This window comes from Rubellimicrobium mesophilum DSM 19309 (assembly GCF_000600335.2).
Classification (GTDB): domain Bacteria; phylum Pseudomonadota; class Alphaproteobacteria; order Rhodobacterales; family Rhodobacteraceae; genus Rubellimicrobium; species Rubellimicrobium mesophilum.
Genome location: NZ_KK088582.1, coordinates 109,677 through 164,894 on the forward strand (window position 1 = coordinate 109,677; position 55,218 = coordinate 164,894).

The following is a 55,218-nucleotide window of genomic DNA, read 5'->3' on the forward strand; positions in this document are numbered from 1 at the left end:
AACGTCATGAAGCCGATGATCGCCTATAACGTGCTGCAATCCATGCAGCTCCTGGGCGACGCCGCCGTGGCCTTCACCGACAACTGCGTCGCCGGCATCGAGGCCGACCGCCAGCGCATCGACAAGCTCATGCGCGAATCGCTCATGCTGGTCACGGCCCTCGCCCCCACCATCGGCTATGACAAGGCCACCACCGTCGCGAAGACCGCCCACAAGAACGGGACGACTCTGCGCGAGGAAGCGATTAACCTCGGCTACGTGGACGCGGAGACCTTCGACCGCGTCGTCCGCCCCGAGGAGATGATCGCCCCCTCATGACCGGCTCCGTCACCAACCTGAACCGCGCGCGCAAGGCGCTCGACCGCTCCAAGGAGAAGGCGCAGGCCGACGCCAACGCCCTGAAGCACGGCCGCACCAAGGCCCAGCGCCTCCTCGAGGCCGCGCAGGCCGAAAAGGCCAGGCGCGCCCTCGACCAGTCGAAGTTCGAGGACGAGTGAGCAGCACCCGCCCCGTCAAGCGCTCGCTCACCCTCCACGGCCACCGCACGAGCGTCTCGCTCGAGGAGGCCTTCTGGCAGGAGTTCCGCCGCCTCGCCGCCCGGGACGCCCTGCCCCTGAACCAGCTCGCGGAGCGCATCGACGAGGCCCGGGGCGACGTGGGCCTCGCCTCGGCCATTCGCGTCTACGTGTTGGAGCGGGCGCTCGCGGAACGCTGACCGCGTCTCATCCGTTCGCCGGAGGCAAGGGAGCCTCCGATGACCGCCGCCATCCTCCACGCCTCGACCCGACCCCTGCCCAACAGGATCATCGACGCGCGGGTCTGGCTGACCCTGGCGCGGGCGGGCACCGTGGTCTTCGCGGCCGGGCTCGCGACGCTCCTGCTGCTCCACCGCTGGGACGAGGCCAAGATCGCCGCCGCGTTCTTCGCGCCGCTCGCGGCCCTGATGGTCGCGCGTCACGGCCTCCCCAGCCTCCTCGTCGCGGTGATCGTGGGCTGCTTCCTGATCAGCGGCGCGGGCTGGGCCTGGGACTGGTATGGCCTCTTCTGGTGGTTCGACGTGGTGCTCCACTTCGTGAACCCGCTCGTCATGATGGCGGGCTCCATGTTCATGCTGTGGAAGGCCGACCTCCTCGCGCACGCCCCGCGCAAGGGCCGCTTCGTCCTCTGGTCCACGGCCATCGGCTTCGCCCTCGGCGTCGGCTGGGAGGTGATCGAATGGACCTACCTCCCCTTCGAATGGCCCGACACGATCCTCGACGTCGTCATGGACACGGCCGGCGCCGCGCTCGGCGGCTCCTTCGCCATCTGGCTCATCGAGCAGCGCGGCCTCGCCCCGGCCGGCCACCGGCACGAGCATCTCCTGCGTCTCGGCGCCTGGGCCCGCCACCGCGTGCCCCGGCCCGTTCCCGCTCCGATCCGCGCGGCGCCCCCGCGCCGCTGACTCAGCCGATCGTCGCGAGCGACGGGAAGGTCTCCAGCAGCCACCAGGAGAAGGCCGTGAACTGCCCCGTGAGCATCAGGAGCCCCACGGTCCAGAGCAGCAGCCCCGAGGTCCGCTCGATCCGCTCCATGTGCCGCTTCATCCAGCGCATGAAGCCATGCAGGCTCGGGAAGAACGCGGCCACCAGCAGGAACGGGATGCCCAGCCCCAGCGCGTAGGTGGCGAGCAGGGCCGTCCCCCGCGCCACGTCGGCCTGCGTCGCGGCCAGCCCCAGGATCGCCCCCAGGATCGGCCCCAGGCAGGGCGTCCAGCCGAAGGCGAAGGCCAGCCCCAGCACGTAGGCCCCCAGAGCCGAGCCGCCCCGGTCCCCCGCGTCGAGCCGCGCCTCGCGCGCGAGGAACGGGATGCGCAGCACGCCCAGGAAGTGCGCCCCGAACACCATGATGACGATCCCCGCGACCGGCACGAACCACCCCTGCCACTGCAGGAGCGCCCGCCCCATGGCCGAGGCCGCCGCGCCCAGGAGCAGGAACACGGTGCTCAGCCCCAGCACGAAGAACGCCGCCGCCAGCAGCGCCCGCCTGCGCGCCTCCCTCGCCTCGGCCATCTCGCCGACCGACACCCCGCCCATGTACGCAAGGTAGGGCGGCACGATGGGCAGGACGCAGGGGCTCAGGAACGACAGGAGCCCCGCCACCAGCGCGACCGCCATCGCCGGAAGCAGCGTCGCGTCGAGGATCATGTCGGAGGTGAACATCGCTTCGTCCGTGGCTGGCCTTCGGCCGCAGTCCTACCCCGCCCGGCCGCCCTCGTCACGGGACAGGGCGTCACATCTGCGGGCGTGGCATTGGCCCCACACGATGGCCCGGAAGCGCCCGCAAGGCCTCTGCCCGCTCGCACCATGCACCCGCGCCGCCTGGCCTCGTCGGACAGGGGCAGGCCACCTCCGCCACTGCCTCAGGGCGGGCTTCGGCCCACCACGCGACGGCTGCCGCTCGCGCCACGCCCCTCCCATCCGCCCGAAGGTGGGGTTTCACCCGAGCATCCCAGGCCGGTTCCGGGTGCCGCCGTCGCGTGACGGGGTGACGCCCCGATTCGCAGCCCGCGCCCCTATCACACCGCAAAGGGGCGTTGCGTCGCCCCCTCCCGAGCACCGTTCGTTGGTCTCGCAATTCGTTAACATCTGCGTGGCATCCTGCTCCCCGAACACACGAATCAGACATCCGGGACCTGACCCCCGCCGAGCCCCAGACCACCCCCGCGCCAAGCGCGCAGATCGGGTGCAGGCCAGGCGGAGCGCAGCCCCGGAGGACCAGGAGCCACCATGAAGAGCCTCCCGGCCTGACAGCCGGGACCTGCAACAGCGCGACGCCACGCGGCCACATAACGGGAACGGGAGATCCTCCCCGCGTCCCCCATAGACTCAAGCCCGCCGACGAGGCGGTCCGGATAGGTCCCGAAAACCCCCTCGCGCCGGGGCGGACGAGGCAACCCGGAGGCCCCGCGGGATTGAAGTCATTTCAGGGGCCCTGCCTTCCCCCTCCCCCCGAAACCTCCTACCAAGCCGCATCCGCAGCCGGAGCCCGCCCGTGTTCGACGCCCTCATCGACCTCGCCAACGACCTCCTGCCCGTCGTGGCCGCCCTGATCGTCGCCGGCAGCGCGATCGGCTTCATGGCGGGGCTCTTCGGCATCGGCGGCGGCGCCATCTCGGTGCCGGTCTTCTACCAGGTCTTCGGCGTCCTGGGCTTCGACGAGGCCGTGCGGATGCCGCTGGCCGTCGGCACCTCCCTGGCCGTCATCATCCCGACCTCCTTCATCTCCGCCCGCGCTCACCTGCGGCGCGGCACCGTGGACATGGGCCTCCTCAGGCTCTGGGCCGTCCCGGTGATCGCGGGCGTCGTCCTGGGCTCCGTCATCGCCCGCTTCGCCGACCCCTGGGTCTTCAAGCTGGTCTTCGTCGGCGTCGCCGGGGTGAACGCGATCAAGCTCCTCTTCGGCGGCGAGGGCTGGCGCATCCGCGACGGCCTCCCCGGGCGGGCGGTGCTGCGGCTCTACGGCGTCGTGACGGGCCTGCTCTCCGCCCTCATGGGCATCGGCGGCGGCTCGATCACCAACCTCCTGCTGACCCTCCACGGCGTGCCGATCCACCGCGCCGTCTCGACCGGAGCCGGCGCAGGTGTCCTGATCGCGCTCCCCGCGACGCTGGGCTACGTCTACGCCGGCTGGGGCAAGCCCGGCCTCCCGCTGGACGCGACGGGCTACGTCTCCTGGCTCACCGTGGCCGCCACCGTGCCCACGACGCTGATGACGACGCGCGCCGGGGTCGCCCTCGCGCACCGCCTCTCGCGCCGCGCGCTCGAGACGGCCTTCGGCCTCTTCCTGCTCTTCGTCTCGGCCAGGTTCCTCTGGGACCTGCTCTGACTCAGGCCTCGGCCGGCACCAACGGACCCGACCGCCGCCCTTCGCGCAGGTAGCGCGCATAGCCCAGGTCCGCCGTCTCGATGTCCGCCCGACGCCCCGAGACGATGTCGGACAGCACCCGGCCCGAGCCCGCCGCCATGGTCCAGCCCAGCGTCCCGTGGCCCGTGTTGAGGAACAGCCCCGGCACCGGCGTCCGGCCCACCACCGGCGTCCCGTCCGGCGTCATCGGCCGCAGCCCGCACCAGAACGCCGCCAGCGCGGTGTCGCCCGCCCCCTCGAAGAGCCCTTCGACCGAATGCAGCAGCGTGGCCTTCCGGCGCTCGGGCAGCGACAGGTCGAACCCGGCGATCTCGGCCAGCCCCCCCACGCGGATGCGGTCCCCGAGACGGGTGATCGCCACCTTGTAGGTCTCGTCCATCACGGTGGAGACCGGCGCCCGCCCCTCCTCGATGATCGGCAGCGTCAACGAGTAGCCCTTGACCGGATAGACCGGGAGCCTGAGCCCCAGCGACCGCACCAGCACCGGCGAGTAGCTCCCGAGCGCCACCACGACCGCATCGCCCCGGACCTCGCCTTCCGACGTCACCGCCCCCCGCACGCGCCCGTCCTCGACGATCAACCGCTCGATGGCGACGCCGTAGCGGAACTCGACACCTTCGCCGGCCGCACGCTCCGCCAGCGCGGTCGTGAACTTGAAGCAGTCCCCGGTCTCGTCGCCGGGCAGGCGCAACCCGCCCGCGATCTCGCCCGCGGCCCCTTCAAGCCCCGGCTCCACCGCAAGGCATCCGGCCGCGTCCAGCACCTCGAAGGCCACGCCGCCCTCGCGCAGCACGGCGATGTCCTTCTCGGCCGCCTCGACCTGCGCTTCCTTCCGGAAGAGCTGGAGCGTCCCCTGCGTCCGCTCGTCGTAGCGGATGCCGGTCTCGTTCCGCAGGTCCTCCAGGCAGTCGCGCGAGTATTCCGCGAGCCGCACCATCCGCGCCTTGTTCACCTTGTAGGCCTCGGTCGTGCAGTTCCCCAGCATCCGCGCGAGCCAGCCCAGCTTCGCGAGGTCCGGCCGAGGCTGCACGACCAGCGGCGCGTGCTTCTGGAACATCCACTTGAGCGCCTTGAGCGGGATGCCCGGCGCGGCCCAGGGCGCGCTGTAGCCGGGGCTCACCTCGCCCGCGTTGGCGAAGGAGGTCTCCCGCGCCGGAGCGGGCTGGCGGTCCAGGACGACGACTTCATGACCCGCCCGGGACAGGTACCAGGCCGAGGTGACGCCGATCACGCCGGCTCCGAGGATCACGATCTTCATGGGGCTGCTCCCGACTCCAAGACAGGGAGCGGTATCGCACGACCACGCCTGAAGCTTTTCCCGTATACCTGTTTCCGATAGGAAACTTTAGGATGATCTTGCGATATACTGCGGATGCGCAATGACATCGGCGGCCACATACGGCCAGGGCGCAAGAACCTCCGACGTCGAGGAGGAGTTCCAGTGTCACGGCAGCCGTCCCCCGGCTTGCAAGAGGCCGAGCCGATGTCTACCCCTGTTCCAGGAGGGCGCCATCTGAGATGGCGGAGGAGGCGAACCATGGACGATGCACTCACCGCACCGCTGAGGCGCCTGCCCCTGCGCGACCTGCACCTCTCCCGGGGCGCCCGCCTCGTCCCCTTCGCGGGCTGGGAGATGCCGGTCCAATACGAGCCCGGCGTCATGGCCGAGCACCTCCATACCCGCGCGAGCGCCAGCCTCTTCGACGTGAGCCACATGGGCCAGGTGCTCTTGCGGCCCCGCAACGGCTTGGAGCACCTCGCCCTGGCGCTCGAGGCGCTGGTTCCCGCGGACATCCTGGGCCTGCCCGAGGGTCGGCAGCGCTACGGTCTCCTGACCGACGACTCGGGCGGAATCCGCGACGACATCATGGTCACGAACCGGGGCGACCACCTCCTCGTCGTCGTCAACGCCTCGATGCGTGACGCCGACCTCGCGCATCTCCGGGACGGGCTGGGCCAGACGGAGGTTCAGGAGGTCACCGACCGCGCCCTCCTCGCGCTCCAGGGCCCGGCCTCCGAGGCCGCGCTCGCGACCCTCGTCCCCGGCGTCGCGACGATGCGGTTCATGGAGGCACGTGTCGCCCCTTGGCAAGGCTCCGAGCTCTGGATCTCCCGCTCCGGCTACACCGGCGAGGACGGGTTCGAGATCTCCATCCCAAGCGTTGCCGCCGAAGCCTTCGCCATGGCCGTCCTCGGGCAGCCGGGGGTCCTCCCCGCCGGTCTCGGCGCCCGCGACTCCCTCCGGCTCGAGGCCGGGCTGCCTCTCTACGGCAACGACATCGACCGCACCACCAGCCCCGTCGAGGCTGGTCTCTCGTGGTCCATCGGCAAGGCCCGCCGCCCCGGCGGGGCCAGGGCCGGCGGCTTCGCGGGCGCCGACCGCGTGCTGCGGCAGTTGGAGCTCGGCGCACGGAGGGTGCGGGTCGGCCTGAGACCCGAGGGACGGCAACCCATGCGGGCCGGCACCGCGCTGATCGGCCCGGACGGCCACGTGGGCCACGTCACCTCCGGCGGCTTCGGCCCGACCCTCCAGGCCCCGGTGGCCATGGGCTATGTCGATGCCACCCTTGCCGCCCCCGGCACCGATCTCACGGGCGAGGTGCGCGGCCGCGCGCTCCCCGTGAAGGTCGCCCCGCTTCCCTTCGTTCCCCCCTCGTTCAAGCGCTGAGGACCCCGCATGAAATTCACCGAAGACCATGAATGGCTCCGCGCCGAGGGCGACGACCTCGTCGTCGTCGGCATCACCGAGCACGCCGCCAAGGAGCTGGGCGACATCGTCTTCGTCGAGCTGCCCGAGATAGAGGCCATGGTCGCCCACGGCGACGAGGTCGTCGTCATCGAGAGCGTCAAGGCCGCGTCCGACATCCTCGCGCCGATCGACGGAGAGATCGTCGAGGTCAATGCCAAGCTGACCGAGAACCCGGGACTCGTGAACGCCGACCCGCTCGGCGCCGGCTGGTTCTTCAAGATCCGCGTCGACGACATCAGCGTGCTCAACGACTTCATGGACGAGGACGAGTATCAGGAGATGATCGCCTGAGATGCCCTGGCAGCCCACCGACTACGATCCCGACGACTTCGCCAACCGCCGCCATATCGGCCCCAGCCCCTCCGAGATGGAGGAGATGCTCCGGGTCGTAGGCACCGAGAGCCTGGACGCGCTGATCGACGAAACCATCCCCGCCTCCATTCGCCAGGACGCGCCTCTCTCCTGGGCGCCGCTGACCGAGGCCGGGCTTCTCCAGAAGATGCGAGAGGTCGCCGCGAAGAACCGGGTGATGACCTCGCTCATCGGGCAGGGTTACTACGGCACCTTCACTCCACCGGCCATCCAGCGGAATATCCTGGAAAATCCGGCCTGGTATACGGCCTATACACCCTACCAGCCCGAGATCGCACAGGGCCGGCTCGAGGCGCTGCTCAACTTCCAGACGATGGTTGCGGACCTGACCGGGCTGCCTGTCGCGAATGCCTCGCTCCTCGATGAGGCGACCGCAGCCGCCGAGGCGATGACGATGGCGGAGCGGTCGGCCAAGTCCAAGGCCCGGGCCTTCTTCGTGGCCGACGACCTGCATCCGCAGACCGTCGCGGTGATCCGGACGCGGGCCATGCCCCTTGGGATCGAGGTGATCGTAGGACCTTCGGAAACCCTCGATCCGTCAAGGGTCTTCGGGGCGATCTTCCAGTACCCGGGCACCTACGGCCATATCCGTGACCTGTCGGCCGACATCGCGCGGCTGCACGAGGCCAACGCCCTTGCCATCGTCGCGACGGACCTTCTCGCGCTGACCCTGCTCAAGGAGCCGGGCGCCATGGGCGCCGACATCGCCGTCGGCTCGGCGCAGCGCTTCGGCGTTCCGATGGGCTACGGCGGCCCGCACGCCGCGTTCCTGAGTTGCCGCGACGCGTTGAAGCGCTCCATGCCGGGGCGGATCGTGGGCGTCTCGGTCGACGCACGAGGGAACCGCGCCTACCGCCTTGCGCTCCAGACCCGCGAGCAGCACATCCGCCGCGAGAAGGCGACCTCCAACGTCTGCACGGCGCAGGCGCTGCTGGCGGTGATGGCCTCGATGTACGCTGTCTTCCACGGCCCTCTTGGCCTCCGCGCCATGGCCGAGAGGGTCCATATCTCGACCCAGCGCCTCGCCCGGGCCCTCAGGGCCGCCGGCGCGCGTGTCTCGCCCGAGCATTTCTTCGACACGATCACGGTCGAGGTTGGCGTCGGTCAGGCGGGCATCCTCGCCGCCGCGCGGGCCGAGGGGCTCAACTTCCGCAAGATCGGCAATGACTGCGTGGGCATCTCGCTCGACGAGACCACCGACGAGAACGTGCTCCTGCGCGTCCTGCGGGCCTTCGGCATCGACGCCGCGGCGCCCCATCGCGGCGAGGTGGCGATCCCCGAGGGCCTGCAGCGGCAGTCGGACTACCTCACGCACCCCGTCTTCCACATGAACCGCGCCGAATCCGAGATGATGCGCTACATGCGCCGTCTGTCGGATCGGGACCTCGCGCTCGACCGGGCCATGATCCCGCTCGGCTCCTGCACGATGAAGCTCAACGCGGCGGCCGAGATGATGCCCATCACCTGGCCGGAGTTCGGGCAGATTCATCCCTTCGTGCCGCGCGACCAGGCCCGGGGCTACCAGGAGGCCATCGAGGACCTGTCGCGGAAGCTCTGCGAGATCACGGGCTACGAGGCTTTCTCCATGCAGCCCAACAGCGGCGCGCAGGGAGAGTATGCGGGGCTCCTGACGATCCAGGCCTATCACCGGGCCAAGGGGGACCATGACCGCAAGGTCTGCCTGATCCCGACCTCGGCGCACGGGACGAACCCGCCTCGGCGCAGATGGCGGGAATGGAGGTGGTCGTCGTCAAGACGGCGCCGAACGGCGACATCGACATCGAGGACTTCCGCCAGAAGGCCGAGGCCGCGGGGCGCCGCCTCGCCGCCTGCATGATCACCTATCCCTCGACCCACGGTGTGTTCGAGGACACGCTGCGCGAGGTCTGCCAAGTCACGCATGACCACGGCGGGCAGGTCTATCTCGATGGCGCCAACATGAACGCCCTCGTGGGCCTCGTGAAGCCGGGCGAGGTGGGATCGGACGTGTCTCACCTGAATCTCCACAAGACCTTTGCCATCCCGCATGGCGGCGGCGGTCCCGGCATGGGGCCGATCGGGGTCAAGGCGCATCTGGCGCCCTACCTCCCCGGCCACCCCGAGTCCGGCGGCGAGGGTACGGTCTCGGCGGCGCCCTATGGGTCGGCCTCGATCCTGCTGATCTCCTGGGCCTATTGCCTGATGATGGGCGGCTCGGGCCTGACGCAGGCCACCAAGGTGGCGATCCTCAACGCCAACTACATCGCGGCGCGGCTGCGAGGTGCCTACGACGTCCTCTTCGCCGGGAACCGCGGACGGGTGGCGCATGAGTGCATCCTCGACACCCGGCCCTTCGCGGAGCATGGGGTGACCGTGGACGACCTCGCCAAACGGCTGGTCGACAACGGCTTCCACGCGCCGACGATGAGCTGGCCGGTGGCGGGAACGCTGATGGTCGAGCCCACGGAGTCCGAGCCCAAGGCCGAGATCGACCGCTTCGTCACGGCGCTCCTCGCGATACGGGAGGAGATCCGGGCGGTCGAGCGCGGCGAGATCAAGGCCGAGGAGAGCCCGCTCCGCCATGCGCCCCACACGGTCGAGGACCTCGTGGCCGACTGGACTCGGGCCTACTCGCGCGAGCAGGGCTGCTTCCCGCCGGGCGCGTTCCGGGTGGACAAGTACTGGCCACCGGTGGGTCGCGTGGACAACGCCTATGGAGACCGGAACCTCGTCTGCGTCTGCCCGCCCTTGGAGAGCTACGCCGAGGCGGCGGAGTGAGGCGCCCCTAGGCGGGCGCCTTCACCCCGTAGATCCGCTCGGCGTTCCGCCAGCCGATCTGGTCCTGCTCGTCGGGCGATAGCTCGGCGAGCACGGCCTGGGTGATATCCAGCCAGGCCGGGAGGCCGGCGCCGAGGTTCACGACCGGCCAGTCCGAGCCCCAGACCATGCGACCTGGCGTGAAGGTCGAGACGACATGGTCGATCCAGGGCCGCAGGGTCCCGAGCGACGCGGTCCCAGGGGTCGCGTATGCGCTGATGCCCGAGAGCTTCACGTTGACGTTCGGGCAGGCGGCCACCTCCTTCAGCCCCTCGGCCCAGATTTCCCAGCCGCCGCCGGCAATGTCGGGTGTCCCGCAATGATCGAGGACAAACGTCATGTCCGGGCAGGCCTGCGCCAGGTCGCGAGCGAGCCAAAGGGTGCGGCCCAGCACGTTCACGTCGAAGGGGTAGCCTGCGCGGCCGATCCTGCGGACGTTCGTGCGGAAGCGGTCCGAGACGGAGACATCCTCGGCCACATCCTCGTGCAGGATGCGCCGGTAGCCCACGACGCCGAGGTCCCTGCCCTCGTCGATCCAAGCCTCGAAGCCCTTGTCCGTCTCCGGACGGCAGTTGGCGATCTGGCCAAGGAGCCTCCCCTCGCGAACCAATCCCGCGATCCAGCGCGACTCGGCCTCCCAATCGAGGGCGGCGACCTCCATGAAGATCGAGCCCGCGACGCGGCCGCCGTAGAGGTCGAGCGCCTCCTCCAGCGGGAAGTCCCGCTGGAGCGGCGGCACCCGCTCGGTCCATGCGTGGCCTGTGACCGAGCGGTCCACGAGATGGAGGTGCGTGTCGATCAGCCTCATCGCACCGGTCCCGGTCAGTCGTCCGCGACGCAGGCCTGGCGCTGGTCGCCAAGGCCCTGGATGCCGAGCTCCACGACCTCGCCGGCCTTGAGGTAGCGGGGCGGCTTCATGCCCAGGCCCACGCCGGGCGGCGTGCCGGTCGAGATCACGTCGCCGGGGTGGAGCGTGAAGAACTGGCTGAGGTAGCTCACCAGGTAGGCCACGCCGTAGACCATGGTCCGCGTGGAGCCGTCCTGCATCGTCTGGCCGTTCACGCGGCAGTACATCGTCAGGTCCTGCGGGTCCGCGACCTCGTCGCGGGTGACCAGCCAGGGGCCGAGCTGGCCGAAGTTGTCGCAGCTCTTGCCTTTGGTCCACTGGCCCTGCCGCTCGGCCTGGAACGACCGCTCCGACACGTCGTTGGCGACGGCGTAGCCGGCGACGTGCCTCAGCGCATCGGCCTCGGAGATGTACTTGCCCTTGGTCCCGATGATGACGGCAAGCTCGACCTCCCAGTCGGTCTTCTCGGATCCGCGCGGGATGATGATGGGGTCGTTGGGCCCGCAGATCGCCGAGCTGGCCTTCATGAACAGCACGGGCTCGGAGGGGACCTTCATCCCGGACTCCGCCGCGTGGTCGGCATAGTTCAGGCCGATGCACATGAACTTGCCCGTGCCGCCCACGCAGGCGCCCAGCCGGGTCGAGGGATCGACGACGGGAAGGCCCGAGGGGTCGACGTCGCGGAGCCGGCTCAGGCCCTCGTCCGACAGCACGTCTCCGGCGATGTCGGGCACGACGCCCGACAGATCCCGGATCGTGCCGTCCGTGTGCATCAGGCCGGGCTTCTCGGAGCCCCTATCCCCATGGCGCAGAAGCTTCATGCGTTTGTCCTCAGATGCGGGTGGTCGTCCCGGCCGATCGCCGGGCGACCGCGTGCTCCCTGTTCACGGGAGTGTGTCGCAGGCTTCGGCGGGGGATGCAACGGCGCTGCGCCCTGTGGCCTCGGGGCCACGATGACGGCGGCTCGCACGAAATCGGCCGTGCGAGGGGGGGTCGAATCGTGGCATTCTGTCCCCAGGACCCGGCCAGAGGTCTTACCCGAGAAACGTGAGGACGGCCGAGGGAGTTGAGTCCTCGGACCATCGAGTGAAGGACCAGGACCATGGTGGACAAGCAACCCGGAGCCCCTCAGGCCTCCGAGCAGCCGGGGTCGTCCCCGGCTCAGGGCCAGCAGATGACGGCCTCGCAGAGCGGCGCGACGCCCAAGGCGCCCGGCTTCGCGGCCTTCGGGACCAGCGGCGGGGCGGCCATCGTGTTCCGCGACCTGGCGAGCATATGAGTTTCCGTCCCGGAGCACGCAGCGGCCCGCCTCTCCCTCGGGCTGTTCCGGGACACCTGGCGGCCAGGGGAACGGAGTCCCGATCTCCCACGGAACCCCGCTCCCCTGGCCCCTCTTTCTGACAGGTCCGGCGGCATGGCCGCGATCTCCTCCCTCCGCAACATGGGCCCGGCCAGCGAGGCGGCCTTCCGCAAGGTCGGAATCAGCACGGCCGAGGAGCTGCGGGACCTCGGGGCCGACGCGGCCTATGCGCGGCTGCTGGAGGCGGGGGAGCGGCCGCATTTCATCGGCTACTACGTGATCCACATGGCGCTTCAGGGACGCCCCTGGAACGACTGCAAGGGGGCCGAGAAGGTGGCGCTGCGCGAGCGGTTCGATGCGTTGAAGGCCCGGCATTGCGACCCGGGGCTGACGCGGGTCGAGGCGGAGCTCGACATGTTCGGGGTCGGGCTGCGACGGTAGGGCCTTGCGCTGCGATTCGGTTCCGTTAGGGAATTGGCGTGCAACCCCCGGTTGGAGCCCTGGATGACGCTGACGCGCCGTAGCCTCTTCGTGCTTGCCCTTCTTCCCGTCGCCGCCTGCGGCCCCCGGCCCGAGCGGGACAAGGCGCCTACGGCCGCCGCCCGCTACGCCGGCAACACGCCCGAGATGCAGGCGATGATCCGGCGCTACGCGTCCTTCCTGGAGATCCCGTCGGAGCTCCTCGACCATGTGGTCCGGGTGGAGAGCGGCTACAACCCGGCGGCGAGGAACGGGCCCTATTGGGGGCTCATGCAGATCAACCCGCAGACGGCGCATACGATGGGCTATCGCGGGCCGGATTCGGGGCTGCTCGACGCCGAGACGAACCTGAGGTTCGCGGGGGCCTATCTGCGCGGGGCCTACATCGTGGCGAACGGCAACCAGACGCGGGCCTACGACTGGTACAAGCGCGGCTACTACTACGAGGCGAAGGCCCGGGGGCTCCTGGAGGAGACGGGGCTGCGGCGGGCCTGAGCGGGAGCACCGCGCGGGGCGGGGATCGGTTGGGCGGAGTCCGCCCTGGGGTCTGTCGTGCATCTCTGTGTCTCGGCTGGCGGCGCGGGTCCCTTGGGGGCGAGCGCCGGATGATTCGTCCTGTTGAGAGACAGGATGCCGGACAAAGGTAAACGAATTGCGAGGGTAACGCGCGTTGGGTCCGAGGGGACGCAACGCCACAAGATGTTGTGCCCGATCAGAGGCGACGGACCTCCTGGGCGCGGATCACGACCTCGTCCTGGCGGAAGTCGCGTTCGAGCGATTCGCGGGTGGCGCGCCACCAGAGCTCGTCGAGGGCGTCGGCCATGACCTCGAAGATGACGATGTCGTCGCGGGATTGGCCGTCATCGGCATCCCAGAAGCCCTCGGCCGGGCCGCGCGCGTAGACGGTGACGCCGCCGAAGCGGGCGGTCAACTCGCGGCGGAGAGCGGTGAAGAGGGAGCGCGGGAAGGGCTGGCCGGCGTTGTCGGCGGTGGGGAGGAGGATCTGGATGAGGTGCATGGGGGAGTATTCGAGAGGCCTAATACACGACTTGCGTGAGGTCCTGTCACCGGACCCCACGCCGCATACCCGCCCTACTTCGGCTTCTTCGCGGAGGGCCTGGTCCTCTTGTCCTGCGCTTGCGTAAGCGCCGACGCTGCCGCACTTCGTGCGGCCGGACTCGAGTTGGGATCCCTCAAGACCTTGCCAGCGTTAGAGGCTGCCTTAGCGCCTGTCACTTCAGAGTTCTTCTTCGTCATGATTGTCTCCGCAGTCAAAGGGACAGCAGAGCGCCACAGGTTTGCGGCGCCCTGCTCTGCACGGCCTCACTAGGCCTCAGCCTCGCACATCACGCACACGAATCGGCCGAAGCCGTCATGTTCGAGATTCGCCCCGCACTCAGCGCACTTTGAACTCAGGTGAGCCCTGATCAAAGAAACTGGCCGGTAAGTCTGGGACGCCACACAGTGGCTCGGCGGTCCAGATGGAGTGAGGATGACTTCGTAGACAATCCTGAGACTTGTGGTCTCCATATGCGTTCTCCGATGCTGGCCCCCTGTCTGCCCTTGGCAGATTCAGGTTGGCCCCCTTCGGCACGCCATTGCTCGCTGTCCTCGTTCTTGGCTTTTTGTTGCCATCGACCCGTTAGGGGCGAGGATGCTTGTCCCACAGCGTGCACACCAATGCGGGCAGGCTGGGGCGCGAACCTGGACCGTTCGCGCCCCAACCCCAATTTCCTCAGCTACACCCGCTCGTCCCCCCGCAGGTATTGCACTTCATGCAGGTTCCGTTCCGCACCAGCGTGTAGTTGCCGCATTCGCCGCAGGGGTCGCCCTCGTAGCCCTGGATGCGGGCCTTGTCGCGGGCGCTGATCGTGCTCGTTGCGATGGCGGTCGTGGAGGTCGAGACCTCGTAGGTCGCCTTGGGCTCGGCGAGGCCGAGGCTCGTGCCGATCAGGTCCTGCGGCAGGCGCTTCCTCAGGTAGCCCGTGGAGCTGATCTGCTTGAGGAGGTTGAGCGACTGGGTCGCCACGCTCTCGCCCATGGGGACCACGTTCCGCTCCGCCTCGCCCTGCCCCAGCTCGTCGAAGCTCGGCCCCTTGGGGGCGACATGGGCGAGGTCGGTGCGGTCGAGGTAGCTGATCGCCAGCTCGCGGAAGATGTAGTCGAGGATCGAGGTCGCGGACTTGATCGAGTCGTTGCCCTGGACCATGCCCGCGGGCTCGAAGCGGGTGAAGGTGAAGGCGTCGACGAACTCCTCCAGGGGGACGCCGTATTGGAGGCCGACCGAGACGGCGATGGCGAAGTTGTTCATCATCGCCCGGAAGCCCGCGCCTTCCTTGTGCATGTCGAGGAAGATCTCGCCCAGGCGGCCGTCGGCGTATTCGCCAGTGCGGAGATAGACCTTGTGGCCGCCGATGATCGCCTTCTGGGTGTAGCCCTTGCGGCGGGCGGGAAGCTTGTCGCGCTCGCGCGAGCGGACCTCGCGGATGATGACCTTCTCGACGATCTTCTCGGCGAGGACGACGGCCTTCTCGGGCGCGGTGCCGGTGGCGAGCACCTCCTCCGCCTCCTCGTCGCCGTCGATAAGGGCGGCGGCGAGCGGCTGGGAGAGCTTGGAGCCGTCGCGGTAGAGGGCGTTGGCCTTCACCCCGAGGGACCAGGACAGCATGTAAGCGTCCTGGCAGTCGGCGATGGTCGCGCCGTTCGGCATGTTGATGGTCTTGGAGATGGCGCCGGAGATGAAGCTCTGGGCGGCGGCCATCATGGTGATGTGGCTCTCGACCGAGAGGAAGCGCTGACCCTTCTTGCCGCAGGGGTTGGCGCAGTCGAAGACGGAGAGGTGCTCCTCGCGCAGGTGGGGGCGCCTTCGAGGGTCATGGTGCCGCAGACGTGGTCGTTGGCGGCGTCGATCTGAGCCCGCGTGAAGCCCAGGTGGCGGAGCATGTCGAAGCCCGGGTCGTTCAGCCGCGCGGCCGGGATGCCGAGGGTGCCGGTGCAGAACTCCTCGCCCAGCGTCCACTGGTTGAAGACGAAGCGGATGTCGAAGGCTTGCGGGAGGGCGGCCTCGATCTTCTCGATCTCCTCGGGGCCGAAGCCGTGGCCGATGAGGGCGGTGTGGTTGAGGCCGGGGGCGTTGCCGAGCGTGCGGTGGCCGACGGCGTAGGCGATGACCTCCTCGATCTCGGCGGAGGAGTAGCCGAGCTTGTCCAAGGCGGCGGGGACGGACTGGTTGATGATCTTGAAGTAGCCGCCGCCGGCGAGCTTCTTGAACTTCACCAAGGCGAAGTCGGGCTCGATGCCGGTGGTGTCGCAGTCCATGACGAGGCCGATCGTGCCGGTGGGCGCGATGACGGTCGTCTGGGCGTTGCGGAAGCCGTGCGCCTCGCCCAGCGAGAGGGCGTCGTCCCAGGCCTGCATGGCGAGCTCGGAGAGGCGGGCATCGGGAACGTTGGCGTGGTCGAGGGGAACGGGCTTGACGGCAAGGTTCTCGTAGCCGCCCGCCTGGCCATGGGCGGCGCGGCGGTGGTTGCGGATGACGCGGAGCATCGACTCGCGGTTGCGGTCGTAGGCGGCGAAGGCGCCGAGCTCGGCGGCGATCTCGGCGGAGGTGGCGTAGGCGGTGCCGGTCATGATGGCGGTGAGGGCACCGCAGAGGGCGCGGCCTTCGGCCGAGTCGTAGCCGAGGCCCATGTTCATCAGCAGGCCGCCGATATTGGCGTAGCCGAGGCCCAGGGTGCGGAAGTCGTAGGAGAGCTGAGCGATCTCCTTGGACGGGAACTGCGCCATGGTGACGCTGATCTCGAGCGTCAGCGTCCAGAGCTTGACGGCGTGGACGTAGAGGGCCGCGTCGAGCTCCTGCCCGTTCCAGAAGGTCAGGAGGTTCAGCGAGGCGAGGTTGCAGGCTGTGTCGTCGAGGAACATGTATTCCGAGCAGGGGTTCGAGCCCCGGATCGGGCCGTCGGCCGGGCAGGTGTGCCAGGCGTTGACGGTGTCGTGGAACTGGATGCCGGGGTCGGCGCAGGCCCAGGCGGCGTGTCCGATCTGGTCCCAGAGGTCGCGGGCCTTGATGGTGCGCGTGACCTTGCCGTCGCGGCGTCGTCGATGAGGTTCCAGTCCCCGTCGGCCTCCACGGCGCGGAGGAATGAATCAGTGACGCGGATCGAGTTGTTCGAGTTCTGGCCCGAGACGGAGGCATAGGCCTCGGAGTCCCAGTCGGTGTCGTAGGTCGGGAACTCGATGGAATCGAAGCCTTGGCGGGCGTAGTCGAGGACGCGCTTGATGTAGGTCTCGGGGATCGCGCACTTCTTGGCCTCGCGGATCGCGGCCTTGAGGGCGGCGTTCTGCGACGGGTCGAAGGCGTCGGCGGCGTCCCCGTCCCAGGACCGCAGGGCCTCGAAGATGGCGTTGAGGCGCTTCTCGTGCATCTTGGAGCCGGCGACGAGCGAGGCGACCTTCTGCTCCTCGGTGACCTTCCAGTTGATGAAGGCCTCGATGTCGGGATGGTCGGCGTCGACGATCACCATCTTGGCGGCGCGGCGCGTGGTGCCGCCGGACTTGATGGCGCCCGCGGCGCGGTCGCCGATCTTGAGGAAGCCCATCAGGCCGGACGACTTGCCGCCGCCTGAGAGCTTCTCGCCCTCGGCGCGCAGGGAGGAGAAGTTGGTCCCCGTCCCGGAGCCGTACTTGAAGAGGCGCGCCTCGCGGACCCAGAGGTCCATGATGCCGCCTTCGTTCACGAGGTCGTCCTTCACGGACTGGATGAAGCAGGCATGAGGCTGCGGATGCTCGTAGGCGGAATTCGAGCGGGTGAGCTCGCCGGTCTGGAAGTCCACGTAGAAGTGGCCCTGCGCCGGGCCGTCGATGCCGTAGGCCCAGTGGAGGCCGGTGTTGAACCATTGCGGCGAGTTGGGCGCGCCCATCTGGCGGGCGAGCATATGGCGCATCTCGTCGTAGTAGGCGCGGGCGTCGGACTGGTCCGTGAAGTAGCCGCCCTTCCAGCCCCAGTAGGCCCAGGCGCCGGCGAGGCGGTCGAAGACCTGCTTGGCGCTGGTCTCGCCGCCGAGCGTCGCGCCCTTGGCGGGGGTGGAGCGCCAGAGGAACTCGGGCACGCCCTCCTCCCTCACGCGCGAGGCCTTGGACGGCACGCCGGCCTTGCGGAAATACTTCTGGGCGATGACGTCGGCGGCGACCTGCGACCAGGCCTCGGGCACCTCGAGGGTGTCGAGCTTGAACACCGTCGTGCCGTCGGGATTGCGGATCTCGGAGGCCGTCGTGCGGAAGGCGATGCCCTCGTAGGCGTCCCGCCCTTCCGTCGTGAATGCGCGCGCGATCTTCATGGCGTCCTATCCTCATGTCGTTTCGAAAGCCGAGGCCGTTCGGCGACTGCGTGGCAGCGCCGTTCCCGTTGTCCCGATTCTCGTCTACGTTTCGTTACTGCCCGTCTCGTCCCACCAGATATAGTGGGCTTCTGGTGCCTCAACACACTCTGAAGTATCGCGTTCCACGCTGCAATTGGAATTGTGTTGTGGATAAGCCACGCAAAGCTGTTGACTCGAATGACGATCCGAGTCCCTGTGGATAAATACGAGTCGCGCACGAGATGCCCCCGCGACTATCCACAGCCCCGTCGAAAGGGCGTGGCGATCGCGTCACATCAGGCGAGATTACGTCGGCGCCGGTCCGCCGATTGGTCGGGGCGGAGAGATTCGAACTCCCGACCCTCTGCTCCCAAAGCAGATGCGCTACCAGACTGCGCTACGCCCCGAACCGGCGCCAGTCATAAGGCAGAGACGTGCGGAGGCCAAGCGTCCGCGTGGCGCGTGACGGCACAAGATGTAGGGACGCGCCAGGGCCTGCTCAGTTGCAGGGGAGCGCGGCGCCCTCGCCTATCGTGGGGTGCTGGAGGATGTCGCCGGGCTCGATGCCGAGCCGGCCGGCGAGGCCGCCGTTGACCTCGAGGACGAACTGCACCGCGTCCCCGCCCGGGGGATGGGCGTGTCGTCCATGGGCTTCGCGTTCTCGTGGACCCTGGTGATCGTGCCATCCGCGCCCGCGAAGATCATGTCGAGCGGGATCAGGGTATCGTGCATCCAGAACGCGACCGTCTCGGGCGCGTCGTAGACGAAGAGCATCCCCTGGAGGGTGCCCATGCGCGGCACGTTCATCAGGCCCTGGGCGCGTTCGCCCTCGTTGTCGGCCACCTGGACGGCGATGTGCGCCTCGCCGAAGCCGCCTTTGATCGTGACGCGGTCGTCCCGGCACTCGGCCGCCGCGCCGCTGGCGAGGACGGTCAGGGCAAGGGCCAGCGCCTTCAACGCGACGCCCGTGCGGCGGCGTCCCAGGCGAGGACCTCCACCGCCAGCTTGCCGCGCTTGCCGTCGATGACGCGCAGGCCGACGGCCTCGCCCGGGGCGAGGTCGGCGAAGCCCGACCGGCGCAGCACCTCGATGTGCAGGAACACGTCCTCCTCGGAGCCCCAGACATTGGCGAAGCCGAAGCCCTTGCCCTTGTCGAACCACTTCACGCGCGCGGGCTCCAGGGGCTGCTGCGCGAGGACGGCGGGGTCCATGTCGGAGAGGTCGGCGAGGCCCGCGCCCGGCGGGACCTCGGGCGGGCGGATGGAGAGCACGACGGTGGCCTGCATCCCCCTGTCGGTCCGGGCGACCTCGACCTCGATGGCCGAGCCGTCGGCCACCGTGCTCTGGCCGAAGCTGCGCAGCACGTTGGCGTGCAGGAGGATGTCGGGGCCTCCTTCGTCGGCCACGACGAAGCCGAACCCCTTGCCGGGGTCGAACCATTTCACATGACCGCGGACGACGGCGCGTCCACTCGGGCCTTCGGACATCTTCAGGGTCTCACACGCCGCTCCTCGCAGGAGCAGGCCACAGGTTGGGTCGGATCTGCAAGCGTAACCACAATACTGCGAAACCAGCTATCTTACATCGACGACACGCGCACGACTAACTAAAGTCACCGTTCACAACGGTCACGGATTCAGCCGCACCACGCTCCAATCCAGGCCGGGATCCGGGCGCGACCAGCGGAATCGGTCGTGGAGCCGGAAGGGCCCGTCGGCCCAGAACTCGATCTCCAGGGGCACCAGGCGGTAGCCCCCCCAGAAGGGCGGACGGGGTGGGCTGGTTCCGAAGCGCGCCGTGACGCGGGCGACCTCGGCCAGGAGCGCGGCACGGGATTCGAGGGACCGCGACTGGCGGGAAGCCCAGGCGCCGAGGCGGCTCTGGAGCGAGCGGGAGGCGAAGTAGGCGTCGGCCTGAGGCCCCTCGACCCGGGAGACGAGGCCGCGGGCGCGGACCTGACGGCGCAGGGACTTCCAATGCATGACGAAGGCCGCGCGGCCGGCGGACTCGATCTCCTCGGCCTTGCGGCTCTCGTGGTTGGTGTAGAAGACGAAGGCCCCGTCCTCGATCTCCTTGAGGAGGACCATGCGGACGTTGGGCAATCCCTCGGCGTCGACGGTGGCGAGCGCGATGGCGTTGGGGTCGTTGGGCTCGGACCTCCCGGCCTCGGACAGCCAGGCGCGGGCGAGCGCGAAGGGGTCCTCCCCTGCGAAGATGCCGGTCCTGTCGGCCACGTTTCCTGTCCCTTTGCCTGCCGCACGCGTAAACCGGCATCCGGCCCCATGGCAACCTATGTTATTCCGAAACGCAGCGGCAACGTGCCGATAGCGCTCCCACGACCGGCCCTTGATGGGGCACGACGCTTCGCCTACACGAGGCGGAACCAACGCGCGGGAAGGGACGGGCCGCATGCAGACCGATCTGCTCAAGGGCAAGCGCGGCCTCATCATGGGGCTGGCCAACGACAAGTCCATCGCCTGGGGGATCGCGAAGTGCTGCCACGAGGCCGGCGCCGAGCTCGCCTTCTCCTACCAGGGGGATGCGCTGCTGAAGCGGGTGACGCCGCTCGCGGCCGAGGTGGGCTCGGACATCGTGCTGCCCTGCGACGTGGGGGACATGGAGTCGGTCGACGGCCTCTTCGAGGCGCTGCGGCAGCGCTGGGGGCGGCTCGACTTCCTCGTGCACGCCATCGGCTTCTCGGACAAGAACGAGCTGCGCGGGCGTTACGTGGACACGAGCCGCGACAACTTCCTCATGACCATGGACATCTCGGTGTACTCCTTCACCGCCGTGGTGAACCGTGCCGAGAAGCTGATGACCGAGGGGGGCTCCTGCCTGACGCTCACCTACTACGGGGCCGAGCGGGTCATGCCGCACTACAACGTCATGGGCGTGGCCAAGGCGGGGCTCGAGGCCTCGGTCCGTTACCTGGCCGAGGATCTCGGCAAGGACGGCATCCGCGTGAACGCGATCAGCGCCGGACCGATCAAGACGCTGGCGGCCTCCGGCATCGGCGACTTCCGGTACATCCTGAAGTGGAACGAGCTGAACTCGCCGCTTCGCCGGAACGTCACGCAGGACGAGGTGGGCAAGGCCGCGCTTTACCTGCTGTCCGAGCTGGGCTCGGGCACGACGGGCGAGGTGATGCACGTCGATGCCGGCTATCACCTGGTGGGGATGAAGGCCGTGGACGCCCCCGACATCGCGGTCGCGAAGGGCGAGTGATGCCCGCCGGGAGGAGGCCTCGATGGAAGGCGTGACTCTTGCGCAGCTCGGGCTCTTCGTGGCGACGCTCTCGGTCGCGATCCTGTCGCCAGGGCCGGGCATCCTCGCGGTCTCGCACGCCGCATTCAGCATGGGACGCCGTGGAGCCCTGCCCTATGCGCTGGGCCTCGCGCTCGGCGCGTCGCTGTGGTGCCTGATCGCGCTCCTTGGCCTGACGGTGCTGTTCCAGACCTTCCCGCTCGCGCTGTCGGCCTTCCATGTTGTGGGCGGGCTCTACCTCCTTTGGATCGCGTTCAAGATGTGGTCCCACGCCGCCGACCCGCTGCCCGAGCCTGCGGGCGCCGGGCGGGGCCTCGCCGCCGGGATGGCGCTGAACCTGTCCAACCCCAAGCCCGGGCTGTTCTATGCCTCGGTGCTGCTGTCGATCTTCCCGGACCTGCGGGGCATCGGCGCCACCGCCTCGGTCTACGCCGTGGCCCTGAGCGTGGAGCTCTTCTACTACCTGGGCCTCGCCTCGGTCCTGTCGGCGGCGGCGATCCAGGCGCGCTACTTCGCGGCAAAGCCATGGATCGACCGCATCGCGGCGGTGCTGATCGCCGTGCTCGGCCTCCTCCTCATCCTGCGACACTGACCGAACGGACGACGCCATGATCGACCGCCTGCCCCACGAAAAAGGCTTCCACGTCTCCTGGGACCAGATCCACCGCGACAGCCGGGCGCTGGCCTGGAGGCTCGACGGCCAGGGACCGGATGCGGGGGCCTGGAGGGCCGTCGTGGCGATCACGCGGGGCGGCATGGCCCCTGCGATGATCGTGAGCCGGGAGCTCGGCATCCGCACCGTGGATACGATCAGCGTCCAGAGCTACAACCACCAGACGCAGGCCGAGGCGAGCGTCCTCAAGGCGCCGGACGCGCAGCTCATGGGCGACGGGACCGGCATCCTGATCGTGGACGACCTCGTCGATTCGGGGCGGACGCTGGAGCTGGTGCGGCAGATGTACCCCAAGGCGCATTTCGCCACCGTCTACGCCAAGCCTAAGGGCAAGCCGCAGGTGGACACCTACGTCACCGAGGTGAGCCAGGACACCTGGATCTTCTTCCCCTGGGACATGGCGCTGCAATACGTGGAGCCCTATCGCGGGCGGGACTGAGGGCGTGGCGCGGGAGCGGCCGGACCTCCTCCACGCGGCCTTCGTCCTCGGCCTGTTCGGCAAGGCGCTCCTGGGGCTGGGCCAGTTCGCGGGGGGCGTGGCGCTGGCGATGTCGCCGCCGGGCACCCTTCCCCGACTCGTGGACTGGATGGCGCGGAACGAGCTGGCCGAGGACCCGACCGATCCCTTCGCCCGCGCCGTCGAGCGCCTGCTGGCCCATGCCAACCTCGCGCCGGGCGGCGTCTACACCGTCTACCTGCTGGTCCATGGGCTCCTCAACCTGTTCATCGTGGCGGGGCTCGCGCTGCGGCTGCCGCGCGCCCATGCCTTCGCCATGCTTTGCCTCGCCGGCTTCGTGGCCTATCAGGTCAGCGAGTTCGTCCGCACGGGGGACCCGATCCTCCTCGTGCTCAGCGCCTACGACCTTGGCGTCATCCTGCTGGTGCGGCACGAAGGACGCCGCGCTAATTCCCTGCCCCATCGGAGCCGTCCATGACCCTGCCCCGCACCGCGACCACCTTCGCCCCGCCGGTCATGGAGGCGCGGCGCTGGCTGGAAGGCGTGACCTTCCCGGCGAACCGGCCGCTCATCAACGTGAGCCAGGCCGCACCGGTGGACCCGCCGCCGGCTCCCCTCCGTGAGGCGATGGCCGAGATGGTGCTGTCGGACCCCTCGGTGCATCTCTACGGGCCGGTCCTGGGGCTGCCGGCGCTGCGGGAGGAGATCGCGGGCCAGTGGTCGGCGGCCTATGGCGGAGAGGTCCGGCCGGATCAGGTCGCCATCACCTCGGGCTGCAACCAGGCCTATTGCGCGGCCATCGCGACGCTTTGCGCCGAGGGGGACGAGGTCATCCTGCCGGTCCCCTACTACTTCAACCATCGCATGTGGAACGACATGGCGGGAGTGGTCACGGTGCCCCTACCCTGTGGCCCGGGCCTGATCCCCGAGGCTGGCCGCGCGGCGGCCCTCGTCACTCCGCGCACACGGGCCATCGTCCTCGTGTCGCCCAACAACCCGGGCGGGGCGGAGTATCCGGCGGGGACGCTGCGGGCCTTCCTGGAATTGGCGCGGTCGCGCGGCCTCGCCCTCATCGTGGACGAGACCTATCGCGACTTCGACTCGCGCGAGGGGGCGCCGCACGACCTGCTCCGCGACCCGGACTGGGACGACACGCTGATCCACCTCTATTCCTTCTCCAAGGCCTACCGCCTCACGGGGCACCGGGTCGGGGCGATCCTGTCGTCGCCCGGACGGCTCGCCGAGGTCGAGAAGTTCCTCGACACCGTGGCGATCTGCCCGCCTCAGGTGGGCCAGCACGCGGCTCTCTGGGGGATGCGGCACCTGCGCGACTGGGTCGCGCGCGAGCGGCTGGAGATCCTCGACCGTCGCGCGGCCGTGACGGAAGGGTTCCCGATGCTCGCGGCGAAGGGGTGGGAGCTCCTGGGCTGCGGCGCCTACTTCGCCTATGCGACCCATCCCTTCCCCGAGGCGTCGGACGCGCTCGCCAGGCGGCTGGTGCGCGAGGCCGGGGTGCTGCTCCTTCCCGGGACGATGTTCATGCCGGAGGGGATGCCCGAGGCCGCGCGGGGCCTGCGGATCGCCTTCGCCAACGTGGATCGACACGGGGATCGGGGCGCTGCTCGACCGCCTCGAAGCCGTCACCCCCTGACGCTTGCGCGCCCCTGCCCGCGCGCCTATGCAGGGCCCCGCCCCGTCAGAGGGCGCGAGGGGGACGGCACATGGCGACGCGCAAGAGCACGAAGTGGGTCTACTGGATCATGCTGGCCCTCATCGTGGCGGGCTTCGGCGGCTGGTTCACCGGCGGCGCCGGCGGGCGGACCACCTCGATCGGCAGCGTCGGCGAACTGGAGATCTCGCATCAGGACTACGCCAACGCGCTGCGCAACCAGTTGCGTCAGTTCCAGGAGCAGACGGGGCAGGCCGTCACCTTCGAGCAGGCGCAGGCGGCGGGGCTGGACCGCGCCGTGCTGGCGCGACTGGTGAGCGACCGGGCGCTCGACGCGGAGGCGCGACGCCTCGGGCTCTCGGTCGGTGACGCGCGCGTGGCGGAGGCGGTCCGTTCCACCCCGGCCTTCCAAGGCATCAACGGCGAGTTCGACCGGCAGGCCTACCGCGAGGCGCTGCGCCGCAGCGGGCTTCGGGAGGAGGCCTTCGAAACCTCGCTGCGACGGGACAGCACTCGCGCGATGCTCCAGGCTGCCGTTCTGGGCGGCGTGCCCAAGCCCGAGACCTACGGCAAGCTCCTCGCCGCCTATTCGAACGAACGTCGGGACGTGACCTGGGCGACGATCGGCCCCCGAGGCGGTCGCGGTGCTGCCGCAGCCCACCGAGGAGGAGTTGCGTGCCTATTACGACGCGCACCCGGATCAGTTCACGGCACCCGAGGTCCGGCAGGTCAGCTACGCCTGGCTCACGCCCGAGATGATCCAGGGCAAGATGACCGTGGACGACCAGGAGGTCCGCGCCCTCTACGACGAGCGCATCGGCCAGTTCGTGCAGGAGGAGCGGCGGCTCGTGGAGCGGCTGGTCTACCCTTCCGAGGAAGAGGCGCAGGCCGCGAAGGCGCGGCTCGACTCCGGGGCGGCGAGCTTCGAGGACCTCGTCGCGGAGCGGGGGCTCCAGCTTTCGGACATCGATCTGGGGATGTGTCCAAGGCGGACCTGGGCGATGCGGCGGACCCGGTCTTCGGGGCCGAGACGGGCAACGTGATCGGCCCCCTGCCCTCGCCGCTCGGCCCGGCGCTGTTCCGGGTCAACGCCCTGCTCGCCGCCGACGAAACCAGCTTCGAGGAGGCGGCCCCGGACCTGCGGGCGGAGATCGCCGACGAGAGGGCGCGCGACGCCATCGGCGAGCTGCTGCCGAAGATCGAGGACCTGATCGCCGGCGGGGCAAGCGTCGCGGACGTGGCCGAGCAGACCGACCTCGAGCCCGGCCAGATCGCCTGGTCGGAGGGCGCGGCGGAGGGACCCGCGGCCTACCAGGAGTTCCGCGACGCCGTGCAGGCCGCCCAGCCGAACGACATCCCCAAGGAGGTCGAGCTGTCCGACGGCGGCGTGCTGGTGCTGCAGATCGCCGGCGTGACGCCGCCGGCGCTCAGGCCCTACGAGGAGGTGCAGGCCGAGGTTCGCAAGGCCTGGGACGCCGAGGCTCTGCGGGACGAGATCCTGGCGCAGGCCAATGCGAAGGCGGAGGCCATCGCAGGGGGAGCGAGCTTCGAGGATCAGGGCCTGACGCCGCAGACGCAGGCTGGGGTGAATCGGCGCGATCCCATCGAGGGGACGCCGGCGAACTTCTCGGCCACGGCGTTCTCCATGTCTGCCGGCGAGGCCCACGCCCTGCCGACGGAGGATGGAGCCATCGTCCTGCGGCTCGATGCCGTGGAGGCCGCGCCGGAGGACGACGAGAACGTCGCAGCCGAGCGGGATGCCATCGCCACGCAGGTGTCGAGCAGCATCGCCAACGACCTGTTCCAGGCCTTCGAGCGGCAGCTCCAGGCGAGCACCGAGGTGCGGCTCGACGACCGGGCGATCTCGGCCGTGAACGCGCAGATGAACTGATGGCGCTGCTTCCCGACTACGAGACGTTCCGCCAGGGTTTCGAGGCGGGCTGTAACCAGGTGGTCTGGACGCGGCTCGCCGCCGACCTCGACACGCCGGTGTCGGTCATGCTGAAGCTCGCGGGGGCGGCCCGGCATTCCTTCATGCTGGAGAGCGTGACGGGAGGCGAGGTGCGGGGGCGATACTCGATCATCGGCATGAATCCCGATCTGGTCTGGGAATGCCGGGGGACGCGGAGCCGGCTGAACCGGGCGGCGCGCTACGACGACGAGGCCTTCGAGGACCTCGAAGGGTCACCGCTGGAGACGCTGCGGGCGCTGCTGGCGGAGTGCCGGATCGACCTGCCGGAGGGGCTGCCCGCCGCCTCGGCAGGACTCTTCGGATACCTGGGCTACGACATGATCCGGCTGGTCGAGCGGCTGCCGGATGGACGGCCGGACCCGTTGGGGCTGCCCGACGCGGTGCTGCTGCGGCCTTCGGTGGTGGCGGTGCTCGACGGGGTGAAGGGGGACGTGATCCTCGTGGCTCCGGCTTGGACCGGGTCGGGGCTTCCGGCCAAGGCCGCCTATGCGCAGGCGGCCGAGCGGGTCATGGACGCGCAGCGGGCGCTAGAGCGCGGCGTGCCGGTGGCGCCTCGGGCGCTGGGTGAGCCGCGCGAGCCGTCGCCGCCCCGGTCGAACTTCACCAAGGCGGGCTACATGGCCGCCGTCGAGAAGGCCAAGGACTACATCCGCGCGGGCGACATCTTCCAGGTCGTCCCGGCGCAGCGCTGGACGCAGACGTTCTCGGAGCCGCCCTTCGCTCTCTACCGATCCTTGCGGCGGACGAACCCTTCACCCTTCATGTTCTTCTTCAACTTCGGCGGCTTCCAGGTGATCGGCGCCTCGCCGGAGATCCTCGTGCGGGTGTTCGGGAAGCAGGTCACGATCCGCCCGATCGCCGGGACCCGCCCGCGCGGCGCCACGCCCGAGCAGGACCGCGCGAACGAGGAGTCGCTCCTCGCCGACCAGAAGGAGCGGGCGGAGCATCTCATGCTGCTCGACCTCGGCCGCAACGACGTCGGCCGGGTCGCCAAGCCCGGGACCGTGCGCCCGACCGAGACCTTCGTGATCGAGCGCTATTCCCACGTCATGCACATCGTCTCGAACGTGGTGGGCGAGCTGGCCGAGGATCAGGACGCGCTCTCGGCCTTCTTCGCCGGGATGCCGGCCGGGACGGTCTCGGGCGCGCCCAAGGTGCGGGCGATGCAGATCATCGACGAGCTCGAGCCCGAGAAGCGGGGCGTCTACGGCGGCGGGGTCGGCTACTTCAGCGCGAACGGCGACATGGACATGTGCATCGCGCTGCGCACGGCGGTGCTGAAGGGCGACCAGCTCTACATCCAGTCCGGGGGCGGCGTGGTCTACGACAGCGACCCCGAAGCGGAATACATGGAGACGGTCCACAAGTCGCAGGCGATCCGCAAGGCGGCCGAGGACGCGGCGATGTTCCGGCCGGAGGGGAACGGGTAGGCCGATATCCGACCGCGTCGCGGGCGCGGCCTTGCGCAGGCGGAGGACGCAGCTTCCCCTACCCCGCCGGGCGGCGACCCAGGGACAGGGTCACCATGGCAGACAGAGTTTAAGGAACGGTTAACGACCGGGGAAACTTCGCGGAGAAACGGCCGTCGTTCCGATCGGAAGCGGCTCGTGGGCCGAAAGTCCCCGGCGAGGGTTCCTGGCAGTCAGGCCGCGCGCAGGGCCTCGCCTTCCACCGCCGAAAGCGCCTTCGCCAATACTTCGACCCCGGCGCCGGGCCGGTTCGCCTCCTCCGACAGGATGCGCCGCCAGGCGCGCGCGCCCGAGCGGCCCGCGAAGAGCCCAAGCATGTGCCGTGTCACCTGATGGAGCCGCCCGCCCTCGGCGATGTGGGCTTCGATGTAGGGGATCATGGCCCGGACTGCCTCCTCGGGGGTCGCGACCGGATTGGCGACCCCGAAGATCCGCCGGTCGGCGTCGCCCAGGATGTCCCAGGGCGCGTGATAGGCCGCGCGGCCGACCATGACGCCGTCAAGGCCTTGCGCGAGCAAGCTCTCGGCCTGTTCGAGGCTCTGGATGCCGCCGTTGATCGACATGTGCAGCTCGGGGAACCGCGCCTTCATCCGCAGGACGAGCGGGTAGTCGAGCGGCGGCACCTCGCGGTTCTCCTTGGGCGAGAGGCCCTGGAGCCAGGCCTTGCGGGCATGGACCGTGACGCGACGCACGCCGGCCCCGGCGACGGCCTCGAGGAAGCGGGGCAGCGCCTCCTCGGGGGTCCTGATCGTCCACGCCGATGCGGCACTTGACCGTGACCTCGGCCTCCGTGGAGTCCTGCATCGCCCGGACGCAACCGGCGACGAGGTCCGGCTGCTGCATCAGCACGGCGCCGAAGCAGCCCGACTGCACGCGGTCGGATGGGCAGCCGCAGTTGAGGTTGATCTCCGGGTAGCCGAGCTCGCCCCCGATCCGCGCGGCCTGGGCCAGCTCGCGCGGGTCCGAGCCGCCGAGCTGGAGCGCGACGGGCCGCTCGGTGTCGGAGAAACCGAGGAGGCGCCCTCGGTCGCCATGGAGGACGGCGGCGGCGGTGACCATCTCGGTGTAGAGGAGCGCCCCGCGCGACAGGCTGCGGTGGAAGGCCCGACAGCGGCGGTCGGTCCAATCCATCATCGGTGCCACGGACAGGCGGGCGGCCGCGGACAGTTCAGGACATCCTTGGTTCATTGGAGTTCTCGTGTCCGCATCCGAGCCGATGTCTTGAACTGCAGGGGCCGCCCCAGCCCGTTCCCCAAGGTCGGACCCATGATCCGGCCCCGCCGAACGCCGCAGGGACGAGGTCGGATCATGTAAGCGTCCCCGGAAGCGAATGCTAGGGACAGTCCCGCGCGGCTCCGCCCCGAACGCGCGTCCGTCTTCTCCTTTGCCTGTCCTTCGTCATATCGGCCGCCCACCCGGGTCCTTCGTCACGCGATCCATGGAGACGGTCGGAGGTCGACCCTCCGTGCCGGAGGCTGGGGCTGTGACGCCGATCCTCTGCGAAAGGGACGGTCGGACGGCGGAGCCCGAACCTTTGCAGCATCGAACGGGATCGTTCAGGGAAGTCGGCCCGACGACCCGCGAGGCCGTCTGGCAGCTCCTCCGAAGCTTCAGGGATACCTCGTCACGCTGCACGAAGGACTGGGGGCCTGATCTCCCGTGGCCGACGATCCCGCGGACCTGCCGGCAGCGGCCCCACCGCCTCCGACCCTTGGAGCACGTCCTCCTGGGCGATGCTGTCGATCCGGGTGATGGCCACGCTGATCTGGTGAAGGCCGACGGACTGCTCGGCGGCGCCGGCTGCGATGTCGCTGACCAGGTCATTCAGGCCGACCACCGCACCGACGATCCGGTCGAGAGCCAGCCCGGTCTCGCGGACGAGCTCCGCGCCCTCGCCCACCTGGGACGAGGAGGTGACGACGAGGCCGCGGATCTGCTGAGTGGCCTCGGCCGCGCGCTGGGACAGCCTGCGGACCTCGCCCGCCACCACCGCGAAGCCACGCCCCCGCCTCGCCAGCCCGGGCGGACTCCACGGCGGCGTTGAGGGCGAGGAGGTCGGTCTGGCGCGCGATCTCGCCGATCATGTCCACGATACGCTCGATCTCGACGGCAGAGGTCTCGATGGCCGCCATCGCTTCCACGGCGCGCCGGACGACCTGCCCGGATCTCTCCGCCTCGCCCTTGGCGCCGGCGACCACGTCGCGCGCATGGGCGGCGCCTCTGGCCGCGGACTTGGCCGTGGCCGCGATCTCCTCGACAGCCGAGGCGGCCTTCTGGCTCTCCTGACGGGTTCGCTCGGTCGTCGCCATCGCACGCTCCCGGGCGGCCTCGGCCAGGGTCCGGGCATCGGCAGCCTGGGCCACGCTCTCGGCCAGGTTGGCGCGTGCCGCCTCGGTCTCGGCGGCGGCCGTGGCGGACCTCGCCATGGACCAGACCAGAATGATGCATTCGAACAGCACGATCGCGGCGTGCAGGGCCGTCCGGAACAGGACGTCCGCTAGGCCCACGGTGGGATAGACCAGGGCCGGAAGGACGACCCCCAGGACGAGGTGGTGGAGGGCCGTCATGCCCACGGCCAGGAGCAGCGCCGGGATGCTGCCCATCGTCGAGACGATGGCCAGCATGGCGAAGAACAGCATGTGCGAATCGATCTGCCAGGGATGGCCCGCAAACGCTGCCGTGAAGGCGATGCATTGCCCGACCAAGGCGACGCCCAGAGGCATCGGGCGGGCCTTGGGCGTCAGGCGTGACGACAGGAGACCGATGATCGCGAAGAGGGTGGCGCCCACAAGGCTGAGGACCGCCGGCCCGCCTGTCAGGAGAGCCGCGAGGGGCGGAACCGGCATCGTGGCAAGCGCCACCGCGCGAGCCACGCCCGTGCCGTCCGCCGTCGCTGCGGGGCCTGCCCGATCTGCTTCGTCTGGCGACATCGTCATCGAGTATCCTTGTTACCGCAGAGGATTTCGAGAACGGCGGGGTCCAGGACCAGCCAGGCCCCGGCGAGCTCGTAGGCGGCCGGCGTCGCGCCCGTCGCAAGGACGGAGAAAGGCGCCGACCCCGGCCCGACGACCCGCCCGCCGGCCGTCTCCACGACCTGTTCGGCCCCGCCGTCCCAAGGGGGCGCCACCACGAGCACGGGCCCGGCGCCAGCTCCGGGGGCACCGGAGGCGAAGGCCGCCAGATCCAGGCCGACGCACAACGTCAGGCCAAGGATGGCGACCAGGACTGGATCAGCGATTCTCATGTCGACAGGTCTGCCAGAAGGATATCACCAACCGATGAATGCGTCGGTCGGCTGGGCGCGAACATCTGTCGACTTTGCAGCGATGGCGGCCGAAGGCCCGCCATGCGCATGGGTCAGGGCGTCCGAACGGGTTCGAGCTCCTCGAGGGCGGCACCTTGGGAGGCCGCTGGGCGCAGGGATGGTCCTGACGAAGCTCGAGTTCGCTCAGGGAACGGCTGCGGCGTCCTGGATCTCCTGGCCGAGCAGCATCGTTCGTGCCAGACGCGCCCCAAGATCGTCCTGGAAGCCGTCGAACTGGCTCACGGTCTGGTCGAGGGACCCTTCGGTCCCGCACAGGCCAGCGCCCTCGACCCGGCACAGCATTCGGATGGAGTCGAGCGCGGTGACGCGATGGCGCATCTGGCCGAGATGCGATTCCAGCGCGATCGCCATCTCGACCGCGCGCTCGTTGCACTCCTCGGCGCGCTCGCGGTACTGGGCCGCCGCTTCGGCCAGCCTGGCGCGCTCCTCCGCCGCGTCCCCCGAGCCGACCTCTCCGTCCCTGGCGAAGGTCTCCGACATCTCGTCGAGGAGCGTCGTGGCGTTCTTCAGGAACAGGCTCTCGCTGACCGAACGCGCGATGCCTTCGAAGCCTCCGTCGGACCCGGAGATCCGCTTGTCGAGCCAGGAGGCCATGTCGCTGGAGACGAGTGCGTAGTTGTTGGAGATGGCGGTCAGCGGGCGGTCGCCGAGGCGCGTGGCCGTAATGCGGAGGTTCATCGCGATGAGCATCGCCGAGTCGAACACGCGCTGCGTGGCCGCGAGTTCCGCCCCGATCCGGTCGGCCGCCTCGGCGGCCTTGATGGCTTGGGCGAGGCGTGGCGCGGGGTGGCCTCTGCGGCCGGCTCGGTTCATGATTTCCGCCGCGAGCGCGCGGGCCTGGAAGGAGTCGTAGCTCGGGAAGCCGTCGTCCCCCAGGCGGACGAGCAGTTCGGTCGCGCCCTCGGCCGGCGTGAGCCCCCGCGACTCGGCCGCGCGCAGGTCCGCGTAGATGCCCTGGACACGGCCGAAGGTCGCGGTGCCGGGCTTGATCCGGACCGATAGGAAGCCGTCCCGGATGGGAACCACGATGGCGAATACCCAGTAGGTGCCGCCCTCCACGGATCGGTTGCGGACGTAGACACCGGTGGGCCGCCCCGCCCGGAGCCGGTCCCAGAGCAGGTGGAACGCCGCCTTCGGCATGGCGGGATGGCGAATGATCCGGTGCGGCGCACCGATGAGACGAGGCCAGTCATAGCCCGACACCCGGCGGAAGACGGAGTTGCCGGCCTGGATCACGCCACGCGCATCGGTCCGGGAAAAGAAGATCTCCTTGAATCCGAAGGGGACCTCGGCCTCGTCGGCGTCGGGAAGGAGCGTGGCGCCGAACGAAGGTTCAGTGGTCCTGAGCGATGTCATGTTCAATCCAGTCGGACTGGCCGGTCGGCACGAATCTCTCGTCCGCCTGTCCTCAGATATGCGCAACATCCGTCATTTCCTGCTATTCTTCACGGGCGAAATGGCGACAAGTCTTCCTATCGGAAACGGGGCCCCTCGAGGGCAGAGAGGTGGATCGGGACGGGCCTGCGATATCGGAAATGATTTCAGTCGATGGATGCAGGGAGGGAAGTCGAGCCAGGAGGGGCGGCCGGGTATCGACCTGCCCATATGTCGCCATCTGGGCTGATAGGTTCAATCATCCCGGAAGAACCGATGGCCGAAAGACGACGCGTGGTCGGAGGAGGCTTCCTGTCCCAGCAGGCTTGCGGGCGCGTTCCAAACCGCTGGTTTGCGGGCGCGGACATCTCGTCCCGCGTCATGGCGAGACTCCGGCCTCGGATTCCTCCGCATCTTCCGAGTTTCGTAGCCTTTGCGTGAGGCACGCCCGCGAACGGAATATCTGAGCCCTTCCGGGTTATTCGTCCTGAAAGCCGGAAACGATTTCGTGCTTCCGGTGCTCGTTCCGTCGTTTCCTGTTTTGCCAGCCTGATCCGCGATCAAATGGGGGCGGGGCGTGTCCAGCAAGTGCGTCAGCCCCTGGGAGCGACGAGGATGGCAGGCCGACCTTCGCGGCGCCTCTGGGCGACCCAGCCGGACGGCCAGGGGGGCCGGGCTTCCTGAGCGGGGTCGCCCGCGCAATATCGACACCGCGACCTCGGTTGACATAGCCTACTAGAAAAGTCAGGAATACTCCGTCCATAGCAGAGAGTTCTCATGCGTCCGCTCCTCCTTGCCGCCGGGTCCGTCCCGGTGCTGGCCTTTGCCATGCCTGCCCTTGCCGCGACCCCCGCCGAGGTCGTCGATACCTATGCCAGCCTCGCGCAGGCGGCCTATGACGACAGCCTTTCGGCGGCGCGGGACCTGCAGTCGGCCGTCGAGAGCTTCCTGTCCGCGCCGTCGCCGGAGAGACTGTCCTCCGCGCGCGCCGCCTGGATCGCAGCCCGCGTGCCCTATCCGCAGACCGAGGTGTTCCGCTTCGGCAACCCGGTCGTGGACGACTGGGAGGGCAAGGTGAACGCCTGGCCGCTCGACGAAGGGCTCATCGACTACGTCGACCCCTCCTACGGCGGCGCGACGGACGAGAACGCGCTGGCGGCGCTGAACGTCATCGGCAACCCGACGCTCACGATCGGCGGGCAGGCCGTCGATGCGAGCGAGATCACGCCCGCCCTCCTCGCCGACACGCTCGACCAGGCCGATGGCGTCGAGTCCAACGTGGCCCGGGGCTACCATGCGGTCGAGTTCCTGCTTTGGGGACAGGACCTGAACGGCCACGGGCCCGGGGCCGGCGACCGTCCCTGGACCGACTACGCGCAGGGGGCGGAGTGCACCAACGGCAACTGCGAGCGGCGCGCGGCCTACCTGCGCGCGGCTACCCAGCTCCTCGTGGACGACCTCGACTGGATGACCGGGCAGTGGGCCGAAGGGGGCAGCGCCCGGGCCGCCGTCACGGCGAATCCGGAAGCGGGGCTCGGCGCCATGGTCAAGGGCATGGGGTCGCTCTCCTACGGGGAGCTCGCGGGCGAGCGGATGCGGCTCGGCCTCATGCTCAACGACCCCGAGGAGGAGCAGGACTGCTTCTCGGACAATACGCCGAACAGCCATTACTACGACGGTCTCGGCATCCAGAACGTCTACCTCGGGCGCTACGTCCGGACCGACGGCAGCGTCGTGGAGGGTCCCTTGCTTCGGGACCTCGTCGCGGCGACCGATCCCGCGCTCGACGCCGAGATCACGGCGAAGCTCGCGGCGTCCGTGGCAGCGCTCGGCGAGGTCAAGGCGGCGGCCGAAGGCGGCCTCGCCTACGATGCGATGCTCGAGGCCGGGAACGCCGAGGGCGAACGGCTGATCTCGGCGGCGGTGGACGCGCTGGTGGACCAGACCCATTCCTTCGAACGGGCCATCGGTGCCTTGGGCCTCGGGGCCATCGCCTTCGAGGGGTCGGACAGCCTGGACAGCCCCGATGCCGTCTTCCAGTGACCGCCTGCCGAGGTGGCTCGGCCGGCCGGCGCTCGTGCTGCCCCTGGTCTTCGCCGGAGCGGCCGCCGCGCTGACCATGCCGGGCTGGGGCGAGCCGCACCTCCGCGTCGCTCCCCGCACGCCCGAGGAAACGCAGCGGATCGCGGCCGCCACCGCCCTGCCCTCGGACTTCACCGCGCCCCAGCGCTTCGAGGATATGCCGGCCGGCGCCGCGACGGTGCGGGCGCGGCCGGGCACGGACGCCTTCTCGCAGCCCTCCGGCAACATGGACTTCGAGCGCGAGATGGACTTCAAGCTCGGCAATGCGCTCTTCACGCGCGACTGGGTGTCGGCGCCGTCGTCCACCACGGCCGCCGACGGCCTGGGGCCGCTGTTCAACTCGCGCTCCTGCCAGGCCTGCCATGTGAGGGACGGGCGCGGGCACACCCTTCAGGGGCCGGACGACACGGCGCTCTCGGTCTTCCTGCGCGTCTCCGTCCCGGATCCCGGCGGCGAGACCCATGGCATCGCGGGCTTCGTCCCGACCGCGCCCGATCCCGTCTACGGCGGTCAGCTCCAGGACAAGGCGCTCCCCGGGCAGAGGCCCGAGGCACGCTTCCACGTGACCTGGGAGGAGGTCGAGGTGCCGCTCGCGGGGGGCGAGGTCGCCCATCTGCGCCGGCCGACCTACGAGGCGGCGGACCTCGCCCATGGACCCCTTGCGCCGGAAGCGATGCTGTCCCCGCGCGTGGCCCCGCAGATGATCGGCCTGGGACTGCTCGAATCCGTGCCCGAGGCGGACATCCTGGCCCATGCCGACGAGGACGACGCGGACGGCGACGGCATCTCGGGCCGGCCGAACGTGGTCTGGTCCGACGAGTTCGGCCAGCCCATGCTCGGGCGCTTCGGCCACAAGGCCGGAACCGCCACGATCCGCGAGCAGTCGGCCGCCGCCTTCTCGGGCGACATGGGGCTCTCCACGAGCCTTTTCCCGAACGGCTTCGGCGAATGCACGGCAGCCGAGGCCGATTGCCGCGCGGCCCCGGTGGGGGCCGAGCCCGGCTCGCCGGAGGTGGACGACGCCTCGCTCGACCTCGTGGCCTTCTATGCGCGGAACCTGGGAGTCCCGGGCCGGCGCGGCGCCGACGACGCGGAGGTCCTGCGCGGCAAGCGGCTGTTCTTCGACATCGGCTGCCAGTCCTGCCACCGGCCCTCCTTCGTCACCCACCGCCTCGACGGCCAGCCCGAGCAGAGCTTCCAGCTCATCTGGCCTTACACGGACCTCCTCCTCCACGACATGGGCGAGGGGCTGGCCGACCACCGGCCCGAGGGGCGCGCAACGGGCACCGAATGGCGCACCGCCCCGCTTTGGGGGATCGGCCTGACGGAGCAGGTGACCGGGGTCGGGAGCTACCTGCACGACGGTCGTGCCCGCACGCTTCTGGAGGCGATACTATGGCACGGCGGCGAGGCCCAGTCCCGGCGCGACGCGGTCGCCGCGCTCGACCCCGCTGACCGGGCCGCCCTGATCCGTTTCCTGGAGAGCCTCTGATGCGCCTCGCCCTTGCCCTGACGCTCCTCGCCACGCCCGCCCTCGCCGGGGTCGAGGAGGCCGTGAACGCATGGATCCTGCCCGGCGTCGCTGCCTTCGCCGAGTCGGCGGGCACCCTGGCCCGATCCGCCGCGGGGGACTGCACCGCCGACGCGCTGCGGCCGGCCTACCTCGCGGCGTGGGAGGCCTGGGCGCCCCTGGCGGACATCCGGCTCGGGCCGTCGGAGGCCGGCGCGCTCTCCATCGCCTACTGGCCCGACGAGCGAGGGGCCGGCGCGCGGACGCTGCGCGGCCTCATCGCCGCCGAGGACCCCGCCGGGCTCGACCCGGTCGCCTATGCGGAGGTCTCGGCGGCGGCGCGCGGCTTCCCCGCGCTCGACCTCCTCCTCGGAGATCCGGACCTGTCCGGCTATTCCGGGGGGTCCTACGCTTGCCGCCTCGTCCAGACCGTCGCCGCCGACCTCGCCGTCCAGGCCGAGGCGCTGGCCGAGGGATGGCAGGCGGAGGCGCAGGCGCTGACCACGGCCGGGGCCGAGGGCAACGCGGAGTACCTCTCTCCCGACGAGGCCTTCCGCGCCATCTACACGCAGGCACTGTCGGGGCTCGAGTTCAGCGCCGACACCCGGCTCGGCCGCCCGCTGGGCGAGCCCGGGACCCCGCGCCCGACCCGGGCCGAGGCCTGGCGCTCGGGACGGTCCCTGCCCAACGTCGCGGCCTCGGTCGAGTCAGCGGTCGGCCTGGCCCGCGAGCTGGCCGACGGCCCGATCCCGGCGACCGAGGCCGCGCTCGACCAGGTGCATCACGCCGAGGCGGCCATCGACGACCCCTCCTTCCAGGACCTCGCCGACCCGACCGCGCGCCTCAAGCTGGAGATCCTCCAGCAGCGGATCCGAGCGCTGATCGACGCGATGGAAGCGGAGGTCGGCAACCCGCGCGGTCTTCAGCCCGGGTTCAACAGCCGGGATGGAGACTGACATGGCGACCCGACGTGGCTTCCTGGCCTCCCTCCTCGCGGCAGCGAGCCTGCCGTCGCTCGGCTGGGCCGAGGCTGGCTCGCCCTCGCATCTCGCCTGCGCCGGCGACCCGGACGGGACCTTCTCGCTCCATGGACTGCGGAGCGATGGCACGGAAGCGTTCCGCCTCCCCCTGCCCGCCCGCGGCCACGCCGGTTGCGGACACCCGACCGAGGCCCTGGCCGTCGTCTTCGCGCGCCGCCCCGGCACCTTCGCCCTTGTCCTCGACTGCGCGCGAGGAACGGTGCGCCGGCGCCTGAGCCCCCCCGAGGGACGCGCCTTCAATGGTCATGGGACCTTCCTCGCCGGGGGCGCGGTGCTGGCCACCTCCGAGCAGGCGACCGGGACCAGCGAGGGCGTCCTGGGCCTCTGGGACGTGGAGGGGGGCTTCCGCCGCATGGGCGAGGTGCCGACCGGCGGCGTCGGGCCCCACGACCTCAAGCGCCTCGAGTCGGGACAGGTGCTCGTGGCGAACGGCGGGATCGCGACCGATCCGACCGATCGCACCAAGCTCAACATCGCCACGATGCGTCCGAACCTCTCGCTTCTCGATCCCTTGGGCGACGGCGTGGCGGAGGTGACCGAGCTCAGCCCGGACCTCCACCAGGCCTCCATCCGGCATCTGGCCCTGCGGGCCGACGGAACCGTCGGCTTCGCCATGCAGTGGGAGGGCGACCCGGACGTGCTGGTCCCTCTGCTGGGACTCCGCGCAAGCGACGGGACGATAACGCTCGCCCAGCCGCCCGAGGCCGAGGCGCGGCTCATGCAGGGCTACGCGGGCTCGGTGGCTTGGAGCGGGGACGGCATCGAGGTGGCGATCACCTCGCCCAAGGGCGGGCGCATCCAGCGCTTCGATGCCCAAGGGCGATTCCTCGGCCATGCGAGCCGCCCGGAGGTCTGCGGCATCGCCCCTCTCGGAACCGGCTTCCTGCTGAGCGACGGGCTGGGCGGGCTGCTGGCCCTGCAGGGCGACGAGGTCCGTCCGCTGGCCCGCGCCGAGGTGGCCTGGGACAACCACGTCGTCACGCTCTGATCCGGGAGGGCGCCGCGCAACGCCCGCACCGCGCGGCGGACGGGGATCACTCGACCGTCAGATCCGCCGTCGCCGTCTGCCGCTCGAAGTCGGAGACCAGGACATCGAGTTCGAGCGTCCATGTGCCCGGGACCGCGAGATGCAGGTCGGCAACGTGCCAAAGGCCGGGCCCCGTCCGCTCGGCCGGCCGCACCAGCGGCGCGATCCCCTTCCCCGCATTCGACAGGCGCAGCGTGACCTCGGGCACGTCGAGGTCCCTCCCGCGCGGATCGCGCAGCGCGATCGAGACGCCGTTCGGCCCGATCCGGCCCGGGGCGAGCGCCACCTCGGCCACGAAGCCGTCGGCGGAGAGGGTCAGCCGCCGCTCGGAACGCATGTGCCCGTGCTCCTCGTGGGCGTGCAGGTCAGCGGGCGCGCCCTGCGCAAGGAGCGCCCGGGGCGGCGGGGTGGTGCCCAGGGCGGCGGTCGCGGCCAGGATGGGGACCACGAGCGCGATCTCCGCCCGGATCGACCACCCGAGCCGTCGCCCGGCCCCCGGGATGTGCCGGGCAAGGGCCGGCGTGAGGCTCAGGCGGTTCAGCGCCGCCAGCCCAAGCAGCGCGCCGACGAGCACGACCTTGAGCAGGAGGATGCGCCCATACTCGGTCGTCGCCAGGGCCCCGGGGCGACGGACCTGGATCCAGGCCAGGACGAGTCCGGCCAGGAGCAGCACCGGCACCGCGAGGATCGCCTGGCGCGAGAACCTCTGGACGGTCGGGGCCGTCCCTTCGGCCGGCACGGCGAGCGCACGCAGCAGCGGCAGGAGCGAGCCCACCCAGAAGGCGGCGAGGGTGGAATGGATCAGGAGCGGCGGGATCGTGAGCCCGCCCGGTCCGGCGGTGACGACATGGCCGCTCAGGCCGAAGCTGGCCAGCGCGACGACGGCTCCGCTCGCCGCGAGGAGATCGGCGCCCCTGGTGCGCCTGACACGGCTTCCCGCCCAGACGAGCGCCAGGCCGAGCATCGCGCATAGGGCGGCGCGTCCGAAGGTCGAGCTCAGGCCAGCCGCCCAGGTGACAGGATCGGCGAGGATGACGGGCGGGCCCCCGAGGAGCAGGCCTCCCTGCAGGCCAAGAGCCATGACCGCCGCCGCGAGACCGACGAGCGCCGCGGCCGAGCCGATGCGCCGGACCTCCTCCCGGAGGGGCTCAAGGGGTCGGACGAGGAGCGCATAGGCCACTCCGCCGGCGGCCCCGAAAAGGCCGAGGTAGAGCAGGACGCGGGCAGCCACGAAGCTCCAGCGCCAGCCGGCCGAGTCGTCCTCGACCTGGCTGCCGGACGCCGACGCCGCCCCGATGCTGAACACCAGGGATCCCGCCACGGGATGCCCGTCCAGCGAGACCACGTGGTAGCTGACGGTGTAGGTCCCGCGCGCCAGGCCTTCCGGCAGGTCGAGATGGAGGCCATCCTCCCCGGCCCTTCCGCCGTCGGGCTCCAGCACGTCCTGGCCGTCCGGGCCGAGCACCTGCGCGCGGATCAGCGCGACCGGCTCGTTGAAGCCGATGACGACCTCGCTCGGCGGGCCCGCCAGGACGGTGCCGTCGAGGGGCTCCGTCCCGGTCACGACCGCATGGGCCCGAGCCGACCCCGCAGCCCCCAGGAGGAGGAGCATCAGGACCAGCGACCCGAGGATTCGGACGGCCATGCCGCTCCCCGGACGGGCCGTCATGGTCACTGGGTGACGGCCGTCGTCACGTTGAGGGAGGGCGCGGGCTCCTCGATGTCCTCGGCGTCCTGGCCCTCCGCGGGGATGCCGATCCAGCGGGTGACCGTCTCGCCGCATTCCTGCACCACGGGGAAGTAGACGGTCTGCCCGGCGAGTCCGTCGGTCAGGCGGGCGCGGAAGGTGAACTCGTCGTACCAGTCGTCGGGAAGCTCGCCGCCGCTCCAGGCGATCTCGCGCACGCCCTCGGTCAGGGTCTCGCCCCAGAGCTCCACGGGCTCGGCATAGGCGCCCGTCGTCGTCTCGAGGGTCCAGCCGGGCTTGGGCATGGGCTTGGCGTCGATCACGCCGTCGGGGATCTGGACGCGGACTGCGGTGGTGGCCTTGCCCTCGCAGCCGTGCCCGACGCGCAGGACGGCCTTGTAGGCGCCGCCGGCGGGGGCCTCGCCGGTCTCCAGGGTGATGTGGGCGGCGGCCGCGCCCGCGGTGGCGAGGATCAGGGCGCCCGCGAGGGCCAGGGTCTTCGGGGTCATCACTGTCTCCGGGTTGCTCCGCGTCGAGGCGGATGCTGGTTGCGTCGCCGGCGAGATACGGGCCCCCGCATCGGGATACATTGATTCAACGCAAACCGGGAGAGCCTTTCCGCAGTCCCTGCAGGCGGACCCTGTCGCCTTCCGTCCGGGCGATCGCCAGGATCGGCCTAGTCCATCGCCTGGCTGGCGGCGGCCGTCGCGGCATGAGCATGGGGCGCCTCGGTCCTACCGGGCCCTCCGTCCAGCCGGTCCGCCCGCCTCAGCTCCGGGAAGAGCCAGGCCCAGAGCCCGGTCACGACGATCGTCCCGAGGCCTCCGAAGACCGCCGCGCCGACAGGGCCGAGGACCCGCGCCGCGACGCCGCTCTCGAACTCCCCGAGCTCGTTCGACCCGGAGATGAACACGCTCGAGACGGAGGCCACGCGCCCCCGCATGTGGTCGGGCGTCACCACCTGAATCAGCGTCTGGCGGACGTAGACCGAGATCATGTCGGCCGCGCCCAGGACCGCCAGCGCCACCAGGGACAGCCAGAGATGCTCCGACACCGCGAAGACCAGCGTCGCCACGCCGAAGCCCGCCACCGCCCAGAACATCCGGGGGCCCGCATGGCGCCGCAGCGGATGCCGGGCGAGGAAGAGCGCCATCGTCGCCGCGCCCAGCGCGGGGCCGGAGCGCAGGAGCCCGAAGCCCGTCGGGCCGACGTCCAGCACGTCCGTCGCGAAGGCCGGCAGCAGCGCCGTCGCCCCGCCGAGGAGCACCGCGAAGAGGTCGAGCGAGATCGCCCCCAGAACGATCCGGTTGCCCCAGACATAGGACAGCCCCTCGCGGATCTGCTCGATCCGGCTGCCGGCCTGCGGCTCGGGCCGTCCGCGCGAGGGGACGCGGAGAAGGACGGCCATCCCTCCGACGTAGAGGACGGCCGTGACGGCGTAGGCCAGCGCCGCCGAATGCGCGCAGAGAAGGCCGCCAAACCACGGCCCCACGATGACCGACGCCTGCCAGGACAGCGACTTGAGCGAGATCGCCCGCGCCATGTCGTGGCGGGGGACCAGCATCGGCACGAAGGCCGAGCTGGCCGGCGACAGGAACGCCCGCGCGCCGCCGAAGATCGCCGCCACGGCGAAGATCACGGCGAAGCTCGGCACCGGGCGGAACGCCACCGCGAGGAGGACGAGGACGCAGAGCGTCTCGAGCGCGAGGCAGGACAGGATGATCCCGCGCCGATCCCGCCTGTCGGCCGTCGAGCCCGCGAAGAGCGCCAGGACGAAGAGCGGGACGAACTGCGCCAGCCCCACCATGCCCACGAGGAAGGCGCTCTGCTCGACGCCGCGCGTCTCGCGTGCGAGGGCGTAGATCTGCCAGCCGATGGTCACGGCCTCGATCTGGACCGCCGCGTCGACGAGGAGCGACGCGCCGAGGAAGAGCCGGAAGTCGCGGTTTCGGCTGAGGAACGAGCCCTCAGGGGGTATGATGGAATCGGTCATGAGTCCTGGGGCGATCCTTGGGCCCGACATGATGTGGCTGTCCGGCGTCTTGGCAATCGGGGTTTCCGTCAGCGCGCCACGAGGTCGTTCGCCGAGCGCAGCACGGGAGGATGCGCGAGGGCCGCCGGCGACAGGGCCATCGAGGTCCGCAGGTGGAACGCCCGCGACTCGCCGGGCAGGAGGGTCACGAGCATCTCGTCCACGGAGGCGGCGGGGTCGAGCCGGTCCGCGAAGAGGCAGAGGTCCTTGACGAAGCTCCGCGCCTCGACCGTGACGCGGTAGCCCCTCTCCTCGGGCCGGAGGTCGAGCGCAACGCGGGGCTCGGGCAACGCGAGGTCCGCGTCCTCGGCGAAATACCACCGGGCGGTGCTTTCGCCCATGGTGGCCAGGATCACCTCGCGCGAGGGGTCCTCGGGCGTGGCGACCTCGGGCGGAATGGGAAGCTCGACGGCCGTGAAGCGGTCGGCGCAGAGGCGCCAGTACGTCGCCTCGGCCAGCACAGTGCCGTCGAAGCGGATCCGGCGCATCTGCACCGGCTGGCGCCAGAACAGGGCCGCGTCGTTGACGGCGACCACCGCCAGTCCCTCCCCGCGCGGCTGGATCGTCAGGAAGTGCGGCGCGAAGGCCCGGCGGAGCGCATACCAGAGGGGCTTCGGCCGGCCCTGTCCGTCGATGGCCGACCACGATGTCACCGGCCAGCAGTCGTTGAGCTGCCAGACCACCGCGCCCATGCAGCGACCTCGGTGCGATCGCCAGTGCTCGATGGCGTTGGCGATGGCGCGGGCCTGGTTGAGCTGGGTCGCGAAATGCCAGTCGTCCATCGTCCCGGGGCGCGGCAGGTGGCCGTCGAGCCCGCGCAGGAGCTTGCCGTTGCCATCCGTCGCCTTCTGGTGATGGAGGACCCCTGGCGAGTCGGGCGCGAGCGGTCCGCGCACGGAGGTCCGCAGCGTCGCCCAGGTCGGGGGCGCCTGCCAGCCGAACTCCGAGCAGAAGCGCGGGACGATGTCGCGGTAATGCTCGTGACCCTTCTCGTTCCAGACGTCCCAGACATGGGTGCAGCCGTGGTCGGGGTCGTTGGGGTGGATGTCCATCGACCCCGAATAGGGGCTGCCCGCCCAGTAGGGGCGCGACGGGTCGAGCTCCTCCACGAGGCGCGGCAGGAGGTCGAGGTAGTAGCCCCTGCCCCAGGAGAGGTCGCCGAGGGGCCCCTGCCAGCCCCAGTCGAACCAGCCCCAGATGTTCTCGTTGTTGCCGTTCCAGAGGACGAGCGAGGGGTGCGGCATGAGCCGGACGATGTTGTCCCGCGCCTCGGCCTCGATCTCGGCGGGAAACTCGCCCTCCTCCGGGTAGGCGGCGCAGGCGAAGAGGAAGTCCTGCCAGACGAGGATCCCGGCCTCGTCGCAGGCTTCGTAGAAGGCGTCCGTCTCGTAGATGCCGCCCCAGACGCGGAGAAGGTTGATGTTCGCCGCCTTGGCTTGCGCGACACGCTCCCGGTAGCGCTCGGGTGTGACTCGGGGAAGGAAGCAGTCGTCGGGAATCCAGTTGGCCCCGCAGGCCCAGACCGGCGTGTCGTTGACGACGATGGCGAAGGCCGCCCCGTGCCCGTCGGGCGAGGTGTCGAGCCGCAGCGAGCGGAAGCCCACTCGCCGCGTCCAGCGGTCGAGCTCCCGCTCGCCCGCCAGGAGGCGAAGCGTGAGTTCGTAGAGCGGCTGGTCGCCCAGGCCGTGCGGCCACCAGAGCCGCGGCTCGGGCACGGAGAAGTCCATGCGCACCGCGCTCCCTCCGACGGCGACCCGCGACGTCACGCCGCCGACCTCGGCCAAGAGGACGAGGTCGTCCCCCGACCCCTCCAGAGCCACGTCGAGCGTGATCGTCCCGCGATTCCCCTGCACCCCGACCAGCGGCCGCACCTCGGCCAGCCGCGCCCCGGACCAGCTTTCCAGCCGCACGGGCTTCCAGATGCCGCAGGTCACGACGGTCGGTCCCCAATCCCAGCCGAAGTTGCAGGCCATCTTGCGCATGAGGTTCGCCGGGCCGGGGTAGTTCGCGGGACGGGGCGCGACGGCCCTGGCCAATTCCTCCCCCACCGCCCAGCAGGAGCGGAAGGCGACCGTCAGCCGGTTCGCGCCGCGACGGAGGTGCGGCGTCGCATCGAAGCGGTAGGTCCGATGCATGTTGCGCGTCTCGCCCAGAACCCGTCCGTTGAGCGCGACCGTCGCGAAGGTGTCGAGCCCCTCGAACACCAGATCGACCCGTTCGGCGCCGTCGTCGGTCCAGTCGAACTCCGTCTCATGGGTCCAGTCCTGTCGCCCGACCCAGTCCTGCGCGATCTCGTTGGTGTCGAGGCAAGGGTCGGCCAGCAGCCCCGCCGCCATCAGGTCGGTGTGAACGCAGCCCGGGACCGAGGATGGGACGGCCTCCGGCAGCGTGGGCGGGCGACCCGGGCCGGAGCCGCGCAGGACCCAGCCGGACTGCAAGGGACGACGTTGGAGTGGCATGGAACGGGTTCAGGACCTTGGGCGGCGCATACCGTGAGGCGGCTTCGGCGGATTGGCAATGGCCCTCCCAGGCTGCCCGCGCGTGACAGGAGCCGCGCGCGGGAAGGATGCCACCTTCACGGTCGGGCGTAGCGGACGAAGGCGAAGCGCCGGCCGCCCGGATGCCAGCAGGGTACGTTGATCGAGCCCTGCCCGCCGAAGATGGGCAGAAGGGTCCGGATGCTCCCGTCCCCCAGGTCCAACAGCCGCAGCTCCACGTCCTTGTCGCGCGGGTGCCCCTCGATGCCGCTCTCGTAGGCCACATAGAGCACCCCGTCCCCCGTCGGCGACGGATGCGGGAACCAGTTGACCCTGTCGTCATCGGTTATCCGCTCCATGCCGGTCCCGTCCGGGTGGACGCGCCAGAGCTGCATGGTGCCGCCGCGCGAGGAGTTGAACCAGATCCACTCGCCGTCAGGACTGTAGTCGGGCCCATCGGCGTGTCCCTGCGCATCGGTCAGCCGGGTCTCCTCGCCTCCGCCCACGGGGATCGTGACGATGCCATAGCTCCCGTCCCGCTGCGCGCACATGGCCAGCGTCCGCCCGTCCGGCGACCAGCCGTGCCAGTAGGACGGAGTCTTCTCGGTCACCGGCTGCGGCTCTCCGCCGGCGATGGGAAGCGTGTAGATGGCGCTCTGCCCCGTCCTCGTCCCATCCGAGATGACCAGCATGGTCCCGTCGGGCGAGATGCCGTGGTCGTTGTTGCAGTCCTTGGCGAAGCCCGTGTCGATCTCCGAGAGCCCCGGCGCGTCGAGGTCCACCCGGAAGAGCCGGCCGTCGCCGTTGACCACCAGGAAGCGACCGTCGCGCGACCAGTTCGGCGCCTCGATCAGACGGTCGGTCTGGAGGACGACCGTGCTTTCGCCGGTGTCGAGGTCGAAGATTTCGAGGGAGGATCTCATGCGGCGGCCTTCGCGCGGCCAGCCCCAGGGCGCGCATGTGGTCGATGGAGCGGCTGGCGAAGCGGCGCCAGTCGGCGGGGTTGTCATGCTCGGCGACGATGTGGGTCGCGTGCGTGGCCTGCATGAGCGGGACCAGCGCGGCCCAGTCGATGATGCCGTCGCCGGTGGCGGTCCAACCGTCCTCCTCGGTGGTGCCGAGCGGGGCGGTATCCTTGAGCTGGATCGCGATGATCCGATCGGCGTAGCGGCGCAATTCCTCGGCCGGGTCCGCCCCGCCCCGCACGATCCAGCCGCAGTCGATCTCGAACTTCACCGAGTCGTCCACGCCCAGGACATGGTCGATGGGCCGCGAGCCGTCGGGCAACGGGCGATACTCGAAGTCGTGGTTGTGCCAGGCGACGGTGAGCCCGTGACGCGCGGCCGCCTCGGCCCCGCGCGCCAGCCGCTCGCCGACGCTGCGCCAGTAGTCGGGCGTGGGCTCTCGTTTCTCCGGCGCCACCCAGGGCGGGATCATCACGCTGGCGCCGAGCGTCAGCGCGATGTCGATGAAGCGCTGCGTCTCCTCCACTAGTCCGTTGAGCGGCATATGGAAGCCGAGGCACCCAAGGCCGGCGTCGTCCAGCGCCCGCCGGAACGCGGCCGGGTCGGCCTCGTAGGCGGGCAACCAGGGCTCGATGGCGTCGTAGCCCATCGCCTTCAGCTCGGGAAGCTGAGCTTCGAGCGGTGGGAAGTTGCGGGAGGAATAGAGCTGGTAGGCGACGGGATAGGTCACTCCACCGCCCTCGCGGACTCGCCCTGGGGCTCCATGTCCTTGTTGAACTCCAGAAGCTCCAGCATCACGCCAAGGTCCGGCACCGTGTCGTAGTAGGCATAGCGCCCGTGACTGCCATCGAACTCGCCCCGCTGGAGAAGCTTGTGGCCCTTGCCTTCCAGGTACTCGTGCCGCTTCGTCAGGTTCCGGGTGCGGAAGGCGATGTGGTGGCAGCCGGGGCCCTTCTCCTCCAGGAGGTCGCGCCAGGCGCTCTTCTCCGGGCCGGGTTCGAGGAACTCCACGTCGATGTTGCCGAAGGCGAACATCCGGATCCGGCAGCCCACGCGCGCGGGCTGGCCGTGGTAGGTCGCCTGCGCCTCGTCGGGATCGGCGGCCTTGCCCTCCTTGGGCATCGGCTTTCCCGTGAGCTCCGAGAACCACCGCGCGGACTTCTCCGCGTCATGGGTGACGAAGCAGATCTGCATGACCGCATCCTCGTCGAGAAGGCGCGAGTCGGCGGGGGCGTCCTTGGGCGCCATGGTCGGTCTCCTTTGGGTCTGGAAATCGGTAGGCGGCCCCGCACCTGTCCGGGGCCGCCGCGGGCAAGCGTCAGCCGAAGATGGCGTCGTAGTCCTCCTTCATCTGCTCGATCGCCTCGTCCGACTTCATCTCCGGGTCGCTCCAATAGTTGAAGAGCACGACCCACATCGACGACAGCCAGTCGGCGTCCACGGTGGAATGCGGGCTGGGCACCTGGTGTGCAGGATCCTCCAGAACGCCCAGCACGTACTGCGAGCAGACGTCCACGTCGCCCTGCGCGTCGAGCCGCGTGGGGGTCGAGCCCTTCTGCGCCGCGAACTCCGCCTGCACGGCCGGGTCGAGCACGACACGCGCGAAGTCGAGCTCGGCCGCATCCATCTCGGGCGTCTGGTTCCCGAGCAGACCCCACGAGTCGACCGTCACCGGCACCGCCTTCGCGCCGGGGATCTCCAGGCAGCCGAAGTCCTCGCCCGGAACCTTGCCGGCGGCGAGCCATTCGCCCTTCATCCAGTCGCCGTGAAGCTGCATCAGCGCCTGGCCGGTGATGACCGTGTTGGTGGTCACGTTCCAGTCGCGGTTCACCGAGCCCTCGTCCGTCGCCTGCTGGAACTTGCGCAGCCAGTCGAGCACCGTCCGCATCTCGGGGGAGTCGAGGGCCGCCGGGTCGGGCGTCTCGCCGTAGAGCTTGGCGTAGAACTCGGGGCCGCCGGTCGCCGCGGCGATCGCATGGGCGAGGTAGCCCACCTGCCACTGCTGGCCCCCCAGCGCGATCGGGACGTAGCCCGCAGCGCTGACCTTCTCGAAATCGGCGAACATGTCGTCGAGCGAGGCCCAGGCGGTCGGGTCCACGCCGGCGGCCTCGGCCACGTCCTTGTTGTAGTAGATCATCCCGTCGATATGGATCGCGGTCGGGATCTTCATGATCTGGCCATCGACGGTGATCGACTGGACGACCGCCGCCGGCAGGTGCTCGACGTAGCCCCCTTCCTGGTAGAAGTCGTCCAGCGGCCGGGCCAAGCCCATCTCGGTCAGGTTCCGGTAGACGCCGGGGCTGGATTCCAGGAACACGTTGGGCGGGTTGCCCCCCTGCACGAGGTTCAGGAGGTTGACGTTCGAGCCCGTGTCATGGGGGATCGCGACGTCGGTCCAGGTGTGGCCCATGGCCTCGAAGTGGCTCTTGAGCACGTTGAGCGCCGCGACCTCGGGACCCGAGGACCAGTTGTGGAAGACGATCACATCCTCGGCGATGGCGCCGCTGGCGACCGTGCCCGCCAGCAGCGCGGCCAGGAGACCGCCCTTGAGGGTCTTCGTCATCGGTTCGTTTCCTCCCATTGTTGTTCCTAGAGCCGCCCTCCCGTGGCGGCGTCGAACAGGCTCGCCTTGCCCTTCGGGAAGGCGACCCTGACCTTCTGGCCCCCGGCCAGACGCGCGGCCTGACCCGGCTCGACCCGGAGCGACAGCAGACCCTCGTCGAAGCGCAGGTAGCCGGTGGCGTCCGACCCCGTCCGCTCGGTGTGAGCGACGGGAAGGTCGAAGACGGCGGCGGCCTCGCGCGCCGGGGCGTCGGGCGGGCCGAAGTATTCGGGCCGCATCCCGACGACGATCTCGGATCCCTCCTGCGGGGCCTTGGCGAAGGCATAGTCCCCCAGGTCGATCTGCTGGCCGTTCCCGAAGACGCCTGCGACCAGGCCGCCGCGCCTGAGGATGCGCGCCCTCTTCAGGTTCATCGCCGGGGCACCGATGAAGCCGGCCACGAACAGGTTCGCGGGCCTCTCGTAGATCTCGTCCGGCGTGCCGAATTGCTGGATCACCCCATTGTTCATGACGGCGATCTTCGTGGCCATGGTCATGGCCTCGATCTGGTCGTGCGTCACGTAGACGACGGTCGGGCTGAGCTCGTCGTGCAGCCGCTTGATCTCCAGCCGCATCTCGGTCCTGAGCTTGGCGTCGAGGTTCGACAGGGGCTCGTCGAAGAGCAGCACCTCGGCGTGCTTCACCAGGGCCCGCCCGATCGCCACCCGCTGCCGCTGGCCGCCCGAAAGCTGCGCGGGCTTGCGGTCGAGAAGCGGCTCGATCTGCAGGAGCCTGGCCGCCCAGGCCACGCGCCGCTCCACCTCCTCGCGGGGGAGCCGCGCCGAGGCGAGCCCGAAGCGCAGGTTCCCCCGCACCGTCTTGGTCGGGTAGAGCGCGTAGCTCTGGAACACCATGGCGAGGCCCCGGTCCTTGGGGTCGAGGTCGGTCACGTCCCGGTCGCCGATCAGGATGCGCCCCCCGGTGACGTCCGTGAGGCCGGCCAGCATGTTCAGGAGCGTGGTCTTGCCGCAGCCCGACGGGCCGAGGAGGACCAGGAACTCGCCGTGCTCGATGGAGAGGTCGAGGTCCCTCAGCACCGTCACGGCGCCGAAGGCCTTGTGGATGCGCTCGAAGCTGACGCGCGGCATGGCTATCCCTTGATGGCGCCGGCGGTGATGCCGGCGACGAAGAACTTGCCGAGGAGGAAGTAGATGAGGAGCGGCGGCAGCGCGGTCAGCAGGGCCGCCGCCATGTCCACGTTGTACGAGGCCGTGCCGGTCGAGACGGTGACCATGTTGGCGAGGTTCACGGTCATGGGCTGGGTGTTGAACCCGCCGAAGGTCACGCCGATCAGGTAGTCGTTCCAGATCGAGGTGATCTGCAGGATCAGCACCACGATCAGGATGTTGCCCGACATGGGCAGGATGATCTCGCCGAAGATGCGCCAGAAGCTGCCGGAGTCCATGATGGCGGCCGACATGATCTCCTGGGGGACGTCCTTGTAGTAGTTGCGGAAGATCAGCGTCAGCACCGGCATGGCCAGCACCGCGTGGACCACCGCGACGCCCCAGATCGTGCCGTAGACGCCGATGGAGCGCGTCATCGCGATCAGCGGGTACATGATGATCTGGAAGGGCACGAAGGCGCACATGAACAGCAGGAACAGAAAGGCCCCGGCCCAGCGCACGTCCCAGAGCGCCAGCGCGTAGCCCGTCACGATGGAGAGCGCGACGGACAGGATCAGCGACGGCACCAGGATCAGGACCGAGTTCAGGAAGCCGACCCGCAGCCCTTCGCAGGTGATGCCCGAGCAGGCCTCGGTCCAGGCGAAGCGCCACGCCTCCAGGGTCCAGGTCTGCGGCAGGGCGAAGATCTGGCCCTGCCGGATCTCGTCCATGGTCTTGAGCGAGGTCGTCAGCACGACGTAGAGCGGCACGCAGAAGAAGAGCGCGCAGACCGTCAGGAAGACGAGCACCGCGATGGAGCGCCCGGTGATCCGCTTCCGGCGCCGCCGCACGACGGGGCGGGAGTCGACGGTGGCGCCGATGGCCGCGGCCGAGGCGACGTCGGTCATGCGGCGTTCCTCCGACGGGCCTGCCAGGCGGTCAGCAGCACCAGCGGCAGGAACACCACCGCCGTGATGAGCAGCATCATCACCGCCGCGGCCGAGGCGTATCCCAGGTTCTGCTTCTGGCTCAACGCGTTGATGACGAAGTAGGCCGGCACCCAGGTGCTCTGCCCCGGCCCCCCGTTGGTCATGGCGAGCACGATGTCGTAGGCCTTGATGACGCCCAGCGACAGCAGGATCGCGCAGGTGAGGAAGGTGAACCTCATCATCGGGATGATGATCTCGACATAGAGCCGCCAGAGGCTCACACCGTCGAGGCGCGCCGCGCTCCAGATCTCGGAATTGATCGACTTCAGCCCGGCGATCATGAGCGCCATGTAGAAGCCGGACGACTGCCAGATGGAGGCGAGGATGATCGCGTACATCGCCGTGTCGCCCTGCGCGAGCCAGTTGAAGGAAGCGCCCTCGAAGCCCGCGCGATGCAAGGCCGCCTCGAGGCCCATGGACGGGTTCAGGATCCAGCGCCAGGCGACGCCGGTCACGATGAGGGACACGGCGAGCGGATAGAGGAACACGGTCCGGAAGAAGCTCTCCCCCCGCTTCTCGCGGTCGATCATCGCCGCCAGGACGAAGCCGAACACGATGGCGAGCGCGCTGCCGATCCCCAGCGTGACGAGGTTCCACAGCGCGATGCGCCAGCCGTCGTCCGCGAAGAGCCGCCCGTATTGCCGCGACCACTCGGCCCAGTCGATGCCGTAATCCGGCACCTGGCGCGACCGCGTCAGGGACAGGTAGACGGTCCAGAGGATCGACCCGAGGAATGCGACCGTCGTGACCGCCAGGGCGGGCGACAGCGCAAGCTGCGGAGCGATCCGCGTCCAGCGGATCGACATGGAAGTCCTCCCTAGCGAGCTCCTCCTCGAGCTCCGTCGCAGGCCTTGGCCCGCGAGGTCGGCCGGTTCCTGGCCGCTTGTATTAACGTTAATACTTCCATAGGCTGATCGCGTCTGTCAACGGCCGAATTCACGGGGAGGCGGGACGCCATGGACATGCCGAGGTTGGGTTTCGGCACCTACGGGCGGACGGGGTCCGAGGGGATCGCCGCGATCCTTTCGGCGCTCGGGGCCGGCTACCGGCACCTCGACACCGCGCAGACCTACGACACCGAGCGCGAGGTCGGCGAGGCCATCCGCCGCTCCGGCCTGCCGCGTGACGAGGTCTTCGTGACCACAAAGGTCGCCGAGCACAACCTGGGCCCCGGGCAGGTGATCCCATCGCTGGAGCGGAGCCTCGCGGAACTGGGTCTCGACCATGTGGACCTCGCCCTGATCCACTGGCCCGCCCGCGCTGGCGGCCCCGCGCCCGAGGCCTACCTTCGCCAGATCGCCGAGGCGAGGGACCGAGGCCTCGCGTGGCACATCGGCGTGTCGAACTTCACCATCGCGCTGATCGAGGAGGCCTGTTCCATCCTGGGCGCCGGCGCGATCCTGACGAACCAGATCGAGCTCAACCCCTGGTTCCGCAACCGCCGGCTGGCTGACCACTGCGCGTCCCGGGGCATCGTCGTCACCTGCTACGAGCCGCTCGCCCGGGGGAAGGTCGGCGCCGATCCTGTCCTTCAAGCGATCGCCCGACGGCACGGCGCGACGCCCGAGCAGGTCGCCCTCGCCTGGGAGCTCGCCCAGGGCTACGCCGCGATCCCGACCTCGCGCAGCCCCGAGCGTATCCGGCAGAACTTCGCGGCGCAGGAGCTCGACCTCTCCCCCGACGAGTTGGCCGAAGTCGATGCGCTCGACCGTGGCATCCGATCCATCGACCCCGATTGGGGTCCCGACTGGGACTGAGACGGATCGGCGGGGTCGAGGGACATGGCGCGGCTGAAGGACATCGCGGAGCGAACCGGACTCTCGGTCAACACCGTCTCGCTCGCTCTCCGGGGCAGCCCGCGCATCCCCGCCGACACGCGCGAGCGGGTCCGCAGCGCCGCCGAGGCGCTGGACTACACGCCCAACCACATGGCCCAGGCGCTCGTCAGCCGGCAGACCAGGACCGTCGGCCTCCTCCTCACCGACGTCACCAGTCCCCTCCTCACCCAGGTCGCGCGCTCGGTCGAGCAGGAGCTGAAGGCGCTGGGCTACGTCACCCTCCTTGCCGCATCCAACGGCGACCCGGAGGAGGAGGACCGCGCGCTCGCCACCTTCCGGGCGCGGCAGGTGGACGGAATGCTGGTCTACCCCCATGATCACAGCCGGCTCGATCATCTCCGCCGCCTGCGGCTGGGCGGGATGCCGATGGTCCTCCTGGCCGGCGAGCGGGTCGACGACGTGGACGTGGTCCGCCTCGACGAACGGGCCGGGGCCCTGTGCGCGACCCATCACCTGCTCGAGCAGGGCCACCGTAGGGTCGGCCTGGTCGACGGCGCCCATCTGCACGGGAATCCGGCCAAGGCCGACGGCTACGTCGCGGCGCTGCGTCTCGCCGGGATCGACCCCCTGCCCGAACTCGTGATCGACCCGGAGGGGCACTCGGTCGGCCACGGCCACGCCGCCTTCGCCCGGCTCATGGCCCTGCCCGAGCCGCCGACGGCCGTCCTGACCGCCAACGACCGCCTCGCCCTCGGCGGCCTGCGCTGGTGCCAGGAGAACGGCGTGGCCGTGCCCCGCGACCTCGCGGTCTTCGGCTTCGACAACATCGAATACGCCGGCTACGCCTCGACCCCGCTTTCGAGCGTCGACTACCCTGCCGACGACCTCGCCCGACAGGCCGTCGCCCGCCTGATGACCCTGATCCGGAACCGAGCCGAGCCCCCGTCCCCCGAGCTGGTTCGCATCCAACCCGAACTGGTCCTGCGTCAGAGCACAGCGGCGTCGCGATGACGGCCAGCGCACTGCCTCCCGGCAAGACCGCTGTCATGACGGGAGCCACCCGCGGCCCGTGACGGCGGTGCGCGCCGCCGAGGGCAAGACCGCGTGGCTGGCCGATCGAAACGAGGGGGCGGGACAGGAGGTTGCCGCCGGGATCGGCATCCGGGCGGGCGCGGAGTTGGCCGACCCCACGGATGATCCCGCTTCGGTCGCTCTGCGGCAGGAACGGGCCACGCCCTTGGTCGTTCATCTTCCGCGCACAACCGCGGAGCCTCGACATGCGGACCCAAGACATGAGGATGCACAATTCAGGGTGCGCCACCGAGCCGCCGAGAGCAGGGCGCGCCCCTTCCTTGCCCGCAGCCCTTGGAGCGGATCGGTGACGCCGCGCCGCGCCCGAGGGAGCTGGGGCCGGGCGGTGACCGGGATCCTGCGCCTGCTTGGCCGGCCCGTCCGACGAGCGCAGGGCGGGCACGGCGTGGTCCTCGAACCCTACCGGGGCTATGGCACCCGCTCCGAGGTCTTCCTGATCGGCCGCGTGTTCAGGCAGTCGCAGGCGCATCCCAAGGGGGAGCGCGGCCTCCGATCCGAGCTGCGCGACATCGGCCGGCGCCTGGCCCGCCATGCCATTGCCGGCGCGGTCCTGACGGCACGCTTCCAGGGGGCCGAGGACCGGGTCCGCACGGATGCCGACGGCTACTTCCGGGTCCATCTCCGCCCCAGGACCGAGCCATCCCCCGAAGCCGACTGGCACGCGATGGAGCTGACTCTCGAGTCCCCGCAGACCGTGCGGGCCGAGGGTCGGGTCTACATCCCGCCTCCGCAGGCCCGCTTCGTGGTCATCAGCGACATCGACGACACGATCATGCGCACGGGCGTCGCCAACAAGCTCGGGATGCTCTGGCGCCTCTTCGTGGCGGATGCGCAGAGCCGGGTGGCCTTCCCCGGCGTGGCGGCGCTCTATCGCGCGCTCCACGCGGGCCCCTCGGGCGGGGACGGCAACCCGATGCTCTACGTCTCCCGCGCGCCCTGGGGCATCTACGACATGCTGGACGAGTTCTTCCGCCTTCACGGCATCCCGGTGGGCCCGGTGCTGTTCCTGCGCGAGTGGGGATTGTCGTGGAGGCACCCCCTGCCCCGCAAGGCGACCGACCACAAGGAGGAACTCATCGGTCACATGCTGGAGCTCTACGACGACCTTCCATTCGTGCTGATCGGCGACAGCGGCCAGCACGACCCCGAGGTCTACCGGAAGATCGTGGACGCGCATCCCGGCCGCGTCCTGGCGGTCTATATCCGCAACGTCTCGCGGGATCGCCGACGGATCGCCGAGATCGAGGCCCTCGCCGTGGCGGTTGCCGCGTCCGGCAGCGGGCTAGTTCTGGCGGCGGACAGTCTGGCCATGGCCCGTCACGCCGAGGGCCTGGGCCTGGTGGAGGCCGGGACGGTGGCGGCGGCGGCGGGCGAGCGACGGGAGCAGGGCGAGCGGGCCGCACCGGAGGGAACCCGGGACCTCAGGGAGGCCACGCCCGAGCGGACGGCCGGCGCCGTGGACCGGGGCGAGCTGCGGGACCTGCTCGACCCCGGCGCGCCGGGCGCCCCTGCGAACGTCGTCGTGGAACCCGAGGCCCGCGCGCCGTCGCACCGGCCCTGACCTGCGGGCCCACCTGCGCGAGCGGCCCGGCTGCGGTCCGGTGGGTCACCGCCCGGGCAGGGTCCCCTATCCTCTCCTTCCGAAGGCTCTGACGACCATGGGCGCTCCCAGGATCACGAGGAGGATGCGGGCGAGGTGGTGGAGGACGACGTAGCCGAGCTCGGCGCCCGAGACGATGGCGAGCACGGTCATCTCGGCCTGCCCGCCGGGGGCGAAGGCCAGGAAGGCCTCCATGGGGCGGGCAAGGCCGAGGAGGACGACCGCCTCGGCCACGACCCCGGCGAGGATCGCGAGGATCACCATGAAGAGGGCGCTGATGCCGATGGTGCGGGTGAGCTCGCGCCATGTCACGCCCACGTAGTGGACGCCGATGCTGATGCCGATCAGGAACTGCGCGGCCTGGAGCGCCTCGCGCGGCGGGCGCTCGTGGATGAGGCCCGCGAGGGAGAGCGGCAGCGTCGCGATCAGCGGGCCCAGGATCGCGGCTCCGAAGAGGCCCGCGCGCTTGGCCACGCGCCAGCCCACCACGGCCGCGAGAACCATGAGGGCGATCTCGCTCGGGGGCAGGCTGGCGGCGGAGGCGCCCAGCGGACGGGTGAGCCGGGCGCCGTAGAGGGTCGAGAGCAGGATCGGCGCCACGGTCACGATCACTGCGACCCGGGTGGCGTGGATGAGGCTGAGCGCCCGCACGTTCGCCCCCGCCTCTTTGCCGAAGAGCACCATGTCGGCAGCGCCCCCCGGCATGGCGGCGAAGAAGGCGGTGACCGCGTCGAAGCCCACCACGCGGCGGAAGAACGGCACGCCCACGAGCCCGATCAGCCCCACGTAGAGCGGCACCAGCGCGAGCGAGAGCGCCATCGCGGGGAGCTGGCCCACTAAGGCCGGCGTCACCGAGGCGCCCACGGCGACGCCCAGCACAGTGCGCGCGGCGTCGGTCACCGGGCCGAGCCCCCGAAGCGGCGCCCCCAGCAGCGCCGCTCCCAGGCAGGCCAGCATCGGCCCGAACAGGAAGGGCAAGGGCAGCCCGGTCCCGAGCGCCAGCACGAGCCCGCCGAGCGCCACCGCGACGGTGAGGAGGCGCCGGGTCCAGCGACCCTCCATCGGCCTCAGCCCGCGCCGGAGGACAGCACCTCCTCGGAGTGGGTCACGACGGGCGGCGCGGCGAAGTGGGGCGACACCAGCGCCCGCCACTGGGTGAAGGCCTCCGAGCCGCGGAAGCCGACGGTGTGGTCCTCGAGGCTCGCCCAGTCCACGAGGAGCCGG

At 70.2% G+C, this 55,218-nt stretch carries 46 protein-coding genes, 1 tRNA gene and 7 pseudogenes (1 of these 54 cut by a window edge); 27 read left to right on the forward strand and 27 right to left on the reverse strand.

Annotated features, from left to right (window positions below; translation table 11 throughout):
- The 4 genes in view from fumC to RUMESO_RS14445 are tightly spaced (at most 39 nt apart) and all read left to right on the forward strand, a layout consistent with a single transcriptional unit that may run on beyond the window.
- Window positions 1–318, forward strand: the 3' portion of a protein-coding gene (gene fumC, locus RUMESO_RS14430; RefSeq protein WP_037281239.1) for a class II fumarate hydratase. It extends 1,074 nt beyond the left edge of the window; the window shows 318 of its 1,392 coding nt (coding positions 1,075–1,392); its start codon lies off the left edge, out of view; its stop codon occupies window positions 316–318.
- A complete protein-coding gene (locus RUMESO_RS14435) occupies window positions 315–497 on the forward strand; it encodes a DUF4169 family protein (protein ID WP_037281240.1) in 183 nt (60 codons plus the stop codon). Before fumC ends, RUMESO_RS14435 begins: the two co-directional genes overlap by 4 nt.
- Window positions 494–715, forward strand: a complete 222-nt coding sequence (locus tag RUMESO_RS14440) for a ribbon-helix-helix domain-containing protein (protein ID WP_037281241.1) — start codon at window positions 494–496, stop codon at window positions 713–715. The genes RUMESO_RS14435 and RUMESO_RS14440 overlap by 4 nt, the downstream gene beginning before the upstream one ends.
- 39 nt (window positions 716–754) lie before the next feature.
- The gene (locus RUMESO_RS14445; RefSeq protein ID WP_037281242.1) at window positions 755–1,441 is read left to right on the forward strand and encodes a hypothetical protein; all 687 of its coding nucleotides are present in this window, start codon (window positions 755–757) and stop codon (window positions 1,439–1,441) included.
- 1 nt (window position 1,442) lies between these two features.
- Here RUMESO_RS14445 and RUMESO_RS14450 read toward each other — a convergent pair whose 3' ends face one another.
- Window positions 1,443–2,198, reverse strand: coding sequence for a cytochrome c biogenesis CcdA family protein (locus tag RUMESO_RS14450; RefSeq protein WP_037281243.1), 756 nt, complete (start codon window positions 2,196–2,198; stop codon window positions 1,443–1,445).
- A gap of 832 nt (window positions 2,199–3,030) precedes the next feature.
- On the opposite strand from RUMESO_RS14450, the gene RUMESO_RS14455 reads away from it, so the two are divergent.
- Window positions 3,031–3,864, forward strand: a complete 834-nt coding sequence (locus tag RUMESO_RS14455) for a sulfite exporter TauE/SafE family protein (protein ID WP_245639286.1) — start codon at window positions 3,031–3,033, stop codon at window positions 3,862–3,864.
- Window position 3,865: 1 nt separating this feature from the next.
- On the opposite strand, the gene RUMESO_RS14460 is transcribed toward RUMESO_RS14455, so the two are convergent.
- Window positions 3,866–5,227 carry a D-amino acid dehydrogenase gene (locus RUMESO_RS14460; RefSeq protein WP_342670783.1) on the reverse strand — a complete coding sequence of 454 codons (1,362 nt, stop codon included), beginning with the start codon at window positions 5,225–5,227 and terminating at the stop codon, window positions 3,866–3,868.
- A 213-nt stretch (window positions 5,228–5,440) separates the two neighbouring features.
- Between RUMESO_RS14460 and gcvT the strand changes: the two genes are divergently transcribed.
- The 3 genes and pseudogenes from gcvT to gcvP all read left to right on the forward strand — a co-directional run bounded on the left by gcvT (window position 5,441) and on the right by gcvP (window position 9,781).
- On the forward strand, window positions 5,441–6,571 hold the full coding sequence (gene gcvT, locus RUMESO_RS14465; RefSeq protein WP_037281245.1) for a glycine cleavage system aminomethyltransferase GcvT: 1,131 nt from the start codon (window positions 5,441–5,443) through the stop codon (window positions 6,569–6,571).
- A 9-nt stretch (window positions 6,572–6,580) separates the two neighbouring features.
- Window positions 6,581–6,943: a glycine cleavage system protein GcvH gene (gene gcvH / locus RUMESO_RS14470; RefSeq protein WP_037281246.1), complete on the forward strand. Its 363-nt coding sequence runs from the start codon at window positions 6,581–6,583 to the stop codon at window positions 6,941–6,943.
- A 1-nt stretch (window position 6,944) separates the two neighbouring features.
- Window positions 6,945–9,781, forward strand: a pseudogene (gcvP, locus tag RUMESO_RS14475) (aminomethyl-transferring glycine dehydrogenase).
- A gap of 7 nt (window positions 9,782–9,788) precedes the next feature.
- Here the strand turns inward: gcvP and RUMESO_RS14480 are convergent.
- Both RUMESO_RS14480 and RUMESO_RS14485 read right to left on the reverse strand, forming a co-directional pair.
- The gene (locus tag RUMESO_RS14480) at window positions 9,789–10,628 is read right to left on the reverse strand and encodes an amidohydrolase family protein (protein WP_037281247.1); all 840 of its coding nucleotides are present in this window, start codon (window positions 10,626–10,628) and stop codon (window positions 9,789–9,791) included.
- A gap of 14 nt (window positions 10,629–10,642) precedes the next feature.
- On the reverse strand, window positions 10,643–11,488 hold the full coding sequence (locus RUMESO_RS14485; RefSeq protein ID WP_037281248.1) for a fumarylacetoacetate hydrolase family protein: 846 nt from the start codon (window positions 11,486–11,488) through the stop codon (window positions 10,643–10,645).
- Between the two features lie 281 nt (window positions 11,489–11,769).
- On the opposite strand from RUMESO_RS14485, the gene RUMESO_RS25230 reads away from it, so the two are divergent.
- The 3 genes from RUMESO_RS25230 to RUMESO_RS14495 all read left to right on the forward strand — a co-directional run bounded on the left by RUMESO_RS25230 (window position 11,770) and on the right by RUMESO_RS14495 (window position 12,942).
- A complete protein-coding gene (locus RUMESO_RS25230) occupies window positions 11,770–11,946 on the forward strand; it encodes a hypothetical protein (protein ID WP_156362952.1) in 177 nt (58 codons plus the stop codon).
- A 135-nt stretch (window positions 11,947–12,081) separates the two neighbouring features.
- Window positions 12,082–12,408 (forward strand): TfoX/Sxy family protein, encoded by a 327-nt coding sequence (locus tag RUMESO_RS14490; RefSeq protein WP_037281249.1) that lies wholly within the window; start codon window positions 12,082–12,084, stop codon window positions 12,406–12,408.
- Between the two features lie 63 nt (window positions 12,409–12,471).
- On the forward strand, window positions 12,472–12,942 hold the full coding sequence (locus RUMESO_RS14495) for a transglycosylase SLT domain-containing protein (protein WP_037281250.1): 471 nt from the start codon (window positions 12,472–12,474) through the stop codon (window positions 12,940–12,942).
- A 217-nt stretch (window positions 12,943–13,159) separates the two neighbouring features.
- On the opposite strand, the gene RUMESO_RS14500 is transcribed toward RUMESO_RS14495, so the two are convergent.
- The 6 genes and pseudogenes from RUMESO_RS14500 to pdxH form a co-directional block, all read right to left on the reverse strand.
- Window positions 13,160–13,465 (reverse strand): hypothetical protein, encoded by a 306-nt coding sequence (locus tag RUMESO_RS14500; protein ID WP_037281251.1) that lies wholly within the window; start codon window positions 13,463–13,465, stop codon window positions 13,160–13,162.
- 717 nt (window positions 13,466–14,182) lie between these two features.
- A pseudogene (locus tag RUMESO_RS14505) lies at window positions 14,183–17,783 on the reverse strand (vitamin B12-dependent ribonucleotide reductase).
- Window positions 17,784–18,134: 351 nt separating this feature from the next.
- Window positions 18,135–18,211: transfer RNA gene (locus tag RUMESO_RS14510), tRNA-Pro, on the reverse strand.
- A gap of 121 nt (window positions 18,212–18,332) precedes the next feature.
- Window positions 18,333–18,761, reverse strand: coding sequence for a DUF192 domain-containing protein (locus RUMESO_RS14515; RefSeq protein ID WP_342670782.1), 429 nt, complete (start codon window positions 18,759–18,761; stop codon window positions 18,333–18,335).
- Window positions 18,758–19,291 carry a cold-shock protein gene (locus RUMESO_RS14520; protein WP_037281252.1) on the reverse strand — a complete coding sequence of 178 codons (534 nt, stop codon included), beginning with the start codon at window positions 19,289–19,291 and terminating at the stop codon, window positions 18,758–18,760. The genes RUMESO_RS14515 and RUMESO_RS14520 overlap by 4 nt, the downstream gene beginning before the upstream one ends.
- A 141-nt stretch (window positions 19,292–19,432) precedes the next feature.
- Window positions 19,433–20,038: a pyridoxamine 5'-phosphate oxidase gene (gene pdxH, locus RUMESO_RS14525; RefSeq protein WP_037281253.1), complete on the reverse strand. Its 606-nt coding sequence runs from the start codon at window positions 20,036–20,038 to the stop codon at window positions 19,433–19,435.
- A 175-nt stretch (window positions 20,039–20,213) separates the two neighbouring features.
- On the opposite strand from pdxH, the gene fabI reads away from it, so the two are divergent.
- The 9 genes and pseudogenes from fabI (at window position 20,214) to trpE (ending at window position 27,269) form a co-directional block, all read left to right on the forward strand.
- Window positions 20,214–21,029: an enoyl-ACP reductase FabI gene (fabI, locus tag RUMESO_RS14530; RefSeq protein ID WP_037281254.1), complete on the forward strand. Its 816-nt coding sequence runs from the start codon at window positions 20,214–20,216 to the stop codon at window positions 21,027–21,029.
- Window positions 21,030–21,051: 22 nt separating this feature from the next.
- Window positions 21,052–21,660: a LysE family translocator gene (locus RUMESO_RS14535; protein WP_037281255.1), complete on the forward strand. Its 609-nt coding sequence runs from the start codon at window positions 21,052–21,054 to the stop codon at window positions 21,658–21,660.
- Between the two features lie 16 nt (window positions 21,661–21,676).
- Entirely contained in the window at window positions 21,677–22,180 is a 504-nt protein-coding gene (gpt, locus tag RUMESO_RS14540; RefSeq protein ID WP_037281256.1) for a xanthine phosphoribosyltransferase, read from the forward strand.
- Window positions 22,181–22,184: 4 nt separating this feature from the next.
- Window positions 22,185–22,676, forward strand: a complete 492-nt coding sequence (locus RUMESO_RS14545) for a DUF2127 domain-containing protein (protein ID WP_037281257.1) — start codon at window positions 22,185–22,187, stop codon at window positions 22,674–22,676.
- Between the two features lie 38 nt (window positions 22,677–22,714).
- Window positions 22,715–23,743: pseudogene (locus tag RUMESO_RS14550) on the forward strand (aminotransferase); the annotation flags it as partial.
- Window positions 23,744–23,958: 215 nt separating this feature from the next.
- A pseudogene (locus tag RUMESO_RS28560) lies at window positions 23,959–24,327 on the forward strand (SurA N-terminal domain-containing protein); the annotation flags it as partial.
- Window positions 24,328–24,511: 184 nt separating this feature from the next.
- On the forward strand, window positions 24,512–24,910 hold the full coding sequence (locus tag RUMESO_RS25800; RefSeq protein ID WP_051521341.1) for a peptidyl-prolyl cis-trans isomerase: 399 nt from the start codon (window positions 24,512–24,514) through the stop codon (window positions 24,908–24,910).
- Window positions 24,847–25,758: a peptidylprolyl isomerase gene (locus RUMESO_RS25805; protein WP_051521342.1), complete on the forward strand. Its 912-nt coding sequence runs from the start codon at window positions 24,847–24,849 to the stop codon at window positions 25,756–25,758. The genes RUMESO_RS25800 and RUMESO_RS25805 overlap by 64 nt, the downstream gene beginning before the upstream one ends.
- On the forward strand, window positions 25,758–27,269 hold the full coding sequence (gene trpE, locus RUMESO_RS14565; protein WP_037281258.1) for an anthranilate synthase component I: 1,512 nt from the start codon (window positions 25,758–25,760) through the stop codon (window positions 27,267–27,269). The genes RUMESO_RS25805 and trpE overlap by 1 nt, the downstream gene beginning before the upstream one ends.
- Window positions 27,270–27,481: 212 nt before the next feature.
- On the opposite strand, the pseudogene dusA reads toward trpE, so the two are convergent.
- The 5 genes and pseudogenes from dusA to RUMESO_RS14590 form a co-directional block, all read right to left on the reverse strand.
- Window positions 27,482–28,442: pseudogene (gene dusA, locus RUMESO_RS14570) on the reverse strand (tRNA dihydrouridine(20/20a) synthase DusA).
- A 490-nt stretch (window positions 28,443–28,932) separates the two neighbouring features.
- On the reverse strand, window positions 28,933–29,298 hold the full coding sequence (locus RUMESO_RS28565; RefSeq protein ID WP_425414909.1) for a methyl-accepting chemotaxis protein: 366 nt from the start codon (window positions 29,296–29,298) through the stop codon (window positions 28,933–28,935).
- A gap of 25 nt (window positions 29,299–29,323) precedes the next feature.
- Window positions 29,324–30,244, reverse strand: a pseudogene (locus RUMESO_RS14580) (methyl-accepting chemotaxis protein); the annotation flags it as partial.
- Window positions 30,241–30,552 carry a hypothetical protein gene (locus RUMESO_RS14585; protein WP_051521345.1) on the reverse strand — a complete coding sequence of 104 codons (312 nt, stop codon included), beginning with the start codon at window positions 30,550–30,552 and terminating at the stop codon, window positions 30,241–30,243. The pseudogene RUMESO_RS14580 and the gene RUMESO_RS14585, both read right to left, overlap by 4 nt.
- Window positions 30,553–30,756: 204 nt before the next feature.
- The gene (locus RUMESO_RS14590) at window positions 30,757–31,989 is read right to left on the reverse strand and encodes a PAS domain-containing protein (RefSeq protein WP_037281259.1); all 1,233 of its coding nucleotides are present in this window, start codon (window positions 31,987–31,989) and stop codon (window positions 30,757–30,759) included.
- 795 nt (window positions 31,990–32,784) lie between these two features.
- Between RUMESO_RS14590 and RUMESO_RS14595 the strand changes: the two genes are divergently transcribed.
- From RUMESO_RS14595 to RUMESO_RS14610, 4 genes are read left to right on the forward strand one after another with little or no spacing between them, the layout of a single operon-like run.
- Window positions 32,785–34,050 carry an imelysin family protein gene (locus RUMESO_RS14595; protein ID WP_037281260.1) on the forward strand — a complete coding sequence of 422 codons (1,266 nt, stop codon included), beginning with the start codon at window positions 32,785–32,787 and terminating at the stop codon, window positions 34,048–34,050.
- Window positions 34,034–35,581 (forward strand): di-heme oxidoreductase family protein, encoded by a 1,548-nt coding sequence (locus tag RUMESO_RS14600; protein ID WP_425414910.1) that lies wholly within the window; start codon window positions 34,034–34,036, stop codon window positions 35,579–35,581. Before RUMESO_RS14595 ends, RUMESO_RS14600 begins: the two co-directional genes overlap by 17 nt.
- Window positions 35,581–36,555 carry an imelysin family protein gene (locus RUMESO_RS14605; protein ID WP_037281261.1) on the forward strand — a complete coding sequence of 325 codons (975 nt, stop codon included), beginning with the start codon at window positions 35,581–35,583 and terminating at the stop codon, window positions 36,553–36,555. The genes RUMESO_RS14600 and RUMESO_RS14605 overlap by 1 nt, the downstream gene beginning before the upstream one ends.
- A gap of 1 nt (window position 36,556) precedes the next feature.
- Complete coding sequence (locus RUMESO_RS14610) at window positions 36,557–37,627, forward strand: DUF1513 domain-containing protein (RefSeq protein WP_037281262.1); 1,071 nt, start codon at window positions 36,557–36,559, stop codon at window positions 37,625–37,627.
- Window positions 37,628–37,673: 46 nt separating this feature from the next.
- On the opposite strand, the gene RUMESO_RS14615 is transcribed toward RUMESO_RS14610, so the two are convergent.
- The 11 genes and pseudogenes from RUMESO_RS14615 to RUMESO_RS14665 form a co-directional block, all read right to left on the reverse strand.
- The gene (locus RUMESO_RS14615; RefSeq protein ID WP_051521346.1) at window positions 37,674–39,311 is read right to left on the reverse strand and encodes a copper resistance CopC/CopD family protein; all 1,638 of its coding nucleotides are present in this window, start codon (window positions 39,309–39,311) and stop codon (window positions 37,674–37,676) included.
- A gap of 26 nt (window positions 39,312–39,337) precedes the next feature.
- Window positions 39,338–39,862: a YcnI family copper-binding membrane protein gene (locus tag RUMESO_RS14620; protein WP_037281263.1), complete on the reverse strand. Its 525-nt coding sequence runs from the start codon at window positions 39,860–39,862 to the stop codon at window positions 39,338–39,340.
- 167 nt (window positions 39,863–40,029) lie between these two features.
- Entirely contained in the window at window positions 40,030–41,346 is a 1,317-nt protein-coding gene (locus RUMESO_RS14625; RefSeq protein WP_082484084.1) for an MFS transporter, read from the reverse strand.
- 68 nt (window positions 41,347–41,414) lie between these two features.
- Window positions 41,415–43,844, reverse strand: a complete 2,430-nt coding sequence (locus RUMESO_RS14630; RefSeq protein ID WP_037281264.1) for a glycoside hydrolase family 2 protein — start codon at window positions 43,842–43,844, stop codon at window positions 41,415–41,417.
- A 116-nt stretch (window positions 43,845–43,960) separates the two neighbouring features.
- The gene (locus RUMESO_RS14635; protein WP_037281265.1) at window positions 43,961–44,785 is read right to left on the reverse strand and encodes a TolB family protein; all 825 of its coding nucleotides are present in this window, start codon (window positions 44,783–44,785) and stop codon (window positions 43,961–43,963) included.
- 88 nt (window positions 44,786–44,873) lie between these two features.
- A pseudogene (locus RUMESO_RS24350) lies at window positions 44,874–45,476 on the reverse strand (sugar phosphate isomerase/epimerase family protein); the annotation flags it as partial.
- 77 nt (window positions 45,477–45,553) lie between these two features.
- Entirely contained in the window at window positions 45,554–46,075 is a 522-nt protein-coding gene (locus RUMESO_RS14645; protein WP_037281267.1) for a VOC family protein, read from the reverse strand.
- A 70-nt stretch (window positions 46,076–46,145) separates the two neighbouring features.
- A complete protein-coding gene (locus RUMESO_RS14650; protein WP_037281268.1) occupies window positions 46,146–47,390 on the reverse strand; it encodes an ABC transporter substrate-binding protein in 1,245 nt (414 codons plus the stop codon).
- 26 nt (window positions 47,391–47,416) lie between these two features.
- Window positions 47,417–48,517 (reverse strand): ABC transporter ATP-binding protein, encoded by a 1,101-nt coding sequence (locus RUMESO_RS14655; protein WP_037281269.1) that lies wholly within the window; start codon window positions 48,515–48,517, stop codon window positions 47,417–47,419.
- Window positions 48,518–48,519: 2 nt separating this feature from the next.
- Window positions 48,520–49,443, reverse strand: coding sequence for a carbohydrate ABC transporter permease (locus tag RUMESO_RS14660; protein WP_051521347.1), 924 nt, complete (start codon window positions 49,441–49,443; stop codon window positions 48,520–48,522).
- The gene (locus RUMESO_RS14665) at window positions 49,440–50,330 is read right to left on the reverse strand and encodes a carbohydrate ABC transporter permease (protein WP_037281270.1); all 891 of its coding nucleotides are present in this window, start codon (window positions 50,328–50,330) and stop codon (window positions 49,440–49,442) included. The genes RUMESO_RS14660 and RUMESO_RS14665 overlap by 4 nt, the downstream gene beginning before the upstream one ends.
- A gap of 156 nt (window positions 50,331–50,486) precedes the next feature.
- Between RUMESO_RS14665 and RUMESO_RS14670 the strand changes: the two genes are divergently transcribed.
- From RUMESO_RS14670 to RUMESO_RS14680, 3 genes are all read left to right on the forward strand, one after another.
- Window positions 50,487–51,281 (forward strand): aldo/keto reductase, encoded by a 795-nt coding sequence (locus RUMESO_RS14670; RefSeq protein WP_245639287.1) that lies wholly within the window; start codon window positions 50,487–50,489, stop codon window positions 51,279–51,281.
- A 24-nt stretch (window positions 51,282–51,305) separates the two neighbouring features.
- Window positions 51,306–52,313 (forward strand): LacI family DNA-binding transcriptional regulator, encoded by a 1,008-nt coding sequence (locus RUMESO_RS14675; RefSeq protein WP_037281272.1) that lies wholly within the window; start codon window positions 51,306–51,308, stop codon window positions 52,311–52,313.
- A gap of 745 nt (window positions 52,314–53,058) precedes the next feature.
- Window positions 53,059–53,955, forward strand: a complete 897-nt coding sequence (locus RUMESO_RS14680; protein WP_425414913.1) for an App1 family protein phosphatidate phosphatase — start codon at window positions 53,059–53,061, stop codon at window positions 53,953–53,955.
- A 66-nt stretch (window positions 53,956–54,021) separates the two neighbouring features.
- Here RUMESO_RS14680 and RUMESO_RS14685 read toward each other — a convergent pair whose 3' ends face one another.
- Window positions 54,022–55,056: an AbrB family transcriptional regulator gene (locus RUMESO_RS14685; protein ID WP_037281274.1), complete on the reverse strand. Its 1,035-nt coding sequence runs from the start codon at window positions 55,054–55,056 to the stop codon at window positions 54,022–54,024.
- Between the last annotated feature and the right edge of the window lie 162 nt (window positions 55,057–55,218).

Bases quoted from the DNA above. Each gene is read 5' to 3' on its own strand.
- RUMESO_RS14435 (WP_037281240.1), top strand. From the start codon at position 315: ATGACCGGCTCCGTCACCAACCTGAACCGCGCGCGCAAGGCGCTCGAC.
- RUMESO_RS14445 (WP_037281242.1), top strand. From the start codon at position 755: ATGACCGCCGCCATCCTCCACGCCTCGACCCGACCCCTGCCCAACAGG.
- RUMESO_RS14450 (WP_037281243.1), bottom strand. From the start codon at position 2,198: ATGTTCACCTCCGACATGATCCTCGACGCGACGCTGCTTCCGGCGATG.
- gcvT (WP_037281245.1), top strand. From the start codon at position 5,441: ATGGACGATGCACTCACCGCACCGCTGAGGCGCCTGCCCCTGCGCGAC.
- gcvH (WP_037281246.1), top strand. From the start codon at position 6,581: ATGAAATTCACCGAAGACCATGAATGGCTCCGCGCCGAGGGCGACGAC.
- RUMESO_RS14480 (WP_037281247.1), bottom strand. From the start codon at position 10,628: ATGAGGCTGATCGACACGCACCTCCATCTCGTGGACCGCTCGGTCACA.
- RUMESO_RS14485 (WP_037281248.1), bottom strand. From the start codon at position 11,488: ATGAAGCTTCTGCGCCATGGGGATAGGGGCTCCGAGAAGCCCGGCCTG.
- RUMESO_RS25230 (WP_156362952.1), top strand. From the start codon at position 11,770: ATGGTGGACAAGCAACCCGGAGCCCCTCAGGCCTCCGAGCAGCCGGGG.
- RUMESO_RS14490 (WP_037281249.1), top strand. From the start codon at position 12,082: ATGGCCGCGATCTCCTCCCTCCGCAACATGGGCCCGGCCAGCGAGGCG.
- RUMESO_RS14495 (WP_037281250.1), top strand. From the start codon at position 12,472: ATGACGCTGACGCGCCGTAGCCTCTTCGTGCTTGCCCTTCTTCCCGTC.
- RUMESO_RS14500 (WP_037281251.1), bottom strand. From the start codon at position 13,465: ATGCACCTCATCCAGATCCTCCTCCCCACCGCCGACAACGCCGGCCAG.
- RUMESO_RS14520 (WP_037281252.1), bottom strand. From the start codon at position 19,291: ATGTCCGAAGGCCCGAGTGGACGCGCCGTCGTCCGCGGTCATGTGAAA.
- fabI (WP_037281254.1), top strand. From the start codon at position 20,214: ATGCAGACCGATCTGCTCAAGGGCAAGCGCGGCCTCATCATGGGGCTG.
- RUMESO_RS14535 (WP_037281255.1), top strand. From the start codon at position 21,052: ATGGAAGGCGTGACTCTTGCGCAGCTCGGGCTCTTCGTGGCGACGCTC.
- gpt (WP_037281256.1), top strand. From the start codon at position 21,677: ATGATCGACCGCCTGCCCCACGAAAAAGGCTTCCACGTCTCCTGGGAC.
- trpE (WP_037281258.1), top strand. From the start codon at position 25,758: ATGGCGCTGCTTCCCGACTACGAGACGTTCCGCCAGGGTTTCGAGGCG.
- RUMESO_RS14585 (WP_051521345.1), bottom strand. From the start codon at position 30,552: ATGAGAATCGCTGATCCAGTCCTGGTCGCCATCCTTGGCCTGACGTTG.
- RUMESO_RS14590 (WP_037281259.1), bottom strand. From the start codon at position 31,989: ATGACATCGCTCAGGACCACTGAACCTTCGTTCGGCGCCACGCTCCTT.
- RUMESO_RS14595 (WP_037281260.1), top strand. From the start codon at position 32,785: ATGCGTCCGCTCCTCCTTGCCGCCGGGTCCGTCCCGGTGCTGGCCTTT.
- RUMESO_RS14600 (WP_425414910.1), top strand. From the start codon at position 34,034: ATGCCGTCTTCCAGTGACCGCCTGCCGAGGTGGCTCGGCCGGCCGGCG.
- RUMESO_RS14605 (WP_037281261.1), top strand. From the start codon at position 35,581: ATGCGCCTCGCCCTTGCCCTGACGCTCCTCGCCACGCCCGCCCTCGCC.
- RUMESO_RS14610 (WP_037281262.1), top strand. From the start codon at position 36,557: ATGGCGACCCGACGTGGCTTCCTGGCCTCCCTCCTCGCGGCAGCGAGC.
- RUMESO_RS14615 (WP_051521346.1), bottom strand. From the start codon at position 39,311: ATGGCCGTCCGAATCCTCGGGTCGCTGGTCCTGATGCTCCTCCTCCTG.
- RUMESO_RS14620 (WP_037281263.1), bottom strand. From the start codon at position 39,862: ATGACCCCGAAGACCCTGGCCCTCGCGGGCGCCCTGATCCTCGCCACC.
- RUMESO_RS14625 (WP_082484084.1), bottom strand. From the start codon at position 41,346: ATGACCGATTCCATCATACCCCCTGAGGGCTCGTTCCTCAGCCGAAAC.
- RUMESO_RS14630 (WP_037281264.1), bottom strand. From the start codon at position 43,844: ATGCCACTCCAACGTCGTCCCTTGCAGTCCGGCTGGGTCCTGCGCGGC.
- RUMESO_RS14635 (WP_037281265.1), bottom strand. From the start codon at position 44,785: ATGAGATCCTCCCTCGAAATCTTCGACCTCGACACCGGCGAAAGCACG.
- RUMESO_RS14645 (WP_037281267.1), bottom strand. From the start codon at position 46,075: ATGGCGCCCAAGGACGCCCCCGCCGACTCGCGCCTTCTCGACGAGGAT.
- RUMESO_RS14650 (WP_037281268.1), bottom strand. From the start codon at position 47,390: ATGACGAAGACCCTCAAGGGCGGTCTCCTGGCCGCGCTGCTGGCGGGC.
- RUMESO_RS14655 (WP_037281269.1), bottom strand. From the start codon at position 48,517: ATGCCGCGCGTCAGCTTCGAGCGCATCCACAAGGCCTTCGGCGCCGTG.
- RUMESO_RS14660 (WP_051521347.1), bottom strand. From the start codon at position 49,443: ATGACCGACGTCGCCTCGGCCGCGGCCATCGGCGCCACCGTCGACTCC.
- RUMESO_RS14665 (WP_037281270.1), bottom strand. From the start codon at position 50,330: ATGTCGATCCGCTGGACGCGGATCGCTCCGCAGCTTGCGCTGTCGCCC.
- RUMESO_RS14670 (WP_245639287.1), top strand. From the start codon at position 50,487: ATGCCGAGGTTGGGTTTCGGCACCTACGGGCGGACGGGGTCCGAGGGG.
- RUMESO_RS14675 (WP_037281272.1), top strand. From the start codon at position 51,306: ATGGCGCGGCTGAAGGACATCGCGGAGCGAACCGGACTCTCGGTCAAC.
- RUMESO_RS14680 (WP_425414913.1), top strand. From the start codon at position 53,059: ATGGAGCTGACTCTCGAGTCCCCGCAGACCGTGCGGGCCGAGGGTCGG.
- RUMESO_RS14685 (WP_037281274.1), bottom strand. From the start codon at position 55,056: ATGGAGGGTCGCTGGACCCGGCGCCTCCTCACCGTCGCGGTGGCGCTC.